Annotated in this window: 41 protein-coding genes and 2 pseudogenes; 23 read left to right on the top strand and 20 right to left on the bottom strand. The window is 59.6% G+C overall.

Annotation, left to right across the window (positions count from 1 at the left end):
- Both Q4Q11_RS11780 and Q4Q11_RS11775 read left to right on the top strand, forming a co-directional pair.
- Positions 1 to 174: pseudogene (locus Q4Q11_RS11780) on the top strand (precorrin-2 C(20)-methyltransferase); the annotation flags it as partial.
- The gene (locus tag Q4Q11_RS11775; protein WP_498569584.1) at positions 171 to 935 is read left to right on the top strand and encodes a precorrin-3B C(17)-methyltransferase; all 765 of its coding nucleotides are present in this window, start codon (positions 171 to 173) and stop codon (positions 933 to 935) included. The pseudogene Q4Q11_RS11780 and the gene Q4Q11_RS11775, both read left to right, overlap by 4 nt.
- On the opposite strand, the gene Q4Q11_RS11770 is transcribed toward Q4Q11_RS11775, so the two are convergent.
- A complete protein-coding gene (locus Q4Q11_RS11770; RefSeq protein ID WP_498569583.1) occupies positions 899 to 1,669 on the bottom strand; it encodes a cobalt-precorrin-6A reductase in 771 nt (256 codons plus the stop codon). The two genes, Q4Q11_RS11775 and Q4Q11_RS11770, sit on opposite strands and share 37 nt — an antisense overlap.
- Here Q4Q11_RS11770 and cbiE point away from each other — a divergent pair.
- Both cbiE and cobM read left to right on the top strand, forming a co-directional pair.
- Positions 1,668 to 2,894: a precorrin-6y C5,15-methyltransferase (decarboxylating) subunit CbiE gene (gene cbiE, locus Q4Q11_RS11765; protein WP_498569582.1), complete on the top strand. Its 1,227-nt coding sequence runs from the start codon at positions 1,668 to 1,670 to the stop codon at positions 2,892 to 2,894. The two genes, Q4Q11_RS11770 and cbiE, sit on opposite strands and share 2 nt — an antisense overlap.
- Before the next feature lie 19 nt (positions 2,895 to 2,913).
- A complete protein-coding gene (gene cobM, locus Q4Q11_RS11760; protein WP_498569581.1) occupies positions 2,914 to 3,672 on the top strand; it encodes a precorrin-4 C(11)-methyltransferase in 759 nt (252 codons plus the stop codon).
- Between the two features lie 86 nt (positions 3,673 to 3,758).
- Here the strand turns inward: cobM and Q4Q11_RS11755 are convergent, their stop codons facing one another.
- Together Q4Q11_RS11755 and Q4Q11_RS11750 are read right to left on the bottom strand one after the other, a co-directional pair.
- Positions 3,759 to 4,571, bottom strand: a complete 813-nt coding sequence (locus Q4Q11_RS11755; RefSeq protein ID WP_498569580.1) for a TIM barrel protein — start codon at positions 4,569 to 4,571, stop codon at positions 3,759 to 3,761.
- 159 nt (positions 4,572 to 4,730) lie between these two features.
- Entirely contained in the window at positions 4,731 to 5,759 is a 1,029-nt protein-coding gene (locus Q4Q11_RS11750) for a LacI family DNA-binding transcriptional regulator (RefSeq protein ID WP_112512860.1), read from the bottom strand.
- A 150-nt stretch (positions 5,760 to 5,909) separates the two neighbouring features.
- On the opposite strand from Q4Q11_RS11750, the gene Q4Q11_RS11745 reads away from it, so the two are divergent.
- The 5 genes from Q4Q11_RS11745 to Q4Q11_RS11725 all read left to right on the top strand — a co-directional run bounded on the left by Q4Q11_RS11745 (position 5,910) and on the right by Q4Q11_RS11725 (position 10,369).
- A complete protein-coding gene (locus tag Q4Q11_RS11745; protein WP_112512861.1) occupies positions 5,910 to 6,998 on the top strand; it encodes a fatty acid desaturase family protein in 1,089 nt (362 codons plus the stop codon).
- Positions 6,999 to 7,025: 27 nt separating this feature from the next.
- The gene (locus Q4Q11_RS11740) at positions 7,026 to 7,337 is read left to right on the top strand and encodes a MocE family 2Fe-2S type ferredoxin (protein ID WP_112512862.1); all 312 of its coding nucleotides are present in this window, start codon (positions 7,026 to 7,028) and stop codon (positions 7,335 to 7,337) included.
- A gap of 10 nt (positions 7,338 to 7,347) precedes the next feature.
- Positions 7,348 to 8,574: an NAD(P)/FAD-dependent oxidoreductase gene (locus tag Q4Q11_RS11735; protein WP_498569579.1), complete on the top strand. Its 1,227-nt coding sequence runs from the start codon at positions 7,348 to 7,350 to the stop codon at positions 8,572 to 8,574.
- Between the two features lie 215 nt (positions 8,575 to 8,789).
- Positions 8,790 to 9,350: an NADPH-dependent FMN reductase gene (locus tag Q4Q11_RS11730; RefSeq protein ID WP_498569578.1), complete on the top strand. Its 561-nt coding sequence runs from the start codon at positions 8,790 to 8,792 to the stop codon at positions 9,348 to 9,350.
- Between the two features lie 131 nt (positions 9,351 to 9,481).
- Positions 9,482 to 10,369, top strand: coding sequence for a DMT family transporter (locus tag Q4Q11_RS11725; protein ID WP_498569577.1), 888 nt, complete (start codon positions 9,482 to 9,484; stop codon positions 10,367 to 10,369).
- A 1-nt stretch (position 10,370) separates the two neighbouring features.
- On the opposite strand, the gene Q4Q11_RS11720 is transcribed toward Q4Q11_RS11725, so the two are convergent.
- From Q4Q11_RS11720 to Q4Q11_RS11685, 8 genes and pseudogenes are all read right to left on the bottom strand, one after another.
- Positions 10,371 to 12,719, bottom strand: a complete 2,349-nt coding sequence (locus Q4Q11_RS11720; protein ID WP_498569576.1) for a polysaccharide biosynthesis tyrosine autokinase — start codon at positions 12,717 to 12,719, stop codon at positions 10,371 to 10,373.
- An 83-nt stretch (positions 12,720 to 12,802) separates the two neighbouring features.
- The gene (locus Q4Q11_RS11715) at positions 12,803 to 13,708 is read right to left on the bottom strand and encodes a UTP--glucose-1-phosphate uridylyltransferase (RefSeq protein ID WP_112512867.1); all 906 of its coding nucleotides are present in this window, start codon (positions 13,706 to 13,708) and stop codon (positions 12,803 to 12,805) included.
- A 4-nt stretch (positions 13,709 to 13,712) separates the two neighbouring features.
- On the bottom strand, positions 13,713 to 14,738 hold the full coding sequence (locus Q4Q11_RS11710) for a glycosyltransferase family 2 protein (RefSeq protein ID WP_498569575.1): 1,026 nt from the start codon (positions 14,736 to 14,738) through the stop codon (positions 13,713 to 13,715).
- Positions 14,735 to 15,673, bottom strand: coding sequence for a glycosyltransferase (locus Q4Q11_RS11705; protein ID WP_112512869.1), 939 nt, complete (start codon positions 15,671 to 15,673; stop codon positions 14,735 to 14,737). Before Q4Q11_RS11705 ends, Q4Q11_RS11710 begins: the two co-directional genes overlap by 4 nt.
- Entirely contained in the window at positions 15,670 to 16,644 is a 975-nt protein-coding gene (locus Q4Q11_RS11700; RefSeq protein WP_498569574.1) for a glycosyltransferase family 2 protein, read from the bottom strand. The genes Q4Q11_RS11705 and Q4Q11_RS11700 overlap by 4 nt, the downstream gene beginning before the upstream one ends.
- A 20-nt stretch (positions 16,645 to 16,664) precedes the next feature.
- Complete coding sequence (locus tag Q4Q11_RS11695; RefSeq protein WP_498569573.1) at positions 16,665 to 17,873, bottom strand: glycosyl transferase family 1; 1,209 nt, start codon at positions 17,871 to 17,873, stop codon at positions 16,665 to 16,667.
- A gap of 107 nt (positions 17,874 to 17,980) precedes the next feature.
- Entirely contained in the window at positions 17,981 to 18,787 is an 807-nt protein-coding gene (gene exoK, locus Q4Q11_RS11690) for an endo-1,3-1,4-beta-glycanase ExoK (RefSeq protein WP_498569572.1), read from the bottom strand.
- A 215-nt stretch (positions 18,788 to 19,002) separates the two neighbouring features.
- Positions 19,003 to 19,260: pseudogene (locus tag Q4Q11_RS11685) on the bottom strand (acyltransferase family protein); the annotation flags it as partial.
- A 713-nt stretch (positions 19,261 to 19,973) separates the two neighbouring features.
- Here Q4Q11_RS11685 and Q4Q11_RS11680 point away from each other — a divergent pair.
- Both Q4Q11_RS11680 and Q4Q11_RS11675 read left to right on the top strand, forming a co-directional pair.
- On the top strand, positions 19,974 to 20,933 hold the full coding sequence (locus Q4Q11_RS11680; protein ID WP_498569571.1) for a glycosyltransferase family 2 protein: 960 nt from the start codon (positions 19,974 to 19,976) through the stop codon (positions 20,931 to 20,933).
- An 85-nt stretch (positions 20,934 to 21,018) separates the two neighbouring features.
- Positions 21,019 to 21,954, top strand: coding sequence for a polysaccharide pyruvyl transferase family protein (locus Q4Q11_RS11675; protein WP_498569570.1), 936 nt, complete (start codon positions 21,019 to 21,021; stop codon positions 21,952 to 21,954).
- Positions 21,955 to 21,970: 16 nt separating this feature from the next.
- Here the strand turns inward: Q4Q11_RS11675 and Q4Q11_RS11670 are convergent, their stop codons facing one another.
- Complete coding sequence (locus Q4Q11_RS11670) at positions 21,971 to 22,981, bottom strand: glycosyltransferase family 2 protein (protein ID WP_498569569.1); 1,011 nt, start codon at positions 22,979 to 22,981, stop codon at positions 21,971 to 21,973.
- 89 nt (positions 22,982 to 23,070) lie between these two features.
- Positions 23,071 to 23,361: an exopolysaccharide production repressor protein gene (locus tag Q4Q11_RS11665; RefSeq protein ID WP_498569568.1), complete on the bottom strand. Its 291-nt coding sequence runs from the start codon at positions 23,359 to 23,361 to the stop codon at positions 23,071 to 23,073.
- Positions 23,362 to 24,102: 741 nt separating this feature from the next.
- Here Q4Q11_RS11665 and Q4Q11_RS11660 point away from each other — a divergent pair.
- The 4 genes from Q4Q11_RS11660 to Q4Q11_RS11645 all read left to right on the top strand — a co-directional run bounded on the left by Q4Q11_RS11660 (position 24,103) and on the right by Q4Q11_RS11645 (position 28,447).
- Positions 24,103 to 24,783 carry a sugar transferase gene (locus Q4Q11_RS11660; RefSeq protein ID WP_112512877.1) on the top strand — a complete coding sequence of 227 codons (681 nt, stop codon included), beginning with the start codon at positions 24,103 to 24,105 and terminating at the stop codon, positions 24,781 to 24,783.
- An 83-nt stretch (positions 24,784 to 24,866) separates the two neighbouring features.
- Positions 24,867 to 26,141: a polysaccharide biosynthesis/export family protein gene (locus Q4Q11_RS11655; protein WP_112512878.1), complete on the top strand. Its 1,275-nt coding sequence runs from the start codon at positions 24,867 to 24,869 to the stop codon at positions 26,139 to 26,141.
- A gap of 9 nt (positions 26,142 to 26,150) precedes the next feature.
- Positions 26,151 to 27,443: an O-antigen ligase family protein gene (locus tag Q4Q11_RS11650; RefSeq protein ID WP_112512879.1), complete on the top strand. Its 1,293-nt coding sequence runs from the start codon at positions 26,151 to 26,153 to the stop codon at positions 27,441 to 27,443.
- Positions 27,440 to 28,447 carry an acyltransferase family protein gene (locus Q4Q11_RS11645; protein WP_498569567.1) on the top strand — a complete coding sequence of 336 codons (1,008 nt, stop codon included), beginning with the start codon at positions 27,440 to 27,442 and terminating at the stop codon, positions 28,445 to 28,447. Before Q4Q11_RS11650 ends, Q4Q11_RS11645 begins: the two co-directional genes overlap by 4 nt.
- 181 nt (positions 28,448 to 28,628) lie before the next feature.
- Here the strand turns inward: Q4Q11_RS11645 and Q4Q11_RS11640 are convergent, their stop codons facing one another.
- From Q4Q11_RS11640 to Q4Q11_RS11625, 4 genes are all read right to left on the bottom strand, one after another.
- Positions 28,629 to 29,600, bottom strand: coding sequence for an ABC transporter permease (locus tag Q4Q11_RS11640; protein WP_113215941.1), 972 nt, complete (start codon positions 29,598 to 29,600; stop codon positions 28,629 to 28,631).
- A gap of 31 nt (positions 29,601 to 29,631) precedes the next feature.
- Positions 29,632 to 31,182, bottom strand: a complete 1,551-nt coding sequence (locus tag Q4Q11_RS11635) for a sugar ABC transporter ATP-binding protein (protein ID WP_112512882.1) — start codon at positions 31,180 to 31,182, stop codon at positions 29,632 to 29,634.
- A gap of 93 nt (positions 31,183 to 31,275) precedes the next feature.
- On the bottom strand, positions 31,276 to 32,265 hold the full coding sequence (locus Q4Q11_RS11630) for an ABC transporter substrate-binding protein (RefSeq protein ID WP_112512883.1): 990 nt from the start codon (positions 32,263 to 32,265) through the stop codon (positions 31,276 to 31,278).
- 178 nt (positions 32,266 to 32,443) lie between these two features.
- A complete protein-coding gene (locus Q4Q11_RS11625) occupies positions 32,444 to 33,463 on the bottom strand; it encodes an aldo/keto reductase (RefSeq protein WP_498569566.1) in 1,020 nt (339 codons plus the stop codon).
- A gap of 387 nt (positions 33,464 to 33,850) precedes the next feature.
- Between Q4Q11_RS11625 and Q4Q11_RS11620 the strand changes: the two genes are divergently transcribed.
- The gene (locus Q4Q11_RS11620) at positions 33,851 to 34,762 is read left to right on the top strand and encodes a GntR family transcriptional regulator (protein WP_498569565.1); all 912 of its coding nucleotides are present in this window, start codon (positions 33,851 to 33,853) and stop codon (positions 34,760 to 34,762) included.
- A 20-nt stretch (positions 34,763 to 34,782) separates the two neighbouring features.
- On the opposite strand, the gene Q4Q11_RS11615 is transcribed toward Q4Q11_RS11620, so the two are convergent.
- Positions 34,783 to 37,026 (bottom strand): glycoside hydrolase family 2 protein, encoded by a 2,244-nt coding sequence (locus Q4Q11_RS11615; RefSeq protein WP_498569564.1) that lies wholly within the window; start codon positions 37,024 to 37,026, stop codon positions 34,783 to 34,785.
- Positions 37,027 to 37,221: 195 nt separating this feature from the next.
- The gene (locus Q4Q11_RS11610; RefSeq protein ID WP_498569563.1) at positions 37,222 to 38,124 is read right to left on the bottom strand and encodes a helix-turn-helix transcriptional regulator; all 903 of its coding nucleotides are present in this window, start codon (positions 38,122 to 38,124) and stop codon (positions 37,222 to 37,224) included.
- Positions 38,125 to 38,335: 211 nt separating this feature from the next.
- Here Q4Q11_RS11610 and Q4Q11_RS11605 point away from each other — a divergent pair, with 211 nt between their 5' ends.
- From Q4Q11_RS11605 to Q4Q11_RS11575, 7 genes are all read left to right on the top strand, one after another.
- Positions 38,336 to 39,802, top strand: coding sequence for an alpha-glucosidase/alpha-galactosidase (locus tag Q4Q11_RS11605; protein WP_498569562.1), 1,467 nt, complete (start codon positions 38,336 to 38,338; stop codon positions 39,800 to 39,802).
- Positions 39,803 to 39,939: 137 nt separating this feature from the next.
- On the top strand, positions 39,940 to 42,027 hold the full coding sequence (locus Q4Q11_RS11600) for an ABC transporter substrate-binding protein (protein ID WP_112512890.1): 2,088 nt from the start codon (positions 39,940 to 39,942) through the stop codon (positions 42,025 to 42,027).
- 158 nt (positions 42,028 to 42,185) lie between these two features.
- Positions 42,186 to 43,196, top strand: coding sequence for an ABC transporter permease (locus tag Q4Q11_RS11595; RefSeq protein ID WP_498569561.1), 1,011 nt, complete (start codon positions 42,186 to 42,188; stop codon positions 43,194 to 43,196).
- Positions 43,196 to 44,323: an ABC transporter permease gene (locus tag Q4Q11_RS11590; RefSeq protein WP_498569560.1), complete on the top strand. Its 1,128-nt coding sequence runs from the start codon at positions 43,196 to 43,198 to the stop codon at positions 44,321 to 44,323. Before Q4Q11_RS11595 ends, Q4Q11_RS11590 begins: the two co-directional genes overlap by 1 nt.
- A 13-nt stretch (positions 44,324 to 44,336) precedes the next feature.
- Positions 44,337 to 46,007, top strand: a complete 1,671-nt coding sequence (locus Q4Q11_RS11585; RefSeq protein ID WP_498569559.1) for an ABC transporter ATP-binding protein — start codon at positions 44,337 to 44,339, stop codon at positions 46,005 to 46,007.
- Between the two features lie 18 nt (positions 46,008 to 46,025).
- Entirely contained in the window at positions 46,026 to 47,396 is a 1,371-nt protein-coding gene (locus tag Q4Q11_RS11580) for an alpha-glucosidase/alpha-galactosidase (protein ID WP_498569558.1), read from the top strand.
- 181 nt (positions 47,397 to 47,577) lie between these two features.
- Complete coding sequence (locus Q4Q11_RS11575) at positions 47,578 to 48,762, top strand: fumarylacetoacetate hydrolase family protein (RefSeq protein ID WP_498569557.1); 1,185 nt, start codon at positions 47,578 to 47,580, stop codon at positions 48,760 to 48,762.
- A 51-nt stretch (positions 48,763 to 48,813) separates the two neighbouring features.
- On the opposite strand, the gene Q4Q11_RS11570 is transcribed toward Q4Q11_RS11575, so the two are convergent.
- Complete coding sequence (locus Q4Q11_RS11570; protein WP_498569556.1) at positions 48,814 to 51,504, bottom strand: EAL domain-containing protein; 2,691 nt, start codon at positions 51,502 to 51,504, stop codon at positions 48,814 to 48,816.
- Positions 51,505 to 51,704: the final 200 nt, after the last annotated feature.

The raw sequence follows: 51,704 nt of genomic DNA, 5'->3' as shown, positions 1-51,704 counted from the left end.
AACCTGCCGAAAATCCGCCGCGCGCTCGATGCGGCCGGCCGGCTGAACGAGGCCATCTATGTCGAGCGCGGCACGATGGCGAACGGCGCCATGACGCCGCTTGCCAGCCGCGACGATGCCGAGGCACCTTATTTCTCGCTGGTCCTCGTCCCCGGTTGGGAAGGAAGACCATGAGTGGGCGTCTTTATGTGATCGGCACCGGTCCCGGCAAGCCTGAGCAGACGACGCCGGAGGCACTGGCCGCTGTCGCCGACGCCCATGAATTCTACGGCTATGGCCCCTATCTCGACCGCCTGACGCTGCGCAGCGACCAGATCCGCCAGGCATCTGATAATCGCGAGGAGCTTGATCGCGCCAAAGCGGCGCTGCAGCGGGCTTCGGCCGGCATCAACGTCTGCGTCGTCTCCGGCGGCGATCCGGGCGTCTTCGCCATGGCGGCCGCCGTCTGCGAGGCAATCGATCATGGTCCTGCGGAATGGCGTGCAGTCGATCTCGTCGTCGTGCCGGGCATTACGGCCATGCTTGCGGTCGCAGCCCGCATCGGCGCCCCTCTCGGACACGATTTTTGCGCCATCTCGCTATCGGACAATCTGAAACCCTGGCCTCTCATCGAAAACCGGCTTCGTGCGGTTGCCGAGGCCGGTTTCGTGATCGCGCTCTACAATCCGATCAGCAAGGCGCGGCCCTGGCAGCTCGGCAAAGCCTTCGAAATCGTGCGCGCCGCACTGCCCGGTGAAACACCTGTCATCTTCGGGCGGGCCGCCGGTCGGCCTGACGAGCGCATGACGGTGGCTCGGCTCGCCGATGCCGAAGCGTCGCAGGCGGATATGGCGACCTGCGTCATCATCGGCTCGGCTGAAACGCGCGTCATAGCCCGCGAAGGGCGCCCGGATCTGGTCTATACGCCGCGCTTCATCAGGGAAGAGGCAAAATGATCGATCCGGCCGAGTGCAGCCTCCACCGTTTCGACCACCGGCAGACCGGCCGCCTCAGCGCGCTCGATCATGATCACCTTGATGCCAAGCAGTCTTGCGGCCTCGATCTTGGCATAGGTCGCCTCGCCGCCGCTGTTCTTGGTAACCACGACCTCGATCTGATGTTTTTGCAGCATGTCGAGCTCATCCGCCAATCGGAACGGCCCTCGACTGTGGATATAACTGACATGAGGCACCGTCAGCAGCGGCTCGACGGGATCGACGCTGCGGACCCAGTAATAGTGTTGCGGCGCCGCGTTCGCCTGATGCGCCTCCTGCCGGCCGGTCGCCAGGAAGACCCGCAAGGGCTTGGCGCCGAGTGCAGCGATAGCCTGCGAAACGCTATGCACAGAAAGCCAGTCATCACCTTCGACCGGCACCCAGGCCGGGCGGCGCAGCGCAAAAGCAGTCACGTCGCATTGGGCCGCCGCTTCCGCAGCATTGGCGGAGATGCGGGCCGCAAAAGGATGGGTCGCGTCGATCAAGAGACCGATTGCCTCTTCCCGCAGATAGCGGGCAAGCCCTTCCGCGCCTCCGAAACCGCCGCTGCGCACCGGAACGGGCTGCGGAGCCGGATCGGCGGTTCTGCCGGCAAGCGACAGGACAATGTCCAGATCGGCGCGGGAGCCGAGGGTTGCCGCCAAGGCGCGGGCTTCCGTCGTACCGCCCAGGATCAGAATGTGGGCCTTGCCCATGGCTGAAACACCTTCAATTCAACGCTGGCTCACTCTTATCGGCATCGGCGAAGATGGTCCAGCCGGGCTCGGCGACGAGGCCAAACGGCTGATCGCCGAGGCACCGGCCATCTTTGGCGGTGCCCGCCATATCGAGTTGATGAGCCCTGTGATCACGGGCGAAACGCATCAATGGCTTTCGCCATTCGAAAGATCTATCGAAGCGGTGCTTGCCCGGCGCGGCAGGCCAACAGTGGTTCTCGCCTCAGGCGATCCCTTCTTGTACGGCGTCGGGGCGACGCTTTCGCGATACGTTCCAATCGGTGAAATGACCGTCATTCCGGCCCCATCCTCCTTCAGCCTTGCAGCATCGCGCTTGGGCTGGCCTTTGCAGGAGACGACGGTTCTCTCGCTGCACGGACGGCCGATCGATCTGATCCGGCCGCATCTGCATGCTGGCCGCAAAATCTTGGTGCTGACGTCTGACGGCAAAGGTCCTGCCGAATTGGCGGCCCTGCTGCAAAGCTCCGGCTTCGGTCAGTCTGAGCTTACGGTTCTGGAGGCGCTCGGCGGCCCGCACGAGAAGGTCACGCGGCAAACTGCAGCTGACTTTGCCCTATCCGGCATCAACGATCTGAATATATGCGGCGTCGAGGTCAAGGCCGAAACAGGTGCGCGAATCCTATCGCTGAGTGCCGGTCTCCCTGATGAGCTTTTCGAACATGACGGCCAGATCACCAAGCGGGAGATCCGTGCAATCACACTCTCGGCGCTGGCCCCGCGTCACGGTGAGCTGCTCTGGGATATCGGAGCCGGTTCCGGTTCGATCGGCATCGAATGGATGCTGGCCGATCCTTCGCTGCGCGCCATTGCCGTGGAAGCATCGACCGAGCGCGCGGCGCGTATCCGTCGCAACGCTGCGAATTTCGGCGTGCCGGGCCTGACCGTTGTCGAGGGAGAGGCACCGAATGCCCTTGCGGGATTGCCTACGCCGGATGCGATCTTCATCGGTGGCGGCGGCAGTGACGCCGGTGTGCTCGACGCCGCGATCGGCCGTTTGAAAAGCGGCGGCAGGCTGGTCGCCAATGCGGTTACGACCGAAATGGAAGCGCTTCTGCTTGCCGAACAGGCACGCCGGGGCGGCTTTCTGATCCGCATCGACATTGCGCGCGCCGCCCCTGTCGGCCGCATGACCGGCTGGCGGCCGGCCATGCCGGTGACGCAATGGTCGTGGACCAAGCCATAATTCAGAACGAGGTATAGCGATGACAGTGCATTTCATTGGCGCAGGCCCGGGAGCCGCCGACCTGATCACCGTGCGCGGCCGGGATCTGATCGGCAAATGCCCGATCTGCCTCTATGCCGGCTCGATCGTTTCGCCCGAACTGCTGCAATATTGTCCGCCCGGCGCACGCATCATCGACACCGCGCCGATGTCGCTTGACGAGATCGAGACGGAATATCTCAAGGCCGCGGCAGCAGGCGAAGACGTTGCACGCCTGCATTCCGGCGACCTGTCCGTCTGGAGCGCAGTCGCCGAGCAGATCCGCCGCCTTGAGCAGCATGGCATCGACTATACGCTGACGCCGGGTGTTCCGGCTTTCGCCGCCGCCGCGTCCGCGCTCGGGCGCGAATTGACCATCCCGGCCGTGGCTCAGAGCCTGGTTCTGACGCGGGTGTCGGGCCGCGCCTCACCGATGCCGAATAACGAGACGCTGGAAAAATTCGGCGTGACTGGCGCAACGCTCGCCATTCATCTCGCAATCCACGCGCTTCAAAAGGTCGTTGAAGAGCTGACGCCACTTTACGGCGCCGATTGCCCGGTTGCGATCGTCGTCAAGGCATCCTGGCCTGACGAGCGGATCATTCGGGGCACCCTCGCCACGATCGAGGAACAGGTGGCGGCCGAACCAATCGAGCGCACCGCCCTGATCTTCATCGGCCGCTCGCTTGCCGCGAGCGATTTCCGCGAAAGCTCGCTCTACGATCCTACCTACCAGCGCCGGTTCCGCGGCCGGCAATAGACCCTTGCCGACTGGTGAGTGAAGTTCAGCGAGGCGTCCGCTTCAGCGACCTGCACCTCATCCCCTCCCACGGACAACTCAGCTTGTCAGAGCTTGCCCGTCAAATAGGCCATGCTCTCCTTGATCGCGGCCACAGGTTCCTTCAGAGCATGCACAGCCGGGGCAAAGGGTTCGAACGAAGCGGGGCCGGCGTAGCCGGCAGAAAGCAGGGCACGCAACTGGCCGACATTGTCGAGGCGGTCGCTGGCATCGACCAGAACGCGATGCGGATCACGCATGTCGGCGACCGCAACATTGGCATCGCTGACGCCGGAAATGTGCACGAGACCCGTCAGCTCGGGGAAGGTTGCGGCCTCGCCGGCGAGGTGATGGTGGAAGGTATCGTGCACGAGGAGGAAGGTGGATCTCGCACCGAGTTCCTCGATGGCATCAGCCGCTTCGCTCTTCAGGCGCAGCGAGCAGATATCGAAGCCGAGCGGCTCGACGAGACCGACAATGCCTGAAGCATCCAGCATCGGCTTCAGGGCCAACAGCGCCTTGCGGAGATTGGCGCGCCGCACCTCCGGCTCGCGGCCGCTGCCGTCATTGACCGGAACGAGCACAAGGGCTTTCGCGCCGCAATCACGGGCATAATCGATCAGCTCCGCCGCCTCCCGGGCACGCTCGTCGTTCCATTCATTGAAGCGCTGCAGCGCATTGATGGAGATGATGGTAAGTCCCTGGCGCTCGGCCAATTCCCTAACGGCTTTCGCCGGAGTCCCGTCAAGTATCGCATTGCCGGCGAGATCGTTGCGGATCTCCACGCTGTCGATTCCGAGCTCTTTTGCAGCGGCGAAAAACGATTCCAGCTTCAGGGACGGCGCGCACATATGATTGAGCGCGAAACGAATGGAACTCATGATGGTCACTCCTCCTCAAGGCATCCGGCCGCGGAGACATTCCAAATCCGCCGCGCCTGCTTTGCGAAGGACTAGCGATATTCCTGCCTTTCTTCCATCGGCTTCAGCCATCATTCCTGATAGAATTCTTGGGACAATGATAGAATTACATCATCCTTGTCAGATGTTTTCCGAAAGGAAGATTTCGAACGGCAGGAAGCTTTGTCCGGGAACGGCAGCTTCGTCGCTCTCGACGGACTTGATCATCAGGCTCATCAGTTCCTTGCAAAGCGCTGGCAGCGGCGTGCCGATCGCCATGGCGACGACATCATCGGCAAGTGCCGCCCTCGATTCCGGCGTCAATTCGTTGACGACGGCAATCAGCTTGCCAGACAGCCGCTCCTCGCGAATGGCGGAAATCGCTCCCTCCATGCCTCCGCCGCAGACGTAGAAGCCAATGAGGTCGGGGTGCTTTTGCAAAAGATCGAGCGTCGCCTCATGCGTGATTTCCGGCGTATCGAGATTGATGAGCGTATCCAGCACCTCGAAATCTGGCGCATTCTCGCGGAAAAAGGACCGAAAACCGATTTCGCGCAACTCATGCCCAAGGAAGCGATGGCTGCCGACAAAGCATGCCACCTTGCCCGGGCGACGCGCCGAACGCGCGATGATCCAGGCAGCGGTACGCCCGACCTTGCGATTGTCGACGCCGATATAGCCCTGACGCGCCGTGGTGGAGAAATCGGACAGCAGGGAAAAGACCGGAATGCCTTTCTCCTTCAATTCGTCAATCGCGGCCGTGACGGCCGGATAATCCGGCGCCACGAGTGCGACCGCCTGGCTTCGGGCGGCGACTATCTTCAGCTTCTCGACAATCGCCGTCGGTGTCGAGGCTGCGACGAAGTCGATCTGGGCGTTGATCCGCGCCGTCGTCACCGCCTGTGCCGCCGCTGCAATCTCCCTGGCGAAAGCCTGATAGAAGGCTTGAACAGGCTTTTGCAGGACGAAACCAAACCGATATTGCGGCAGATCCTCGAAGACGCGCTGACGCAGGAGACCGACGGCATGATAGCCGATTTCCTGCGCCGCCTCATAGACGCGCCGTGCCGTTTCCTCCCGCACGCGATGGCGCCCATTCAGCACACGATCGATGGTGGCGACGCTGACGCCGGACGCCTTGGCAAGATCCGCTATGGTGGGACGACGCATAATCGCTCCTGATGGAATTTATCATCATCGCATGGTCGCGATGATATGTTTTGATAGATTCCATCATTCATGCATTGAGGCAAGCGAAAAGTCGCTCTATCGTTTCCGGCATCAAGGGCGGTGTGCCGCTGCGCATCGCGGGAGGCAGGAATGACGACGATAATCAAGCGTGACTACGATCTGCTCGGCGCAAGCGGCAGGCGAGCGGTGGAAACCGGACTTGCCGCGGCCGAATGGTATCACACGGATATCGCGCGCAAGGACATGAAGGCACTGATGCAGCGCTCGGATGCGCCTGCGATCCGCGACACCATCATCTGGCTCGGCAGCATGGTGATCTTCGCCGCGCTTGGCGTCTACTTCTGGGGTTCGTGGATCTGCGTCCCCTTCTTCCTTGCCTACGGTGTACTCTATGGTTCTGCCTCGGACAGCCGCTGGCATGAATGCGGCCATGGTACGGCGTTCAAGACACGCTGGATGAACGACGCGGTCTATCAGATCGCCTGCTTCATGATCATGCGCAATCCGGTGACCTGGCGCTGGAGCCATGCGCGCCACCACACCGATACCGTCATCGTCGGCCGCGACCCGGAGATCGCCGTCATGCGGCCGCCGGACCTCTTCCGCCTGGTTCTCAATTTCTTCGGCATCCTCGATGGCTGGCATGCGATGGCCGATATGCTGCGCAATGCCTGCGGCGTTGTCAGTGCTGCGGAAAAGACCTTCATTCCCGAAATGGAGCAGCCGAAGGCCATTCGCATCGCCCGCATCTGGCTTGCCATCTATATCGTCACTATTGCGAGCGCCATCGCCATGGGCTCCATCCTGCCGCTGATGCTGATCGGCCTCCCCCGCCTCTATGGCGCCTGGCACCACGTTCTGACCGGTCTGCTGCAGCACGGCGGCCTTGCAGACAATGTCATCGACCACCGGCTGAACAGCCGCACCGTCATGATGAACCCCATCAGCCGCTTCATCTACTGGAACATGAACTATCATGTCGAGCATCATATGTTCCCGATGGTGCCCTACCACGCGCTGCCGAAGCTGCATTCGATGATCAAGCACGACCTGCCGGCGGCCAATCCGTCCATTTGGTCCGGCTATCGCGAGATGATCCCGGCATTCCTGCGGCAATTGCGCAACGAGGACTATTTCCTGAAACGTGAGCTGCCGCAGACGGCACGGCCCTATCGCGAGGAATTTCACAGCGAACTTCCGGCTGCGGCCGCTCAATAAACCGGACATGCAATGGGAGGAAAATCAATGAGCAACTGGATCGAAGTCTGCGCCGCTGATGCGATCGACGAAGAGGATGTCATCCGCTTCGACCATGGTGGACGAACCTTCGCCGTCTATCGCAGCCCCGAGGATGATTATTTCGCCACCGACGGCCTGTGCACCCACGAGAAGATCCATCTTGCCGACGGTCTCGTCATGGACAACATCATCGAATGTCCGAAGCATAACGGCCGCTTCGACTATCGCACCGGCGAAGCCAAGGGCGCTCCGGTCTGCGTCGATCTGCAGACCTATCCGGTCAAGATCGAAAACGGTATCGTTTTCATCGGGCTCTGAGGAGGTAAACATGCCGCATTTCGTCATCGTCGGCGCCGGTGAATGCGGTGCCCGCGCCGCCTTCGCGCTTCGGGAAAAGGGATTTGAGGGCGACATCACGCTGATCGGCGCAGAGCCGCTGGCCCCATACGAACGACCGCCGCTTTCGAAGAGCGGATCGGGCCAGGCGCCGGAACCAAAGTTCGTCGCCGCAGTGCAGCGCTATCAGGAGCAATCGATCGATCTAAGGCTCGATACGACGGTGACGGCGATCGATCCCGTCACCAAGACGGTCAGTCTCGCAGGCGGACAGACGCTCGGCTACGACAAGCTTCTAATTTCGACCGGAGCTTCGGCACGCAACTTTCCCGGTATCGACGGCGCATCCCGTCGTATCCGCGTGCTGCGCACTCATGCGGATGCGATGGCTTTGCATGCCGCCCTTCTCCCTGGGCGGCACATCGCCATCATCGGCGGCGGCTTCATCGGTCTCGAGCTGGCGGCAACGGCGCGTATGCGCGGTGCCGACGTCACCGTTATCGAAGGCCTGCCGCGCGTGTTGAAGCGAGGCGTGCCAGAGGAAATCGCCGAAGCAATTACCGAACGGCACCTCCGAGAAGGCGCCGATATACGCTGCGGACAGATTATCGAAACGGTGCGGGAAGAGGCCGACAAGGCGGTCGTTCACCTGGCGGGCGGCGAAGTGATCTCCGCGGATCTGCTGCTTGTCGGCATCGGCGCCCTGCCGAATGTCTCGCTTGCCGCCGAAGCGGGCATTGCGATCGACAACGGCATTGCCGTCAACGAGCGGCTGGAGACCTCCCTTGCCGACATTTATGCGGCAGGCGACTGCTGCTCGTTTCCGCTGGCGCTTTACGACGGACGACGCGTTCGCCTCGAATCCTGGCGCAATGCGCAGGAACAGGCCAATCTGGCCGTCGCCAGCATGCTCGGAGAAGACAGAGAAATATCCGCCGTGCCATGGTTCTGGTCCGACCAGTATGACCTGACCTTGCAGATCTCCGGTCTGGCGGATGAGGCGGTTACGCATGTGCGGCGCGAACTCGATGACGGGGCATTCATTCTCTTCCATCTCGGGACGGACGGGCGGCTGCTCGCCGCCAGCGGCATCGGACGCGGCAATGCCGTCGCGCGCGATATCCGCCTCGCCGAAATGCTGATCGCCGCACGCGCGCATCCGGATCATGCTGCTCTGGCGGCAAGCAGCGTCAAACTGAAGTCGCTGCTTGCAGCATGAGATCGCCCAAGAGTCGGATGATTTTAGGTCTGTTCGGCCTGTAGCATGATGCCGAAAAGTGCGATCGGTTTTCGGATGACATCATGCTCTACTTCTTTGATTCTAGAGCGGATTCAGATTTTAGGTCGATCCGACCTAAAATCATCCGGCTCTAGGACCTTGACGAAGCCCCTCGAACCATAAATGTCTTCCTGTAACGGCAAACGGGGGAAGCGATGAAGATACTCGGCATTTCAGGCAGCCTGCGGAAAGGCTCTTTCAACACGGCTCTGCTCAACGCCACCGTCGAACTGGCCCCAACCGGCGTCGAGCTGATCGCCCGCACCATCCATGGCGTACCGCTTTATGACGCCGATCTCGAGGCTGCGGACGGTATTCCGGAAAAAGTCCGCGAACTCAAGGATCTGGCTATCGCAGCCGACGGGCTGATCCTGTTTACGCCGGAATACAACAACTCGCTCCCCGGCGTCTTCAAGAACGCCATCGACTGGATGAGCCGTCCCTCGACCGACATCGCAAAGGTCTTCGGCGGAAAGCCGATCGCCGTTCTTGGCGCCTCGCCCGGCAATTTCGGCACCATCCTCAGCCAGAACGCCTGGCTGACGGTACTGCGCACGCTCGGCGCGGAAGCATGGTTCGGCGGCCGGCTGATGGTGTCGCGCGCCGGCAGCGTCTTCGACGCGGACGGTGCAATCCTCGACGAGAAGGTGAAGCACAATCTCGCGGCTTTCATCGAAGGTTTCGGCACATTCGTTGCGGATCGAAAAAAAGGCTGATGCGCGGCTTTCCGGGCGAACCGGAAAGGCAGACATGAAGCCTATGATCGAAACGGCGAATAGCCTAAAGTGAATACGGCGCCGGGTCTCGGCGCTCCCCAGGCCCCGCACATCTTCTTCCTTCGAAAATCATGAAATCCAATAGTACCGGTTACGTCTTCACGCTGTTGGCAATCAGCATATTCGCCATACAGGACGGCATATCCAAGCACCTCGTCAGCGCCTATCCGCCGCTTCTGGTCGCGATGATCCGCTATTGGGCCTTCATGCTTTTCGCGATCGCAATGGCCTCGCGCGCGCCGGGCGGCTTGCGTCGCAACGTGAGAACCGGGCATCCCGTCCTGCAGGCAGCCCGCGGCCTACTGCTTGCCGCGCAGATCGTCGTCGCCATTTCGTCCTTCGTCATCGTCGGCCTTGCCCATTCGCAGGCGATCTTTTCCTCAGGCCCCCTGATGGTGGCCTTGCTGTCCATACCGATCCTCGGCGAGAAGGTCGGCTGGCGGCGATGGCTGGCGATCTGCTTCGGCTTCGTCGGCGTCCTCTTGATCCTGAAGCCGGAAAGCGGCGTCTTCGATGCGCGGTTCCTGGTGCCGCTTATCGGTGCACTACTGTTTTCTCTCTACGTCGTCCTCACCCGCTATGTCAGCCGCGAAGATGGCGCCATGACCAGCTTTTTCTATACGGGCGTCGTCGGTTCGGTCGCCATGAGCTGCATCGGCCCGTTCTTCTGGACGCCGCTGGCGCCACATGACTGGGTCTTCATGGGCATCCTTTGCCTGACGGGCGTTTCGAGCCATTATTTCCTCATCCGCGCCTACGACATGCTCGACGCGGTGGTGATCCAGCCCCTGACCTATCTGCAGCTTGTCTTCTCCGCCATTATCGGCGTCACCATATTCGGAGAAAAATTGAGCGCCCCCATGATTTTGGGCGCGCTCATCGTCGTTGCGGCGGGCATATTCACCATCTGGCGCGAACATGCCTTGGCTAAGGGCCGGCCCAAGGCCGGAAAGGCATAGGTTATGCGTCCATTTGGGCGCGCGGCTGCGCCTCGGTGTAATAGCTCACATACTTCTGCCGGTAGCGCTCCGTTCCGCCGAAATCGCTATAGCGCGGCAGTTCCGACATATCGGTCTTGTTGAGGATGACGCCGAGAATGCGCGAGTTGATCTGCGGCTCCTGTTCCAGCACATCGCGCACCAGATTGGTCGGGGTCGCGCCCCATTCGGTCACCAGCAGGAAAGCATCGACCTGCGGCGCAAATGCCTTCGCATCGATGACGGGACCGAGCGGCGCAAGGTCGACGATGATGTAGTCGAACATCTTGCGCGCATTTTCCATGAGATGCTGCATGCCCTGCGAGGACAAAAGCTCGCTGGTGTGCAGCAGGTGATCGCGCACGGCAACCGGCAGGATGGCAAGCTTGGTGCGTGGATCAACCTTCACGGCATTGGTCCACGGAACCTCACCGAGCACGGCCTCGATCAGGCCGGCATGCGGCGGCGTCTTCAGCGTCCGGCTGAGACCCGGATTGCGCAAGTCGGCATCGATGAGCAGCGTGCGTTTGCCGCTGCTGGCAAGCAGCGCCGCGAAATTGGCCGCCGTCGTCGATTTGCCCTCGCCGGGCAATGCCGAGACGACGCCGATCACACGGTCGGCGCGGCCCTGCAGCATCACATCACTGGCGAGTTTCGCATTTCTCAAGGTTTCCGCGAAGATCGAGCGCGGCGCTTCGACGGATATGCGCATCATGCGCTCGAAAGCGACTCCGTTTTCTCCCTCTTCCGCCGTTAGCGGCTCCGCTCCGGCACCGACCTTGCGCGGCTTCTTCTTGTTCCTGCCCTTGTTCGGCTGGCCGAGCAGCGGCAGATAGCCGAGGAACTTCAATCCGAGAGCAGCCCGCACATCCGCTTCCACACGGAAGTAGCGATCGCGGAACTCCTGGAATGCGGCGACACCGCAGCCGACCATCAGGCCGAGGATGACCGAAAGTGCCATGACGAGCGTCTTCTTCGGGCTGGAAGGTGCCGTCGGCACGCCGGCAACCGATATGACGCGAGCCTTGGCGATCGGGAAGGAGCGCTGCTGGGTCGCCTGCTCGAACCGGCCAAGATAGGATTCATAAAGCGTCTTCAGCGCGGATGCTTTCTGGTTCAGCTCATTCAGGTGAACCAGCGACTTGTTGGCTTCCGAATTCTTGCCGACGACCTTATCGATGCTTTCGCGCAGCGATTCCGCCCGCGACTGCGCGACATCATATTCGTTCTTGTAACTGGCGGTGAGTTGCTGAAGTACCTGGTAGATCTGCCGGGTAATGTCCTGCCGCTCGGCCTTGAGCGCCACGGCTTGCGGATGATTGGCACCGAAATTCTGCGTGACGTCCTGTTCTCGCTTTTCGACCGCGAGATAACGCGTCTTCAGATCCTGCAGCACGGAGTTGTCGGTCGAGCTCGACGAGATGGTCGCGTTCTTGACGGCATTGTCAGGACCTTGGTCGATGATCGACTTATATTGATTATAGCGGGCGGCGGCGCTGGCCGTATCGGCCTGGGCGATAATCAGCTGCTTGTTCAAATCGGAAATCTGCTGTTCGGACATCAACTCGCCGCCGGTCGAGGTCAGGCCGTTGTCGGCCTTGTATTTCTCGACTTCGAGCGAAGCCTCCTGCGCGCGCTGGCGCAGATCATTCAGACGCTCCTGCAACCAGACCGAGGCGCGTTCGGTTGCGTCGAAATTGGCGTTCAGCTGATCGGTCAGATAGGCGTCGGCGTAAGCGCTCGTGACCTTGGCGGCAAGCCGCTTGTCGGTCGAGCTGTAGGAGACGGCGACGACCGAGCTTCGCGTGACGCGCTCGACCTTCAGATTATCCTGCAGAACGGCGGCAACTTTCTGGCGCTGGGCTTCGTGCTGTTCTTGGGGCGTCATCGGCGGGCGGGCAGGCGTGAAGACGCTTGCGATCAGGCCGGCGCCGGATTTGAGCAGGGCTGTCGGCGACATAGGCGGATTGAGCAGAGTGTTGTTGTCGGCAAGACCTGCCGCATCGACGACACGCAGCGCCATCTCGTTCGATTTGAGGATCTCGACCGCACTGGCGATCTCCATGTCCGCCTGCTGGCTGCTGGCGACGGGCGGCTGATCCTCCGCATATTTCGTCATGGTCTCGTCGAGCAATATCTGCGTCATCGAGGTATAGCTCGACGTGGCCGTCAACAAATAGGCGACAGCCAGGATGACAAAGGCGGCCACGGCGAAAATGATGGTGCGGATGCGGCGGCTTACGACCGCCATCAGCCGATCGAGGTCGATGAAACCATCATGCGGCTCCGTTTGCGGAAGAGCGCTGTGGAAAGTGAAGTTCTTCTGATGCATGGCGACCACCTTGTCGGAGAAGCCTGAATGAAAATAGCCATGGCCCGCGGCCTTTCCGGCCGCAGGCCAAATGTGAACAGGCTTTAAGCGGCAGTCATCTGCGCTTCGTGCGAGACGACCAGATTGCGGATCGAGTCATAGACCAAACCGCCGATATCGGCGCGGGCGAGAGCAAAGGCGACATTCGCTTCGATGAAGCCATGCTTGGACCCGCAATCGAACGTGCGTCCATTATAGACCTGGGCATGGAAGGATTGCGTCTCGGAGAGGCGCAGCATGCCGTCGGTCAGCTGGATCTCGTTGCCGGCGCCGCGCTCCTGGCGGGCCAGAATGTCGAAGATCTCGGGCTGAAGGATATAACGGCCATTGAGGTAAAAGTTTGAAGGCGCTTCGGAAGGATGCGGCTTTTCAACCATTTTGGTCACGGCAAAACCATGGCGCACGGTGTCGCCCTTGCCGATAATGCCGTATTTCGAGGTTTCCTCCGGAGCGCATTCCTCGACTGCGACGATATTGCCGCCGACTTCGCCGTAGAGTTCCATCAGCCCGGCCATGCAGCCGCGCAGGCCATAGCAGAGCATGTCGGGAAGCAGCAGTGCGAAGGGTTCGTTGCCGATCAGGTCGCGGGCGCACCAGACGGCGTGACCGAGGCCGAGCGGAGCCTGCTGGCGGGTGAAGCTGACGGCGCCCGGCCGCGGCAGGAGGCGTTCCAGCTCGCTGACCTGATGGCTCTTGCCTGCCCTCTGCAGCGAGGAAATCAGTTCGGGCGTGTCATCGAAGTGATCTTCGATCGCCGACTTGTTGCGGCTGGTGACGAAGACGATGTGCTCGATGCCGGCCTCGATGGCTTCGTCGACGGCATATTGCACGACGGGACGATCGACAATCGTCAGCATCTCCTTTGGCATCGCCTTGGTAGCGGGCAGGAAGCGCGTTCCGTTGCCGGCAACCGGGATGACCGCTTTTCTCACACGACGTTTGGGGTCCATGGCTCTATCCTTTGTTAGAGTGAGGGCCTGCGCCCAGATTGGGCAGAGGGGAGGAAAGTTGAGAAGCAGGCACCGGTTGGCGGATGCTGCGCAGAGATGCGGCCAACCGGCGAAAACGGGCAAAGACGGGCATGCTGAGATGGCGCACCGCGCGCGGATTGAGGCATGCGATCTTCAGCGTGGCTTGCAGTTCGCGCCCCTTGATGCTGTCGACCAGCTTCAGGAATGCGATAACGTCCCTCAGATTGCGGGTGCGTCGCCGTTGCGCGGCAAGGGCGGCAGCACCGAAGGGATGTTCGGCGAAGAATCTCGCATCGGCGGCCAGCATGGCCTCGACGTGTTCTTTCTTTAGAACACGCGAGATCGATCCGTCGCGAATATAGTAAAGGTAGCCCACGCTCGGCTCGACGGCGCAGACGCCGCCCCGGGCAAGGGCGGAGGCGAGGAAAATATAATCCTCGCCGATCCGAAGGGTCTCATCGAAGCGGAGACGATGTTTCTCGACGAAGGCGCGCTCGAAGATCGGCTTCATATAACCGAAATTGTGCTCCGACTGGAAAATCATGTTCGAGGCGATGAATTTCGCCAGTGTCAGCACCGGCATGCGCGCCAGCATCGCCTCCGGAAACATGGGCAGGATCGTTCCGGCGTCCTCTCGGATGACATCGAGATTGTCGACCGCGATCTGCGCATCGGCCTTTTCCGCTCTGGCGATCAGGCGGGCCATGCGATCCGGACGCATGGCATCGTCGGAATCGAGCACGGCCACCCAACGGCCGCGAGCCGCATCGAGCCCGGCATTGCGGGCAGCGCCCGGACCGCCGTTGCGGGCCATGGCGACGAGACGAACGCGCGGATCGGGATGATTGCCGGCAATGTCACGGGTGCCGTCCGTCGAGCAGTCGTCGACGACGATGACTTCCATGCTGACGGCGCCTTGCGCCAGCGCGCTGTCGATGGCGCGCGCGAGCGTTTCCTCGGCATTATAGGCCGCAATGACGAAACTGACGTCGGGGATGAAATCCGTCATTGCGGCGCTTTCTCCAGATTTCCGTATTGCTCGATTTCGCGGACTCCGAAGAGACCGCTGACGACGCCGGCATGCATGATGCCGCGCAAACCATAACGGTGCCGCTTGATGAGGGATGCGAAGAGCAAGGCTGCTACGGCAAAGCAGTAGGCCGATTTCGTGCCCGCGAGCACGATCGCCCGCCAGCGCCCGAAACCACCGGCGGCCTCGAGCAGCATGCGACCGTGCGTCTGCCCCATGCGATAGCGGCGCTTCGACAGCCAGGAAAGTGTCGCGCGCCCGTTGGGAACAGGCTCATAGACCAGCGCGTCTGCGGCGTAGGCGATCCTGCCGCCCGCCTGGTGCATATGGGTGAAAAACTCGGTATCCTCGCCGCCGCTGCGTCCCAGCGCGATATTGAAGCGTCGGCCGGCAAGCGAAGGAGCGCCACGACGCAGCAATACATTGCAGGTATAGCCGGTCCGAATGTCTCCGGCGACCCAGACCGGCAAGGTCGAATGGAAATCGCCTCGCTGCATCCAGGCGGGAGCGACGCTGGCATAGACCGCCCGTACCGGACCGAGAACGGCGTCGGCGCCGGTCGTGTCGGCCATGACGAGCATTTCCGTCAGCCAGTCTTCGGAAGCCGTTTCGTCGTCATCGATGAAAGCGACGAAATCTCCGTTTGCATGATCCAGGCAGGCATTGCGGGCAATCGAGATGTTCGATGCCGGACAATGGACATAGACGATCTCGAAGGGCACGGCCGAACGCATGGCATCGACGCGATCGCGCGCGCTCGGCGTCACATCATTATCGGCAACGATGATCCGGATGATCGTGCCGGCCGGAATGTTCAGCACTGCAAGAGACAGCAGGGTCTGATCGAGTTCCGTCCGCCTGTACGTGCAGACCGCGATATCGATCCTTATCGGGCGCCGATGGACTTGTGTCATGACGCGACCCCGCGATTGCGGAAGCTGAAGACCTCCATCCAGAAACCCATGGACCAGGCGAAATGCATGACCATGGCGGAGATGGCGGCCAACGGCCCATAGGGGTTCTTCTGCCCGAGCGCGATCCAGAAGCCGTAGGCGATGCAGGCCGCGGCCCAGAGACCCACGGGGATGACCGCGATCCAGTTGAGAATGGCCAGGAAAGCGCCGATGAAGATCGGCACCACCGCAAGCGGCAGCATCTGGCGCAGGCTCGGCATGCTGCGATGCTTGAGAATGTTGCGCGCACGCCCGCGGCCGTATCCGAGATATTGCCTGAAGAGCGTCGGGATGCTCGCCCGCGGATAGTAGGTCATGGCCGTCTTGTCGGTCAGCCAGATCCGGTATCCTGCCTTGTGCAGCCGGTAGTCCAGCTCGGCATCCTCGTTATGGCTGAAGGTCTCGTCGTAGCCGTTGACGGCGCGAAAGGCTGCAACGCGCATCAGAGCGTGATGCCCGTGTTCGGCCCAATGGCCCTTGGCGCCCTCGCGATGCTTCGAGCCGCCATTGCCGAGCTTGGAATTCTGCGCCACGGCCGTCGCCTTCTGGAACGCGCTGAAGCCCATGGTGCGCATGGCGACGACGACCGAATCGGCTCCGGTCGCACCGGCCTCCTGAACCAGCGCCTGGCAATAGTCGGCGGGATAATCACCATGCGCATCGATGCGGATGAAATAGTCATAATCGTCGCCGAAGGTTTCGATCGCAAGGTTGATCGCAGCGCTCTGCAGCCGCTTCGGATTGTCGAGCAACAGAATGCGCGGATCCCGCTCGGCAATGCCCTTGACGATTTCGCGCGTGCGATCGGTGCTGCCGCCATCAGCCACGACGATCCTGGCATCCAGATCATCGAGAGCCTGACGGAGCTTTTCGATCAGCGGCTCGATATGTCTTTCCTCGTTGAGGCAAGGAATAATAATGATGCAACGCATATCCCTTGAACTTCCAATCGTCATTGCAATCCACCTCTATTGCGATGCAGTTGCGGTATGGCCTGTGTTTCGGCAATCTGCTCGCTGGCGTGCGTGAGCGATGCCAGCCGCTGCACCAGCCCATGGCAATCGGCGCGATCGACCATCCATTGCTTGCGATCCTGCGACGCCATGGCCTCGAAAGCGGCGAGATATCGCTGCTCGTTCATCTCGCCCAGAAGCGCGGCCAGATGCGCGGCGTCGGCGGCATCCAGCGTGAACCCGATCTTTCGGCCCGCCAGGAATCTTGCCGTCTCGGTGCCGTCGACCGCGATCGGCACGGCACCGTAAAGGCCGCCTTCATAAAGCCGGTTCGGCAGGAGCCAGCTTGAATTCAGGCCCTCCTCGAAGAAGTCGATCGCCCAGGAAAACTGGACATCGCCATAGATCGCGGCGAGATCCTCCGGGTTCTTGTAGGCGCCGGCAAAATGCATGAAGGGAGCATCGCGGACGACGCGATCAAAATCGTCAAATTCGGAATAGGCGGGCCGGCCACGCAGGACAATCTCGAAACGGCCTTGCATCCGGCGAGAGAAATCATCGAGCAGAGCCAGGGATTTGCGGCAGCGAAGCGCGCCGAACCAGCCGATCTTCCATGGCTTGCCGGCAGCGGGCGGCCTTGCATGCGGCGCGGCGGCGCGCGCTGCGGGATCGAGAGCCAGCACCTTGTTTTCGAGCAGCATGATCGGCAGCAGCAGACCGGAGCGCCGCCGGAAATAGCGATCGACGAAGGCCGGGGAGCTGGTGAGGAGCAGCGCGGCCTGCGAGCCGAAGTGACGCTCCGTGGCACGAAGCGCACGACCCACCACGTCGTCGCGCAGCAGCAGCCGGTGGATGTCGAGGCATTCGTACACGATCGGCATGTCGCCGCCGAAGATGGATTTGGCGCGATTGGCCAGGGCCAGCATTTCGAGATTGCGGCCGATGATAACGTCGGGCCTTGCGACCGCGCGCAATGCCTCACGAAGCTTCGCAGCCGACCGCGCGACCGCGGTTACACGCTGGGCGAACTGGGCATCCCGTGTTCTGCCGAGCTCGATCGGCTCGACGCCATGGACAGCGGCCAGCGCGTTGTCATCGCGCCGGAAGCCCGCCAGCGTCACGAGCGCCCCGCCAGCCTGCAGCATCAGCACCCGCCGGCGCACGGCGGGATCGGCGAGATCGTGAACGAAATAAAGAATATGCAGCATCAAAATTTCCGCTTCTGCGCCAGGCCTAGGCCGAGCGCCTCGTGTGCTTGGTGTTGCATCATGACATTGCGACCCGTCGCGGGGGGCACCCGCGCGACGGGTCAGGTTCAGTTGATCTTGCAGGTGATCGACTCCGGAAATAGGCACTTGTCGCCCGGCGCGGTGAAGGCAACGCGCTTGACCTGCATGGTCGCAGGCTCGCCGCCATAGGCGAACTTGCCCATCCAGCCGCTCAGAGTGTCGCTGCCCCACAGGCTGAAGAAGATCTTCTGGGCGTTCGACGGTATCTTCGAAGGGTCCGTTACTTCCTGAACGAGCTTGCCGTTCACGTAGTAGCGCAGGCGATCCTTCTCCCATATGAAGGCATAGTCGTTGAAGCCCTGATCGGCGCCGCCGGTAACGGGCGTCAGTTTCTCATTGCCGCCCTTGGCAGAGATGTACTGATTGAGCTGAACTTGACCGGGATTCTTGCCGAGCACTTCGAAATCGATCTCGTCATGCGGCTTCTTGTCGGTCGGGCCGATATAGGTGAAGAAGGCGGAGTTCAGGCCGGACCCGGTGGCCGCGCGGTAGCGCGCTTCATAAGTGCCGTAGCCGTAACGCTTGATCGTCTGGATTTCGCCGCAGGCGTAGTCGCGTTCGCCAAGCTTGGACTGGACGAATTGCAGTTGCAGCATTCCATCCTTGACGCTCACCTGCTTTTTCGACCAGGTGCAATTCTGGTGCGGCCCGTTGTTCCAGCCGTCGGAAACATACCAGCGACCGGTATCGATACGCTCGAAATTGTCGACGAAGGATGTGCCCGACTGCTGGGCGTCCTCGGCAGATGCTGCCTGCGGCAGAAAACATGCGCTCATCAGAGCGATTGAGACAAGACCAAATCCTTGCACGCAACTTTTCTTCGAGATCGTCATGACGTCACCTTTGCTCGCAACGCAGGCGCCGGTCCTCGGCGATGCGGCTCTGGACAGCAGGGATTCCCGGCCCGTGGGCGCGCCCGGCTGCCAGTCAGCAGATTGTGGAGGCTCGGCAGGGCGTTACGCGCCATGCCATTGGTAAAAGGCAGCATGAAAAGAGCGAGAGCGGCTGCCAGACGATAGAAAGCCGGACAGAGATCACTGCCGCTGCGGTTCCACAGAAGAGATGGTAGGATAACCGTCTTTGTCTTCCGGCGAATAATCTTTGCGTCGTCCGGGGAGGCCATTCCATGGGGAAATAAGAGATATCCGGAAATCGCGCTCAGGCATGGAACGCCGACGCGAAACAGGCTGTCGCGCAGAAACGCACGCAGCCAGTCAAAAAAGCCATAAGCGCCCTTGAACGGGCTCGTATACGTATCGAACGGCATATGGACAGAAACAATGCCCGAGATGAGCACGATACGCATGAGGTTAATCCGCGAAGACACGTTGGCAGTCACATTCACGATGTCTGTCACCCCTTCTTCGGGCCGCGCCCCCTCGCAGCCATTTCAAACAGAGCAGAGCTCGCATTGGTAACCTAGGGCGCTCTTCGGAAAGGGAATATGGCAGTGCAGCAAAAATGAACGAAAAGCGGCATTCCCAGATGGCGTGCAAATCTGGTTCGAGGCGGCTCAAAACGCGAACCAATCGATTTAGACCCGGAAAACACCCTGATCCGAAATGTATTTTAGAGAAATTTAATATAAAATGCCGGCTTTGTGCGAAGCACATTAATCATGCGGATTTTTTTGCTGGAGAGTGAAGATTTTTTGCACCGCGGCAGAATTTCAGAAGCGAAGCATGACCAAAATGCGACAGAACTTCAATCACTCTGAGAAAATTGGCGGACATGCTCCCTCTATGGCTGCAGCCATGTCCAATTGCAGAAAACGATAGCGATGGTGGGCCTCAGCGATGTCTCCCGATCCGGCGCGTCGTCCCTCCTTATCGACAAACTTCGACAAATCCCGGCGTCCGGCATTGCTCATTATCGAATGAACGCTACCTGTTGCGGTCGTGGTAAGGTCCATTGCCTGGCAAATTGCCGTTGAGAGGCAATCGAACGAGCCGAAAAAATGGCGGTGCCCGCAAGGGATAACACCGCAAGCCCCTGAATCGAAACGGTAAAGGCCGGAAAATGGCGTCCATCACGATTGTTATTCCGTTCTATCAGAAGCAAACGGGAGTTCTGCAGCGTGCTTTGAAGTCGATCTCGCGGCAGACATTTCAGGATTTCGATATCCTCATCGTCGACGATCAATCGCCGCTGCCGGCGGAAGGCGAACTGCAATCACTGAGCAGCGAAGAAAGACGGCGCATCCGGGTGATCCGTCAGGCCAATGCCGGACCAGGCGGGGCGCGCAACACAGGCCTTGATAATATACCCGCCGAAAGCAGGTTCGTGGCATTCCTGGATTCCGACGACGAATGGGCGCCGGAGCATCTCAGCAACGCCTATGGAACATTGACCCACTACGGCGCCGATTGCTACTGGGACTCCATCGACGGCGGCGAAGAGTTCTATTACCATTTCAGCATCGCGGAACTTGGGAAAACCGCCGAGACGATGCGATTGTCGGATAGGCCCGCGGTCGTCGAAATCCCCAATATGGCCAGCGTCATGCTGCAGGACTGGAGTTTCCTTCACATGTCCTGCATGGTGATCGGACGGCCACTTTTCGAAAAGATCCGCTTCGAGCCGGCGTTGCGCCTGGCGGCGGAAGACGTCCTGTTCTTCTGCGATTGCATCCTTGCTGCCAAGCGCGTGCTTCTGTGCGAAAACGCCGGCGCATTGCGCGGTCAGGGCGTAAACATCTTTCACAGCATCGACAACGATTCCCCGCAATTCCTGCGCCAGCAATTCAACACATGGACGGCGCTCAATACGCTGGAGCAGAGATTTTCGCGCCGGCCGCAGGATGTCGAGTCCATTCGCCTCTATAAAAACCGTGCCCGCCAGCAGGCGCTCTGGAGCCAAGCGCGGCAAGTGCGGCGGCGGCGTATGCCGCAATTTGCCTTGCTGGCAAAATGGGCCTTGCGCGATCCTGCGATTTTACAAAGCGCCATGCAGCTTGCCGTGGGCAAACTCGCGCCCTAGTTTTTGCATCGCAGCATGGCTGCGCATGCCGCATCGAGGAGCCACGGCGTGCCCTGTTACTGTTTGGATCAGCAAGGAGTCCTGCATGAAGCCGTTCCACTGGGAATCCACCCATGGCAATTTCGGTGACGATCTCAATCTCTGGCTCTGGGATTTCCTACTTCCCGGCCTTCGCGATGTTCACAACGAGACAGTGCTGGTCGGCGTCGGAACCGTCCTCAATACGGAGATCCTGCCGGCGGAGGGCCGCAAGCTCGTCATCGGCAGCGGCTTCGGCTACGGCTCTCTTCCCGATATGCGCGACGGGTCGCAATGGGACATCCGCAGCGTGCGCGGCCCGTTGACGGCGGAAAAGGCGGGACTGCCGCCGGAAATGGGCATCGTCGATCCCGCCGTCCTCGTCACCGAGATGCCGGAATTCCAAAACGTTTCAAAAAACGGCAAGCGCACTTTCATTCCGCATTGGGAGTCGGCTGCCGTCGGCCTCTGGCCTGAAATCTGCAAGACAGTCGGCCTTTCCTATCTCGATCCACGCGGCGAAGCAAAGGCCGTGATCCGCGAGATTGCGGCTTCGGAGCTGATTGTCGCGGAATCCATGCATGGCGCTATCCTTGCCGACGCTTTCCGCGTTCCGTGGATTGCGGTCAGCTCTTCGCGCTCCATCAACAGCTTCAAATGGAATGACTGGGCACGCTCGCTCGGCGTCACCTATGCACCGAAGCACATCCCGGTTTCTACCCGTGCCGAGGCGATTGCCAAGGGTGCCAAATTCTGGGGCGTCGGCTTCGAACGCGACAAGCAGGCGGCAGGACCCGAACGGCACGGCGAAAATGTGATGGTCGCCGATCCCGAACAGACCACGCTCCGTGTCATGGCGAAACAGGCTCTTGCCGTGCCTTCTGCCCTTGCCCTTTGGCAGGCAAGCAAGGCCAAGCCGCAGCTGAGCAAGGACGGCACGTTTGCGTCATGCAAGGAACGCCTCCTGAACGCGATCGAAGGCGTGCGGCGCGATTACCTGTAGCCGGCGACAGGACTGACTATTCCGGAGCGGCCTGCAAGAGATAGCGCAGGCCGTTCGCTCCGGAATGCGCGATAGGCGCACCACCGCGCTTGCGGAAACGTTCCGTCTTGTCTGCCAGGATGCCGCCGGCTATCGCCGGAACGGCGAAAGGATGGGAAAGCGCATATGTCGCGGCAGACAGCAGCCCGGCCTGCGACTTGATATCGAGAAAATGCCGCAGCTCGTAGCGATCGCGAATATGCTGCTCATGGCGGCGGATCACGGCAGCATCCGCAGGCGAAAGGCCGCCCTTTGCGAGGATCGTCCGGTCGGCTTGGTAGAGCCGCTGCAAATCCTCGGTTCTGTGCCGGCCGCTCAGGGAATCGCTGCGCACGACCGCACCGTAACCGCAGCTATGGATGATCTTGTAGCGCGCGCCCTTGGCAAGCGCGCGGACATAAAGATCGTAGTCTTCCCCGAGGCGCAGCGTTTCATTATAGCGCAGACCGTGCGCATCCAGGAACGAACGGCGCATCAAAGGCTTCAGAAAGCCGATTTCGCCGCGGCGCACCCCCCGCTTGGAGATATTGCCCTCGACGAAAGCGACGAGATCGAGAAAGCGGGGCTTCGCGTCGAAATGATCGAGCCTCGTATGCGCATCCGTGACCGTATCGGCGCTGACGAAGGCGATGTTGTCGGCCGCGAAATCCCAATCGTCATCGGTAAGCAGCGAGCCAAAACGCCCGGGAAAGAAGAAATCGTCGGCGTCGAGAATGCCGATCAAAGGGGCTTTGGATATCTCGATGGCGTGATTGCGCGCGGCGGCAGGACCGCGATTCTTCTTGAATTCCTGGATCATCAGCCTGCCGCTATCGTCATCGGCTTTGGCTGCGGCCAGCGCAGTCCCATCCGTGGAACCGTCGTCGATGACAACGACTTCCGCCACCTCGGGTTCCCGGAGGGCCGAGGATACCGCCAGTTCAATGGTGTCGCTTGCATTCTTCGCGGCAATGATTACGCAGACGGCTTTTTCTGCACTGTCGGTCACGTCAGCCTCCAATGGTTCTGCCGGAGACTTAGGACATGCCACCGATCCGGCAACCGCCGGAGCATCAAAAGATATTCAGGCGACAGGCGTCAGGGTTTGAACGGCTCTGAGCGCTTGAGATTGGGTGCGGACAACCCGCCAACCTTGGTATCCTGCTGGCTAGACACCGGCGCTTTGTCTTCGCCCGACAGGGCATCGCTCGCCTTTTGCTCTTTCCACACAAGATAGAGCACACCTAGAAAATACCCGACCTGCAGCAGGACGGCGCAAGCTGCTGTTTCGATCAAAGTGGTCCAGAGGGAGTTCGTCAGAAAATATGTCGCTATGGCAAATACGACCAGCGTGCCCAGCATGCTGATGAAAACGCGCGGCGCAAACATAATCTTACCTCGCCCGCTCAGGCGTCGAATAAAAAGCGATCAAGGTCTTTCCTCCCTTATCAGACCTGAAACCTAAATATATTTTATGATTCATTGAGATTCAACCAAGTTACGATGATCCGTTGTGAATTGAGACAATCCTAACGCCGCGCACGTTAAAACTACACCTCGATTATAATTACAATTGAATTTGTTCATCTTTCTCTTTGCAATCATGCGGGGATCGATCGGCAACATGCAATCAAGACGAAGTGCCAGGCCGACTGCGCCCGCCCGCCTTTCTCATCAATTCGATCAACTTTTATTACAAAGTCCTGGGAAAGCCCGCCTCAGTATGTGCGCCGCAATATGGTGCTGCGGTGCAATATAACCATCGAAGAAATCAAGACGGCATTAAGATGGCATATAGCTAATGGGCGGACAATCGGAGGCTATCGAAGCCAATGATAATGAACAACTTACGTTTCACCGCCTGTAATGTCCTTACAAATCGTCCGCCATGGCGCATCAGAGCTATCAACCCTGCCATTATACGAAGCCTGATACAGTACAACCTATCTTTAACTGATCACTGATTTAAACAAAGCCACCACAGATGTGGTAGAATTATACCGCCATGCCATATCGCTACAAAAGTTTGGCTTAAAAAGTCCAATTCCCAACCTACACTCCGATCATCGCGGCACTAGTTACGCGTCCGAGAATTTCCGACCAATCGTCAACATGAATGGAGTTTTCTCTATGAAGTCTGCGACGAGATCGGCCACATCGGCTTTTTTCAGCGCCGCGGAAAGCGACGTCTTTCCGCCCACTGGTGGAATATTGAAACGTGTGTTCGACGTTTCCACCGCAATGATCGCCCTGATGCTCATCAGCCCGCTCTTTCTGCTGCTGATGCTGCTGGTGAAGCTTTCGGACCACGGTCCCGCCTTCTACGGCCATCGGCGCATCGGCCATAACGGCAAGAGCTTCCGCTGCTTGAAGTTCCGCACCATGGTCGTCGACGGCGACAAGGTTCTGCATGCTTATCTGCAGGCCAATCCGAAGGCGATGGAAGAGTGGCGCGCGACCCGCAAGCTGCAGAACGATCCACGCGTCACCGCCGTTGGGGCCGTGCTGCGCAAGCTCAGCCTGGATGAGCTGCCGCAGTTGATCAACATCATCCGCGGCGAAATGAGCGTCGTCGGCCCCCGCCCAGTCGTCGAAGACGAGCTCGAGCGCTATGACACCGCAGCAATCTATTACCTGCAGTCCCGTCCCGGCCTGACCGGTCTCTGGCAGGTCAGCGGCCGCAACGACGTCTCCTATGAAAGCCGTGTCGCCTTCGACACGCATTATGTGAAGAACTGGTCGCTCAGCAGCGACATGGTGATCATCGCCAAAACCATTCCTGCAGTCTGCCTCTCACGCGGCAGCTATTGATGATGACCGACAGGTACCGCGGGATGTCTCCTGCGGTGTCCCGCGTCTCGCGGGCTGTCAACCAGTAACAGGGAAGATCCTGCATGATTGAATTTCGGCCTTCCAAGAGGCTTGCTCGCGTCAATACGTCTCTTCGACGCGCAACTTTCGTCGCCATTAGCCTTTGCGCAGCGTCCTTTTCGGCCCATGCCGACAATCTGCCCGGATATCATCTCGGAGTCATGGACAAGCTGCATGTGCGCGTCGCCGAATGGCAGACCGCCGAGGGCACTATCCGCGACTGGTCGGTGGTTTCGGGCGACTATACGGTCGGACCGTCCGGCTCGATTTCCGTTCCCTTCATCGGCGACATGCCTGCCATCGGCAAGACCACGGATCAGATCGCCGAGGCGATCGGCCTCGGACTCCAAAAGCAGTTCGGCCTGCGCGATCGGCCTTCGGCATCCGTCGAAATGTCGCAGTTTCGGCCGATCTACCTTTCCGGAGAAGTCCAGAACCCCGGTGAATATCCGTTCGTGCCCAACCTGACCGTGATCAAGGCCATAAGCCTCGGCGGCGGCATGCGGCGCGCCGACGCCGGACAACGCTTTGCACGCGATTTCATCAACGCCAAGGGCGATGCCGTCGTCTACATGGCGGAGCGCGGCCGCCTGTTGATGCGCAAGGCACGTCTGCTGGCCGAATTGGCCGGCAAGGACGAGATCGCGGTTCCGGCGGAGCTCAAGCAGCTGCCTCATACGGCGGATCTGCTGGCGAGCGAGAAGGCCCTGATGGATACGCGCAGCCAGCGCCTGAAGACGCAACTGCAATCCCTGGAAGATTTGAAAACGCTTCTGCAGAACGAAGTCGAGGCTCTTTCGAAGAAGAACGAAACGCAGAGCCGTCAGCTTGATTTGGCCAAAGCCGACCGCGACAAGGTCGAAAGCCTGGCGGAGCGGGGGCTGGAGCTTGCCTCTCGCCGGATCTCCGCCGAGCAGCGCGCTTCCGATCTGGAAGCGACCCTGCTGGATACGGAAACCGCGTCGCTGAAAGCCAAGCAGGACATCAACAAGGCCAATCAGGACGAGATTACCTTGCACAATGACTGGCAGAGTTCGTTGGCCCAGGACATGCAGGATACCGACACGCAGCTGGAAACGCTGCAGCTCAAACTGTCGACCAGCCAATCCCTCATGCAGGAAGCCGTAGCTCAATCGGCTGACGCCAGCCACCTCGATCCCAGCGGACAGGGTGTGAGCATCTCCTACACGATCATTCGTGACGACAACGGCCAATCGAAGGAAATCCAGGCTCAGGAGAATACGCAGGTATTGCCCGGTGACCTGATCAAGGTCAGCACCGGTCTTGCCATACGATAAGGAAAGTCGATGCGGATAGCCAAATCGATCTTTGTCCGTCCAGGCAGCAACGCCACCTACGGCATGGTGGCGATTGCGCTGTCCTTCTTCGTCTTTGCCTATTCCTCCCGCTTCGGTCAGCCTTCGATCCTGCTCTACTATGCGCTGTGGTTTCCGCTGGTGCTGATCGACTACCGCAATGTGCTCGGCAGCTATCATCGGCAGCTCTGGCTCTTTGCCTTCGGCGTCTTCACCTGCCTGTCGATCTTCTGGTCGGTCGTTCCCGCCGTCTCGGCACGCGCCGCGATCCAATATATGACGCACATATTCTGCGCCCTCGTCGCCATGCGGACGCTCGACATCCGCACACTCACGCGCGGCGCGATCGCGGGCACCGGCATCGTCCTTATCTTTTCGATATTGTTCGGCTACTATGCCTACGACCCGATCGACGGAACCTACAGTTTCGTCGGCGCCTTCGATTCCAAGAACCAGCTCGGCTTCTATGCGTCGCTCGGCATCTATTTCGCCTTCGCCGCCGTGTTCGTCCTCGGCGAGCGGCGGATCTGGATGCTGGGCGCGGGTTTTGCCGGCCTCCTGTCGGCCTATTGTCTGCTCGCATCTGCATCGGCGACATCGGTGCTGACGACGGGATTGGTCGTACTATTATGCGTCGGCCTGCGCGTCATCCTGTTCCTGTCGCCCAAGCAGCGCAAGACGCTGTTTGCGACCGTCGCCATCTCAGGCGTCGTCCTTGCCGTCGCCGGCACCTATCTCGGTGCCGTCGATCTCGTTCTCGGCGCATTCGGCAAGGATTCCACACTCACCGGGCGCACCTATCTTTGGCAGCAAGGCATCGCGGTGGCGCAGCAAAACCCATTCTTCGGAATGGGCTACCAGGCATTTTGGGTCCAGGGCTTCTCCGAGCCGGAGCGTCTGTGGGAAGAGTTTTACATCACCTCGCGCGCAGGCTTCCATTTCCACAACACCTATATCGAAACGACGGTGGAAACCGGCCTCATCGGCGTTTTCCTGCTCGCCTCGATCCTGCTGACGGCCGTCATCGGCCATATCGGCCGCTTCCTCAGCGACATCAGGAACGATGAATCCTATGTGCTCCTGGGCGTCGCAACCCTGCTGCTGATCCGGTCTTTCGTGGAGATCGATATTCTCAATCCGTACCATGTCGGCTCCTTCCTGTTTTATTTCACGGCGGGCAAGCTTTCCATGCGAATGCGCGCGCCAATGAAAGCGCCACGTCTGCCCGACGACCGGATGGAGTTTACGTCACCTGTAAACTGGGAGCCGCGGGCCGGCCGATGAAAACACTTTACGGCATCCAATATCTTCGCGCCTTTGCCGCCCTTGCGGTCGTGCTTTTTCACGCAGCCGAGCGCAGCGGCAGCCATTTTCGCATCGGAGCGGCCGGCGTCGACGTCTTCTTCGTCATCAGCGGCTTCATCATGTGGACCATGAGCGAACGCCGCCCGGTAACGCCGCTGCGCTTCGTGCTGGACCGCCTGCAACGCATTGCCCCGTCCTATTGGATCGTCACCGCCATCATGATCGTCGGCGCAGTTGTCGGCCTGTTTCCGAACATGAAGCTGACAGCAACCCACGTCCTCGGTTCACTGCTGTTCATTCCGGTCCGCTCGCCAAGCGCGGACAATGGCGAGATATGGCCGGTGCTGGTGCAGGGATGGACGCTGAATTTCGAGATGTTTTTCTATGTCGTCTTCGCGGCCTGCCTGTTCCTGCCGCGACGCTTTCGGCTGGCCAGCCTGATCGGCGTCTTCGTCGCCTTCGTCATAGCCGGCGCCGTCATCCATTCGCAGTCGCCGCTCGCCGTCACCTATACCAGACCGATCATTCTCGAATTCACGGCAGGCGCCGTTCTCGGACAGCTCTGGCTGAAAGGACAAATTCCCGGATTTGGGCTTGGTCTTGCCCTGATGGCGGCAGCGATTGCCGGTTTCACCGCTATCGAGATTCTCAGTCTCGAATTCAACGAAATAACCTGCGGCCCGCTCGCGATAGCGCTCGTTCTGGGCATGGTTTCGGTCGAGCGTAGCGGCAGGCTTCCGCAGATCGTGCCGCTTACCTATCTCGGCAATGCCTCCTATTCCATCTACCTATGGCATACGCTGGCAATCTCGGTGGTCGTGAAGCTCGCGACATCGACGCCGATTCCTTCCGATGTGGTGGCGTTTATCGGCGCAATAGCGGGAACCCTGCTCGGAATAGTCGCCTATGAGCTGGTCGAAAAACCGTTGCGCAATCTGTTGCGCAATTTCAGCTGGCGAAAGACTCGCCCATCGCCAGCATAAGAATGGAACCCGGCTTCGGGATGGAGCAGTTCCAGGAAAAGCGCGGTTTTCCGTCTGGAATTGCGTAAAAAAAGAGATAGAGCGGTTCAGAGATTCCCTGAAAAACTGAACCGCTCTGGGGGCTTCGATTTTACCCATGCCGCAGTCGCAAAACCGCGGCACATTTTTTGCGCGATATGCTTCAGGCTCGCCGCCGACGCAGCTGATCGAAATAGACGATCACGATGATCAGGACGCCGGTGATGATGCGTTGCCAGAAGGAATTGAGGTTCAAGAGATTGGCGCCATTGTTGATGGTCGCAAGGATGAATGCGCCGATCAGCGGGCCATAGACGGTGCCAACCGCACCGAACAGGCTGGTTCCGCCGATGACCGACGAGGCGATTGCCTGCAGCTCCCAGCCATCGGCCTGCGTGGCATTGCCGATGGCGATGCGCGATGCAAGGAGAACGCCGACGAAGGCAGCACATGTTCCCGATAGAATATAGGCGAGATAGATCATCCAGTTGACGTTGACGCCGGACAGGCGTGCAGCCTCGCGGTTTGAGCCGACGGCGAAGAGATAGCGGCCCCAGCGGCTCAGATGCAGGAAGATGACGGCCGGGATCGCCACCAGGATCACCATCCAGAACAGGCTCGGAATTCCAAGAAAATCCGACACGGCGAAATTGGTGAAATCGTCATTGACGATATTGATCGTCGAACCGTTGGTGATCAGGAGGCCGATGCCGCGAAGCGAGGTCAGCGTCGCCAGCGTGATGATGAAGGGCGGCAGGCCCATGCGCACGATGCCGAAGCCGTGAAACGCCCCGATCAGAACCCCGAATAAGAGAGTAATGAGGATGGCGGCCCAGACAGGAAAGCCGGCCTGGAGCAGCCATGCAATGATGACGGTGCAGAAGCCGACGATCGCGCCGACGGAAAGATCGATCCCCGCCGTAATGATGACGAAGGTCTGGCCAAGCGCGAGAATGGCCGTCATCGATCCCTGACGCATGAGATTGGTTATATTGAGCGGCGTCCAGAACTTGTCGGTCCAGAAGCCGAGCAGGACCCACAGCACCAGCAACAGCAGGATCAGCGTCAAACTGAAAAGGATGTTCATCTTGCGCCGCGGCGCAACGGTGGGGCCTTCTGTCGTGTTCGCGGCCATTCTTGTTCTCCCTCTTTCGACTTTTTATTGTTCAGACACCAATCGCCTCGCTGAGGACTTCCTCATGCGTGGCGGCGTGAAAATCATGGCTGGCGACCAGTTGGCCGTGGCGGAAAACATGCAGGCGATCGGCAAGCTCGTAGACCTCGGGCAGATAGGAGGAAATGACGATGATGCCGGCGCCGGCGCGAAGCAGCTTGGCGAACAACCGATAGATCTCCGCCTTCGTCCCGACATCGACACCGACGGTCGGCTCATCGAAGATGAAGAGCTTGGCGCCGTGGCTCAGCCATTTGCCGATCACCACCTTCTGCTGGTTGCCGCCGGACATGGCGGAAACCAGAACCCGCCTGCTCGGCGTCTTGATGCTGAGATCGCGGATCTGCTTGTCGGCGTTCGCAGCCTCGCTCTTGTTGTTGATGATCGGACCCCGGCTCAACCGCTTGAACACGGGCAGATTGATATTGAGCCCGATCGGCAGGTTGAGGCAGAGCCCTTGGTCGCGGCGGCTTTCGGGCGCAAGCGCAATGCCGAGCTCCATCGCATCGCGTTCGTTGCGGATATCGACCTTGCGTCCCTGCCAATGGATTTCCCCCGCCGAGATCGGCTGGCGACCATAAAGACCGAGCGCGAATTCGCTGCGCCCGGCCCCAATCAATCCATAGAGGCCGACGATTTCGCCGGCGCGGACGGTCAGCGAGACATTCTCGAAGCCCGGGCCGGAAAGACCCCGCGTTTCCAGAATGGTCGCGCCGATCGGGATCTCCTCCTTATGGTAGATCTGCTCGATGGAGCGATTGATCATCAGCTTGATCAGCTCGTCCTCATTGGTTTCCCCGATCGTGCGCGTGCCGACATGCGTGCCGTCGCGCAGCACGGAAACGCGATCCGCCAGCTCGAAGACCTCCTCCATGCGATGACTGATATAGACGATCGTCACCCCTTCGCTCTGCAGGCGGCGGATCAGCTTGAACAATTGTGCCGATTCCTTGCGCGTCAGATAGGCGGTCGGCTCATCGAAGATCAGGAATTGCGTGCCGCGCATTGCCGCTCTCGCGGTTGCGACGAGCTGCTGCTGGCCGATGGTGAGCGAGCTCAGGAGTTCTCCGGCCGGCAATCCGAAACCGAGATCGTCAAGCACGGTCTGCGCCATGGCGACCATCTGCTTCTTGCGCATAAGCCCGAAACGATTGACTTCATCACCGAGGAAAAGATTGGCCGCGACCGTCAGATGCGGACAAAGCACCACTTCCTGGTGCACGGCATTGATACCACGGGCAATCGCCTCATTGGGCGTTGCTAGCGCCACGGGATGACCGCACCATAAAATTTCGCCTGATGTCCTCGTGATGACACCGGTCAAAAGCTTGATAAGCGTCGATTTGCCGGCACCGTTTTCGCCCACGATCGCATGGATTTCACCCGCCAGAAACGTGATGGTCGCAGGTTTCAGCGCCTCGACAAAGCCATAGCGCTTCTGCAGTCCCTTAAGTTCAAGGATGGGCGAGCCGGCCGCGATACGGCTTGCTTCCGTCTTGACGGTGTCATCGTGCCGATGGCTGATTTCTTCAAGGCTCGTCATGAGGTCTCCTCGCTGTCGCATTGCCGCATGACCACTTCGGGCAGGCAGCCGGACGAAAGGCCGCGCCCGATCCCTCGGGCGCGGCCTCAAGCCTTACTTGACCTTCGGATTGATCAAGGCATCGATCTTTGGATCGCTCATATTCGCCTTGGTGACGAGGTTGGCGCCGGTATCGACATTCGCCGCGACCTTCTCCTTCTTGGAGGCGGCGAGCGCCGTCTTGATGCCGTCATAACCCATGCGATAAGGATCCTGAACGACGAGGCCGGCAAGAACACCCGACTTCAGGAAGCCGACTGTCTTGTCGTCATTGTCGAAGCCGATGACCTTGATCTTGTCGCCGAGCTTGTTTTCGGCAATCGCCTGGCCAACGCCCTGGGCCATGATCAGGTTGGAGGCGAAGACGCCGACGAGCTTCGGATTGGCCGTGATCAGGTCGGTCATGATGTTGAGGCCGGTGGTTGCCTGGCCGTCGGCATATTTGTCGGCGACGACCTTGAGGCCCGGATATTTGCTCTTGATCTCTTCCAGGAAGCCCTGACGGCGCTGGTCGAGAGAACCGACGCCCGGCAGGCTGGTGATGATGGCGACTTCACCTTCTTCCTTGCCGGTCATGCCCTTGATCGCCGCAGCAAGGCCATCAGCGGCGATACGGCCGCCCTGGACGTTGTCGGTGGTCAGGAACGAGACGAAGGCCTTGGAATCGGCGGCCGAGTCGATGCCGACCACGGGCACGGACTTGGCGGCTTCATCCACGGGCTTGCCGAGTGCTTTGCGTTCGGTCGGCGCGATCACGACCGCGGCCGGCTTGCCGGCAACGGCGTTTTCGAGAATGCTGATCTGGCCATTGATGTCGGATTCCGATTGTGCACCAAGCTCCGGCACCTTCACGCCGAGATCCTTGCCTGCCTGGCGTGCGCCGGCAAGAACGATCTGCCAGTAGAAAGATGTCGTATCCTTGACGATAATCGGGATGGTCACGTCGGCCGCGAAGGACTGCACCGGCATCGCCATTGCGATGACTGCAGCGCCGGCAAGGCCGGCAAAGGTGCGGCGGGACAGAAGTGACTTGGCAATTTTCATTTGCTTCTCCTCTCAACGCGCTCTGTTTTCCTGCACACCGGCCGCTGAACGCTTACGGCTCGGTATCGTGACGCCTTGAAGCGTCACGCATCGCGCGGCGGAAAGGCCACCGACGCCAAAACAGGCTTTCCTCCTCTTCGAATCCGCCTCTCCCGGCGGCTCGATAGCTCCGTATCTGCTAGACCCTGACCGCCTCGTCCCCCAAAGGAGGTGCAACCACAGTCAATTCCTCGAACTCCGCATAGAGGCTGTCGGGAAGCCTTGGCTCCACGAGCTGCATGTTGCGGTTAAGACTTTCCGGCTTCGCCGTGCCGATCAGCACCGAGGCCACGCAGGAACTGCGCAACGGGAACTGAAGGGCCGCCTGGGCGAGCGGTATGCCATGCTTGCGGGCGATTTCTTCCATTGCCCCCACCTTGGCGAGAATATCCGGCGTTGCCGGCAGATAGTCGAAATGCGCGCCGGGCACAGGCCCCGTTGCCAGAATGCCGGAATTGAAGACGCCGCCAACGACCAGCGACGTTCCCTTCTTTTCGCAAAGCGGCAGCAGCTCGGCAACGGCCGAACGGTCCAGTAGAGTATAGCGGCCCGCAAGCAGAATGCAGTCGATATCGGCCGCATGCATCACGTCCAGGCAGACGGGCACTTCGTTGACGCCGAGACCATAGGCCTTGATGACGCCTGATGATTTCAGCTGCTCCAGCGCCTTCAACCCCGAGCCCAGAAGCTGGCCGAGATAGCGCTCGTTCAGCGCTTTGCCGTGCGTATAGCCGCCAATATCGTGGACGTAGAGAATGTCGATGCGATTGAGCCCGAGACGGGCATAGCTGAACTCCACCGAGCGCATGATGCCGTCATAGGAATAATCATAATCGGCGTCGAAGGGCAGAGGATCGACATAGCCGTAATTCGGCACCTTGTCGGTCGGCACCGGACGCATGAGACGGCCGACCTTGGTCGAGAGCACATAGCTGTCATCCGGCTGATCGCGCAGGAAATCGCCGACGCGGCGCTCGCCGAGGCCTAAGCCATACCAGGGCGCGACATCGAAATAGCGGATACCGCCATCCCAGGCCGCTTGCAGGGTCGCCATCGCCTGGTCGCGCGGGCAGGTGCGGTAAAGACCGCCGAGCGCCGCAGCGCCGAAGCTGATCTCGGTGACCTCAAGCCCCGTCCTGCCGATTGTTCCTGTCTTCATCACCTCTCCCTTGTGATGACTGTCATTTCAAGTTCCGACGTATACGGCTCGACGGGGTCGCCATCGTCATGCTGCGCAGTGTCTACCGTTGGCGTGGGCAAAGGAACCGCGCCTTCGATCGACAATTGCACTTCTCCCGCAGGTTTCAAGCGTTGTCATTTCCATCGCCTCCCTGCCATTGATGTTACATGATATTCCAACATCCGTCGCCGATTGATTTTGTTTTTTATCTACAATAAACATTTGGGTGTCAACGAGGAAATCATGCGGTCGTCCCGGAAGGTGGCGGAAGCAGCGATTTCGGCAGAACTCCTGCAATTGACCGCCATTGATACATGGTTCAGACAGCGCCGCCGATAAAGAGCGGCGGCGATATGCGAGGGGGAAATGGCAAGGCAAAAAACGCTCTTCAAGGAGGCGTACAATCGCTACGCGGCGCGCCTGAAGCCCGATACCGAGCTGCCTAGCGAGCCTGAAATAGCAGCCGAACTCGGCGTGAGCCGCAGCACGGCGCGAGCAATCCTCATGCGACTAAGTGACGCCGGGATCATTCTCTGGAACAAGCGGCAGAAGACGGTGCTGCGCCTGCCGACGGAGGACGATCTATTTCCGAAGGAAGAAACCGATTCATTGCACGACATCGTCGAACGCAGCTTCATGATGCGCATCATGTCGGACGAGGCGCAGCCGGGCATGCAGATCAACGAGCTTGAGTTGGCGCGGGAAATCGGCACCGGCACGTCTGTCGTGCGTGAATTTCTCATTCGTTTCAGCCGTTTCGGCCTCATAGAAAAGCGGCCGAACAGCCATTGGATCCTCAAGGGCTTCACCAGTGAATTCGCATTGGAGCTCGCCGATGTGCGCGAAATGTTCGAGCTGCATTCCGCGGCCGAGTTCGGCCGCCTGCCCGCCAATCATCGTGCCTGGGAGGACTTGAAAACAATCGAACGGGAGCATCATGCGCTGCTCAGGGACTTCGACGCCCATTACCGCGATTTCTCGCGTCTCGACGAGAAGTTTCACCTGCTCATCCATCGCGCCTCGAACAATCGCTTCATCGCCGATTTCTACGACGTCATCGCCATCGTCTTTCACTATCACTATCAATGGAACAAGGCGCTCGCCCGTGAACGCAATGCACGCGCCGTAAACGAGCATCTCGACTATATAGAAGCGCTGCAATCCCGCGACCAGCGGAGGATCAACGCTGCCTGCCGCCAGCACCTCGCCTCGGCGCGGCAGACGCTACTGCAGTCGATCCCGCAAGGTGCGGGCGAAGTTGCCGGCTCCGCCGCCTGAGGGGAGAGCCGGCAGGCCGGTTATTTTGCCGTAAAGCTCACGTTTTGGCCGGCAAAGCGCGGGGACGAGACTTCGAGCTTGATGGCGCCCGCCTCTCCCGTTGCCTGCAGCCAGAATCCAGCCGTTCCGCCCTGGAATGGGACGGTTTGCGGCCCGATGATCTTGGCCGGACCATCGACCTTGATCGTGATGGCTTCATTGAGAAAAGAGAGACGCGAGCCTGCCTGGTCGAGCGCACGCACGATGACACGCACCGTGTCGCGCTCGTCTGCGCGCAAGGTGTCTGCATCGGCTTCGATCTGAAGCGAGGTCGGCAGCGGATTGGCGACCATATGCTGCTCGACCACCGGCTTGCCGCCGATGTAGCCGGTGAAACGCACGTCCTCCCACTCCATGCCCCAGACGCCGAGCTCGTCCGGCGTGAAGGAACGATGATCGAAGACGACCGGCGGATGGGGCAGGTGCGGAAAGGTCTCCCGGTCAGGACCGAGACGCTTGGTCAGCGAACCGTAACGCAGCTCGACCTCGTCGCAATTGGTGAGCACCATCAGCGGCAGTGCACCGCCGATATTGCGCTCGCCGCGTGCCCAGATCGTCACCGGCTTCATGACGACCTCTTCGGCGGGCTCGCACTGGCTGGCATAGACGTAGGCCGCGAATTTCGGTTCGCGGAACATGTCCATGACGCCGTGATAGCAGATGCGGTCGCCCGAGCCGAAATCGCTATGGGTGTTGTAGTCGAACATGCACCAGCCGATGGCGCCTGATATCGACGGATCGCCATAGGCGGCGTTCAGAACTTCCAGATGCCGGCGTACATGCTCGGCCTGGCGCTGCTCCTGATCATAGATTTTCGTCGGATACATATGACCGCCGAATTCGGTGATCAGATAGGGGACATTCTTGGAAAGGCCGGTATTTTCCTGCTGCGGTCTCAGCGGCGTGCGCGGCCGGTTGGCGCCGGGCAGCTCTTCGTTGCCGAGGATGAAATCATTCATCGTATAGACATCCTCGAGCATTTCGCTCTCGGTGATGTAACGGACGCCGCCGGTCTGGCGCGTCGGATCGAGTTCGCGTGCAAGCCGGTTCGTCTCGACGTAGAAATCATGAGAATCCTGGGATTCGTTGATGCGCACGCCCCAGATGACGATCGAGGGATGGTTCCAGTCGCGCTCGATCATGCGGCGCACGTTGCGGATCGATTCCTGCTGCCATTCCTTATCGCCGATATGCTGCCAGCCGGGAATTTCCTCGAAGACCAGCAGGCCGATGCGGTCGCAATGGTCGAGGAACCATTTCGACTGCGGATAATGCGAGGTGCGCACGATGTTGCATTTCAGCGTCCGCTTCATGATTTCGGCATCGCGCTCCTGGGCCGAGCGCCCCATGGCGTAGCCGACATAGGGAAAGGCCTGATGGCGGTTGAGCCCGCGCAGCTTCAGCGCCTTGCCATTCAAAAGGAAGCCTTCGGCCGTGAAGCTTGCCGTACGGAAGCCGAAAGCCGCGGCAAGACAGTCCGTTCCGCGGTCGCTCGTAAGCTCCACCTCTGCCGAATAGAGGACGGGATTGTCGAGCTCCCAAAGCGAAATGCCTGAAAGGCCGGCGAAGTCGAGCTTCACGCTTTCACCGGAGGTCTCGGCCTCGCCCGATGCGATGGCCACGCCATCGGCGGACCGCAGGGTAATTTTCACGATGCCCTTGAAAGCAAGATTTTGCGGATTGGAGATGTCGCAGCGCACCGTCACGGATTTACGGTCGGAAAGGACATCCGCCGTCTCGACCTTGATGTTGGCGACCGAGACGGGTGCGGCAACCTTCAGCCGGACATCGCGATAGATCCCCGCATAGGTCAGATAGTCGATCCGGCCGCCGAAAGGCGGGATCTTGGGGTTCTCGCTACCGTCGATCTTGACTGTGATGAGGTTCTCGCCCTGACGCAAACGGCCGGTCAAGCGGGCCTCGAAGGGCGTATAGCCGTCCTTGTGGGCAACAATCTCCTCGCCGTTCAGATAGACGTCGGCATCGGCCATCGCCGCATCGAAGATCAGCGATACCTCGCGCCCGGCAAACATCTCCTCCCATCTGACTATCTTCTGATAGGTGAAGGCGCGCTGATAGGATTTCTCGTCGAAATAGTTGAAGGGCAGTTCGACGGCCGTATGCGGTAGCGTGACACTCTGCCCCTGCTGCAGGCGACCGGCATCCTCGGGCGAAAATCCTTCGCGAAACGTCCAGGATTCGTTGAAGGCGACAACAGAACGCATATTCAATCCTATCGATTAAGCCCGTCGCATCGGGTGACGAACAGATGTTGCTTGGAAAATCACGCGCGGCGAGGCGGGCATGGACGCCGCGGGGCGGTATCTATACAGGCTCGCCGCCGTTGCGCAATGCGACCGGTTGACAGATTTCATTTTCCGGACGAGCGAACCGCAGCAATCAGAGCAGCCTTGTATGACCTAACGGCTGCGTCCGTTCTTCGCCTCCTCGACCGGGCTGCGCACCGCGGCATACATGCCTGTCGTGCGGAATTCCGTCGGATTGATGCCGTAGATGCGGCGAAACACCTTAGAGAAATAGTTGGCATCGTCGAAGCCCGACATGATCGCCACTTCCTTGACCGGGATGAAGGCAGCCTTCGTCAACAGCTTCGCCGCGCGCTGCATGCGCTGCTGTAGCACGAATTCCGCCGGCGGCACGCCTTCGCTCTCGGCAAAGACGCGCGAGAAATGCGCGCGGCTGAGACCGCTCACCTTCGCAAGCTCTTCGACAGACAGCGGCTTGTCGAGATTGGCGTTGATGTGGTCGATGACGACCTGCATGACCGAGCGGTCGGCGGCAAAGGCATGCGAGCCGAAAACATCGTCATAGAGCGCCATGGCCGCCTCATAGGCGATTGCCGACGCCGAAGCCGGCGTCGTGGCGCCCTTGACGAGCCGAAGGCTGCAATCGGCAAGATGATCGATCGTCGCCTGCTGCAGCTTCAACACCGGACCGGCCGCGGCCAGAATCAGGCGATGGATGCGCAGCGCTTCCTCGCCGTTCATGGAAATCCAGAAATATTCCCAGCGCTCCCCCTTCTCCAGCCAATAGCGGTGATTGTGCGGCACGAGAACGAGCAGCGTATCGCCGGCATTGACACGATAGCTGCGGCTTTCATAGCGCAGGCGACCGGTGCCGCTGATCGTGTGCTGCAGCACGGTGAAGGGCGTCAAGCCGCGGCGCCGTCCATCCCAATCATAGGGTTCGTCCTGCCGGACTTCATATCCCGCACTGGTCGGCATGGCGTGCAATCGGTGGCGTCCACGCGGCAGGGAAACCGTCCGCATGACCTGTCCGTTATCGATCAATTCTCGCAGCACAAAATTACCCTCAAAAGCATAATAGTTCTCTGTTCGCCTCGATGATTATAGGCATAATCCCGCCAGAAAACAGCGCATGCTCGCCGGCCAGGAACGGCGATCGGAGGAAAAATCGCAATTTCGGCCCCTTTCGCAATCGATGCGGCCATGGGCCGAAAATCTTGCCATCTCCCCTGCCGCTGCCTGCTCGATCGACTTGAAGGTGAGGATCATGAGTTTCAAAATCGCTATCATCGGCGCTGGCAGCGTCGGCTTCACGAAAAAGCTGTTCACCGACATTCTGTGCGTTCCGGAATTCCGCGGCGTCGAATTCGCGCTGACGGACGTGAGTGAGCACAATCTGACGATGATCAAGGCGATCCTCGACCGGATCGTCGAGGCAAACAAGCTGCCGACGCGCGTGACCGCCACCACGGACCGCCGCAGAGCGCTGGAAGGTGCGCGCTATATCATCAGCTGCGTCCGTGTCGGCGGGCTGGAGGCTTACGCCGAGGATATCCGCATTCCGCTGAAATACGGCATCGACCAGTGCGTGGGCGATACCATCTGCGCCGGCGGCATTCTCTACGGCCAGCGCAACATTCCGGTCATTCTCGATTTCTGCAAGGACATCCGTGAAGTCGCCGAGAGCGGCGCCAAGTTCCTGAACTATGCCAACCCGATGGCGATGAACACCTGGGCTGCGATCGAGTACGGCAAGGTCGACACGATCGGCCTTTGCCACGGCGTGCAGCACGGCGCCGAACAGATTGCCGAAGTGCTCGGTGCGAAAGACAAGCGCGAACTCGACTATATCTGCTCGGGCATCAACCACCAGACCTGGTTCGTCGATCTTCGCTTCAAAGGCCGCAAGATCGGCAAGGATGAGCTGATCGCCGCCTTCGAGGCGCATCCGGTCTATTCACAGCAGGAAAAGCTGCGTATCGACGTTCTCAAGCGTTTTGGCGTCTATTCGACCGAGAGCAACGGCCACCTGTCGGAATACCTGCCCTGGTATCGCAAGCGCCCGGATGAGATCAGCAAATGGATCGACATGTCGGATTGGATCCATGGCGAGACGGGCGGCTATCTGCGCCATTCGACCGAAACACGCAACTGGTTTGAGACGGAATTCCAGCAGATCCTCGACAGCGCGTCGCAGCCGATCGACCCGGCCCGCCGCTCCAACGAACATGCGAGCCATATTCTCGAAGCGCTGGAAACCAATCGCGTCTATCGCGGCCATTTCAACGTCAAGAACGATGGCGTCATCACCAATCTACCTGCCGATGCCATTATCGAATCGCCTGGTTTCGTCGATCGCTTCGGCATCAACATGGTGGCAGGCATCACGCTTCCCGAAGCATGTGCCGCCACCTGCATATCCTCGATCAACGTTCAGCGCATGTCGGTCCATGCCGCCATCAGCGGCGATATCGACCTCTTGAAACTTGCCGTCCTGCACGACCCGCTGGTCGGCGCCGTCGCCACGCCGGAGGAGGTCTGGCAGATGGTCGATGAAATGGTCGTCGCCGAGGCGCGTTGGCTGCCGCAATATGCCCACGCGGTCGATGGGGCGAAGGAGCGCCTGTCGCAGGGCAAGGTCAAGACGCGCGATTGGAAAGGTGCGGCAAGCCGCAACGTACGCTCGATCGAAGAATTGCGGGCAGAGAAGGCCGCACTGAAGCAGGCCGGCTGACGAACATCTTAGATCGGAAGACAAGGGCTGTGGCGGGATCAGAAGGGGATACCCCGCCGCAGCCGGCCGTCTTCCGTTTTACGGGAGGAACGCGACGCCTCGAACGGAAAGCTCGCGATATTGGGAGAGAGAAGAAGATGAGACATTTTCGACCGATCGGCCTTCTGGCCGCATTGACGATTGCCACATCCGCGATCGCCATCAGCGCCTATGCAGCCGAACCGACAGTGCCGCCTGTTCCGCCGGTTTTTCCGGCTGAAGGCAAGATCAAATATGTCGAGCGCAACTCCATCCTGGAGTTCAAGGCGCTGCCGGAATATCACGAGCCCGCCTGGGTCACGGACAAGTTTGTCAAGACCGGCAAGCTGCCGCCCGTCAAGGATCGCCTGCCGAAGGAGCCGCTGGTCTTCAAGACCGGCAACATGCCCGATGGTATCGGCGTCTACGGCGACACCATGCGCCATGTTATCGGCGGCCGGCCGGAAGGCTGGAACTACGGTGCCGGGCAGACCCAGGGCTGGGGCGGCATCGACATCGCCCTTTCGGAGTGCCTGACGCGCACGGCTCCCCTCTTCCAGGTGGAGGCGAAGGATACCGAACCGCTGCCGAACCTTGCCAAGGGCTGGGAATGGTCGCCAGACGGTCACAAGCTCACAATGCACCTGATCGAGGGTGCGAAATGGTCCGACGGCGTCCCATTCAACGCCGACGACATCATGTTCTACTGGGATGACGAGGTCATCGACCCGAACGTCTCGCCGCTCGGTGGCGGCGCTTCGCCGGAAGCCTTCGGCGAGGGAACGACCCTGAAGAAGATCGACGATTACACCGTCGAATGGACCTTCAAGGATGCCTTCCCGAAGCAATATCTCTACACGATGGCCTATCCGAATTTCTGCCCGGGACCATCGCATATCCTGAAGCCGCAGCACCCGAAATATTCCAAGAACACCTACGACCAGTTCAAGAACGCCTTCCCGCCGGAATATATGAACATTCCTGTCATGGGTGCCTGGGTACCGGTCGAATACAGGCCAGACGACATCATCGTCCTACGCCGTAATCCGTATTATTGGAAGGTCGATGAAAAGGGCAATCAGCTGCCCTATCTCAATGAGCTGCATTACAAGCTCTCGACCTGGGCGGACCGTGACGTGCAAGCTGTTGCCGGCTCCGGCGACTTTTCGAACCTGGAGCAACCGGAAAATTTCGTCGCGTCGCTGAAACGCGCCGCACAGCCCGATGCCCCTGCTCGTCTTGCCTTTGGCCCTCGCCTCATCGGCTATAACCTGCAGATGAATTTCTCCGCCAATGGTTGGGGCAATCCCGATCCGCGTGCGCAGGCCGTTCGCGATCTGAACCGCAACGAGGACTTCCGCAAGGCTGTCACGATGGCGCTGGACCGCAAGGCTCTCGGCGAATCTCTCGTCAAGGGTCCGTTCACGGCGATCTATCCGGGTGGCCTGTCTTCCGGCAGCAGTTTCTATGATCGCAATTCGACCGTCTATTATCCGTTCGATCTCGCCGCCGCCAAGGCCGAGCTTGCGAAGGCTGGTCTGAAGGATACCGACGGCGACGGCATCGTCAATTTCCCGGCAGGCGTCAACGGCGGCAAGGACGTCGAGATCACGCTTTTGGTCAGCAACGATTACACCACCGACAAGAGCCTGGCCGAAGGCGTCGTTGGCCAGATGGAGAAGCTCGGGCTGCGCGTCATCATCAACGCCCTCGACGGACCCAAGCGTGACGATGCCAACTATGGCGGCCGTTTCGATTGGATGGTTCGGCGTAACAGTACGGAGCTCGCCTCGGTTGTCCAGAATACCGAGCAGCTTGCACCTGTCGGTCCTCGCACGAGCTGGAACCATCGTGCAGGTGCGGATGGCACGGTCGATCTCATGCCCTTCGAAAAGGACATGGTAACTGTCGTCAGCAAATTCACGACATCGAAGGATAACGACGAACGCGTGGCTTTGATGAAGCAGTTCCAGAAGATCTCGACGGGACACCTCTACAATATCGGTCTGACCGAATATCCGGGTGCACTGATCATCAACAAGCGCTTCTCCAACGTTCCTCCGGGCACGCCGATCTTCCTGTTCAATTGGGCAGAGGATTCGATCATCCGCGAGCGTCTTTGGGTCGCGGCTGACAAACAGGGCAAGTACGAACTCTTCCCCGAAGAACTTCCGGGTGCTCCTGGCAGCGCCGGTCCGATCAAGTAAGATCGCATGAAACATCCCATGGCAGCCGGTATGATGCCGGTTGCCATGGGACTTGAAACATCCAGCGATCAGCTATCGCCGGGATAAAATTGAACCGCTGGCGTAATCATCCCGATGGGGCGAGACCGTCTACAGCATCAAGAGAAGCGAACCGTCCGATGTTGCGATTCCTGCTCGTGCGAATAGCCTCCGCCATACCGGTGCTCTTCATCCTGAGCGTGGTGACCTTTGCGATCATTCAGGCGCCACCCGGCGATTATGCTGATTACATACGCTCGCAATTGATGAACCAGGGTGGTGCATCCTTCGCACAAGCCGACGAACAAGCGCAAATTTACCGCCGCGAACATGGGCTCGACAAGCCGCTGGTCGTTCAATACGTCAACTGGATCGGCGGTATCGTCACCAGGGGCGATTTCGGCTACAGCATGTTCTACAACAAGCCTGTCGCCGATGTCGTCGGAGAGCGCCTGCCGCGCACCTTGGCTCTTGCGCTGGTCTGCCATATCTTCGCATCCGTTCTCGGCATCGGTTTCGGCATATGGGCGGCGACACGGCAATATAGCTGGATCGACAGCCTCCTCTCGGGTATCTCCTTTCTCGGCATGACGGTGCCGCGCTTCCTGATGGCGCTGGTCATCGTCTATATCCTCGTCTTCCAGCTAAACGTCTCCGAGATCGGCAGCTTCTTCTCGCCGCAATATGGCGGCGCGCCCTGGTCGTGGGCCAAGTTCGCCGATCTGGTCAAGCATGTCTGGCCGGTCGTCGCGATCGCCACGTTCGGCGGTCTCGCCTACAATATGCGCGTCATGCGCGGCAATCTTCTCGACACGCTGAACGCTCAATATGTAGAGACCGCGCGTGCGAAGGGTCTTTCCGGCGGTGCCGTGGTCATGCGCCATGCCGTGCCGAACGCGTTGCATCCGCTGATCATGTATCAGGGCGTAGTACTCCCCTATATGCTGACGGGTGAAATCGAGACTGCGATCATCTTCACACTGCCGACGGTCGGACCGGCCATCGTCGGCTCCATGGCAGTCGGCGACGTCTATGTCACGGCAACCTTCATGATGGTGCTTTCGGCAACCCTCATCATCGGCAATATCATTGCCGACATGTTGCTTGCGCTACTCGATCCGCGCGTGCGTCAACAGGGAGGGATCCACTAATGCTCGCCTTCAGCAACTCCCCGCCAGCGCCGGAAGAAAAGATCAAGCACAAGAGCGGCGGCGAAAGCTATATCGCACTGGTCTGGCGCCGCCTGAAGCGGTCCTGGACGGGCATGTGCGGCCTTGTTCTCGTCGTCCTGCTCCTGCTGATGGCGGTCTTTGCCGAATTCGTCGCGCCGCTCGATCCCAAGGCGACCGATACCGGCTTTGCGCCGCCGCAGGTCATCAGCTTTCATGACAAGGACGGCAATATCGTCCTGCAGCCCCGGGTTTACGCACTCGCCGAAACGACCGATCTCGATCCGGTCACGTTCCAGCCGATCGTCGGTCCGGACTACGATCATCCCCGCCTTCTCGGTTTCTTCGTCAATGGCAATCCCTACCATATGTTCGGCCTGATCCCCGGCAATCGGCATCTCTTCGGCGCGACCGACGGCGGTCCGGTGCACTTTCTCGGCACCGACAAGTTCGGCCGGGATGTTCTGTCGCGTGCCATCTATGGTTCACGCATCTCGCTGATGATCGCCTTGACCGTGGTTGCCATCGTCACCATCGTCGGCACCACGATCGGCATGATCTCCGGTTATTTCGGTGGTGCGGTCGACGCCTGGATCCAGCGTTTTGTCGAGATCGTTCTCGCCTTCCCGCAAGTGCCGCTCTATCTGGCGTTGACCTCGCTGATCCCCGTGACGGCGCCGACCAATGTCTTTCTTTCCTTCGTCATCATCGTCATGTCCGCACTCGGCTGGGCGCAGATGTCACGCGAGGTACGCGGCAAGACGCTGGCATTGGCGAGGATCGATTATGTGCGCGCAGCAATGGCGATCGGAGCGACCGACCGGCGCATCATCCTGCAGCACATCTTCCCGAACGTCATGAGCCACGTCATCGTCGCCGTGACGCTTGCGATCCCGAGCGTGGTTCTGCTCGAATCCTTCCTGGGTTTCCTGGGCTTTGCCGTCAAGCCGCCGCTGATCTCATGGGGTCTGATGCTGCAGGATACGTCGACCTATTCGGTCATCGGTTCCTATCCCTGGATTCTCTCGCCCGTCGCCTTTGTTCTCGCCACCGTCTTCGCCTTCAATGCGCTTGGCGACGGACTGCGCGACGCGATCGATCCCTATTGAGAGGAGAACGGATATGGCTCTCGCACTCGTCAATCCCTTCGCTCCGGACACGCGCTTCGACGCCGGCGAAAGGGCCGTCGCACCCGTCATCGATGCCCGCAATATCGCCGTCAAGTTCAAGGTCGAGGACGGCGTGGTCGATGCAGTCAAGGATATTTCCTTCCAGCTCTATCGCGGCGAGACCATCGCCATCGTCGGAGAATCCGGCTCCGGAAAATCGGTCACGGCCCGCACGGTGATGGGGCTTTTGACCAAACGCGCCGTCGTTTCCGACAAATCCGCCATCCATTATGACGGCAAGAATGTCCTGAAATTCTCGGAGAGCGCCCGCCGGCTGCTGCGCGGCGACCGCATCTCGATGATTTTCCAGGAGCCGATGAGTTCGCTCAATCCGATCTACACCATCGGCAGTCAGATCGTCGAAGCGATCCGGGTTCATCGCAAGGTCAGCCGACGCGACGCCGAGAAAAGGGCACTCGATCTGCTGAAGCAGGTGCAGATCCCCGACCCGGAAGCACGTCTGAAGCAATATCCGCATCAGCTCTCGGGTGGTCAGCGCCAGCGCGTCATGATCGCCATGGCGCTTGCCAACGATCCGGACGTACTGATCGCCGACGAGCCGACGACGGCGCTCGACGTGACCGTGCAGGCGCAGATCCTGAACCTCATCCGCGATCTGCAGAAACAGCTCGGCATGGCTGTCATCCTGATCACTCACGATCTGACGGTGGTGCGCCAGTTTTCCGACTACGTCTATGTGATGCAGCATGGCGAAATGCGGGAGCACAACACGACCGAGGCGCTCTTTGCGCAACCGCAGCATCCCTATACGCGGCATCTCCTGACGTCGGAACCGCGCGGGCGGGCAAAACCGCTGCCGCCGGATTGCGATACGATACTTGAGGGCAAGTCCGTCAAGGTTGCCTTCATGATGAAGCACGGGAGCTTCTTCAAGCCCGACATGCGCGAGCTCGTCGCCGTCAACGGCCTCGATCTGGAACTGCGCCGCCACGAAACACTCGGGCTGGTCGGCGAATCCGGCTCCGGCAAGACAACCTTCGGCCAGGCGCTTCTGCGCCTTATCGATGCCGATAGCGGCGAGATCTTCTTCGGCGGGCAGGCCATTCATGGCAGGTCCCGTGCCGAGATGCGGCCCTTGCGATCCCGTATGCAGATCGTTTTCCAGGATCCGTTCTCGTCGCTCAATCCGCGCATGACCATCGGCCAGATCATCTGCGAGGGACTGGTGGTCAACAATATCGGCGCAAACAAAGCCGAGCGGTCGGAACGCGTGAAGGAAGCGCTCGTCAGCGCCGGCATGCCGGCCAACATTCTCTCGCGCTTCCCGCACGAGTTTTCCGGCGGCCAGCGCCAGCGTATCGCCATTGCCCGCGCCATCGCGCTCGAACCGGAATTCATCCTGCTCGACGAGCCGACCTCGGCTCTCGATCTCTCGGTCCAGGCCCAAATCATCGACCTCCTGCGCAAGCTGCAGGACGAGCGGGGTCTGAGCTACCTTTTCATCTCGCACGACCTCAAGGTCGTCCGCGCCCTTTGTCATCGCGTGATCGTCATGCAGCACGGCAAGATCATGGAAGAAGGGCCGGTCGACGAAGTTCTGTCCCATCCCAAGACCGCTTACACCGAACGCCTCGTCAGAGCGGCGTTCGAGGTGGCTTCATAGCATTCAGGAGATTTCGAAATGACAGGCACTCCCAAGATCACATTCATTGGAGCCGGCTCGACCGTCTTCATGAAGAATATCATCGGCGACGTCTTACAGCGCCCGGCACTTGCCGGTGCCAGGATCGCGCTGATGGACATCAATCCGCAGCGGCTGGAGGAGAGCGCCATCGTCGCCCGTAAGCTCGCTTCGACGCTCGGCGCTCCGGCGACGGTCGAGACCTTTACGGACCAGCGCAAGGCACTGGATGGCGCCCACTTCGTCGTCGTTGCTTTCCAGATCGGCGGCTACGAGCCCTGCACCGTCACCGATTTCGAGGTGCCAAAGAAATACGGCCTGCGCCAGACGATTGCCGACACGCTCGGCGTCGGCGGCATCATGCGCGGCCTGCGCACGGTTCCGCATCTGTGGAAGATCTGCGAGGACATGCTCGCCGTCTGCCCGAATGCAATCATGCTGCAATATGTCAACCCGATGGCAATCAATACCTGGGCGATCGGCGAGAAGTACCCCACGATCAAGCAGGTGGGGCTCTGCCATTCCGTGCAGGGCACGGCTATGGAACTGGCGCATGATCTCGACATTCCCTACGAGGAGATCCGCTATCGCTCCGCCGGCATCAACCACATGGCCTTCTACCTCGAATTCGAGCATCGCCAGGCTGACGGCTCCTACCGCAACCTCTATCCGGATCTCGTCCGCGCCTATCGTGAAGGGCGCGCACCGAAGCCTGGCTGGAACCCGCGCTGCCCGAACAAGGTGCGCTACGAGATGCTGACCCGGCTCGGCTATTTCGTCACTGAAAGCTCCGAGCATTTCGCCGAATATACGCCCTACTTCATCAAGGAAGGCCGCGAGGACCTGATCGAAAAGTTCGGCATTCCGCTCGACGAATATCCGAAGCGCTGCATCGAGCAGGTGGCGCGCTGGAAGAGCCAGGCGGAGGAATATCGCACGGCGGAAAAGATCGAAGTCAAGCAATCGAAGGAATATGCCTCCTCGATCATCAATTCGGTCTGGACCGGCGAACCCTCGGTGATCTACGGCAACGTCCGCAACAATGGCTGCATCACCTCGCTTCCGTTCAATTGCGCAGCCGAAGTCGCCTGCCTCGTCGATGCCTCCGGCATCCAGCCGACCTATGTCGGCGATCTGCCGCCGCAGCTGACGGCCTTGATCCGCACCAACATCAACGTGCAGGAACTGACAGTGAAGGCTTTGATGACCGAGAACCGCGAGCACATCTATCACGCCGCGATGATGGATCCGCACACGGCAGCCGAACTCGATCTCGATCAGATCTGGTCGCTGGTCGATGAATTGCTGGCGGCCCACGGCGATTGGCTGCCGGAATGGGCGCGCGGCAATCGCAAGGTTCAGGCCGCCTGAAGCCAACTCTCTCCCGGCTTGCGGCCCAAAAGGCCTCGCGGCGCTGCCGCGGGGCCTTACGTCTTTGCCGCAACGGAGAAAATGAAAATCCAAAACGCGGGCGAATATCGCCTCGATAACCCATGGCAAAGCACATTCGCCTGGGTTAGAAAACACACGCAGTTTGGAGGAGACGAACGATATGGCGAGCTCAGATACATTCACCACAGGAACCTTTGTCGGCCGCATCTGGCGCCCCGATGTGGAAGGCCCTGCTCTCGTCACCGTTCGCGATGGCACGCTATACGATATCACCTCGAAGGACGCGCCGACCATGCGCGACCTGCTGGAGAAGGAAGATCCGGTCGGCTTCGTCCATGCGCAGAAAGGCGAAGCCATCGCCAAGCTTGACGATCTGCTGGCCACCAAGGCCGATCACTCGGCCATCCACCTTCTTGCACCCATCGATCTGCAGGCGATCAAGGCCTGCGGCGTCACCTTTGCCCGTTCGATGCTGGAGCGCGTCATCGAAGAGCGCGCCGCCGGCAATCCAGATCTTGCCGAAGCGATCCGCGGCAAGGTAACAGCACTGATCGGCGACAGCCTGCGCAACTTGAAGGCCGGCTCGCCTGAGGCAGCCAAGGTCAAGGCAGCGCTGATCGAAGAAGGCGTCTGGTCGCAATATCTCGAAGTCGGTATCGGGCCGGATGCGGAAGTCTTTTCCAAATCGCAGGTCATGTCTTCGGTCGGACCGGGCGCGGATGTCGGCCTGCATCCGATCTCCAAGTGGAACAATCCCGAACCGGAAATCGTGCTTGCCGTCGATAGCCAGGGCCGTGTGAAGGGCGCCACCCTCGGCAACGACGTCAACCTGCGCGATGTCGAAGGGCGTTCCGCACTGCTGCTCGGCAAGGCCAAGGACAACAACGCCTCCTGCTCGATCGGCCCTTTCATTCGCCTGTTCGACGAAACCTACGATCTGGATGACGTGCGCAATGCCGATCTCGACCTTAAGGTCGAAGGCGAGGATGGCTATGTGCTGCACGGACGCTCATCGATGAAGGAAATCAGCCGCGATCCGCTCGACCTCGTCTCGCAGACCGTCGGCCGCCATCATCAGTATCCCGACGGCCTCGTGCTGTTCATGGGAACGCTGTTTGCCCCCGTCGAAGATCGCGACACGCCCGGCCAGGGCTTTACCCACAAGGTCGGCGACATCGTCACCATCTCCAACGAAAAGCTGGGATCGCTGAAGAACCGCGTGCTGCTATCGACCGAGTGCCCACCCTGGACCTTCGGCGCCTCGCATCTGATGCGCAACCTCGCGCGACGCGGATTGTTGGTGCAATCGGAGGGGCTTTCTCCGCTGAACACGGCATCAGCGTAACGTGGGTAGCATCCTTGATTGAGACGGCAAGGCCCAAACCGGTTTCCTGGGTCAAGCGCCCGGTCGATTCCACGTAGCCTCGAACTCCACTGCGGGAACAGGTCGTCCGAAATAATATCCTTGGATGCTGTCGCAATTATTCTCGCGCAAGAACTCAAGCTGCTCGAGCGTTTCCACGCCCTCGGCCACAACATCCAGCTTCAGCTTTTGCCCTAGTGAAACAATGGCGGCCGTAACGGAACAGCCGCTCTCATTGTCCGACAGATCGGCGATAAAGGATTTATCGATTTTCAACCGGGAAACCGGAAAGTTTTTTAGGGCACTGAGGTTCGAGTATCCCGTGCCAAAATCATCAATCGCCAAGCGTACTCCCAGCGATCGCAAATGTTCCATCGTCCGGACTGCCCGTGGAACGTCACGCATGATCAGGCCTTCGGTCAGCTCTAGTTCCAGATATTCCGGCTCCAGTCCGCTTGCCTGCAAAGCACTGGCGACGCACGCAACGAGATCATTCTCATGAAACTGTCGGGCGGAGACGTTGACGCAAACGACGATCTTCGGATAGCCGGCATCCTGCCAGGCCTTGTTCTGCCGGCAGGCCTCTCGCAACACCCAATCACCGATCGGTCCGATGAGGCCGCTTTCTTCCGCTAAAGGGATGAAACGTGCCGCAGGTACGGATCCGAGTTGTGGATGATGCCAGCGGATCAGAGCTTCAGCGGCAAAAACCGTATTTGTCGACAGTTTCACCTGCGGTTGATAGACAAGCGAGAATTCAGACCGCTCAACGGCAATCTTCAAGGTTTCAAGCAATAAAAAGCGCTCTTGCACCTCTACGCTAAAATCCGGTTTATAGAGTTTGAAGCGGTCACGGCCGCTTTCCTTGGCTTGATACATCGCAGCATCTGCATTTGCTATCAAAGTATCGGCATTGGTTCCGTCATTCGGATAATTGGCAATCCCTACACTGCATGCAATCCTGTAGTCGTACCCATTTATTTCAATGGATTGAGCCAATGCGTTCTGGATGACACGCACTTTTTCCAGGATCGCGGCCGTGTCTGCACACTGCTGAGTGAAGACGACGACAAATTCATCTCCGCCAAGGCGGACGACCATATCAGCGGGTCCAACCACTTTCTGCATCCTGGCGGCGGCAGCTTTGAGGAGTTCGTCACCGGCATTGTGACCGAGGCTGTCATTGACGACCTTGAAATTGTCAAGGTCGATAAATACCACCGACACGCGATGACCCAACCGCTCGGCTTCGAGGAGCGCGGCGGGCAAACGCTCCTGCAATAGGGTACGGTTGGGCAGTCCGGTTAAACTGTCATGATGCGCCATGAAGCTGATACGCTCTTCAGCTAGTTTGCGCTGCATGGCAATGTCGGCAAGCCGGCCGACTGTCCTAACGAGATCCAGCTCGCTCCTGGTGGGTTCGCGCGGAGCCTCCGAATAGAGCGCAAACGTCCCCAGTACATTTTCTTGATGGGACAGGATCGGCATGGACCAGCATGAGCGAAGTCCGTACGCCAGAGGCAGATGGCGGCACTCGTCCCATAGCGGATCGTGCGCGATATCCGCAACGACCACCGCTTCGCGACGATAAACGGCAGTTCCACACGATCCCGCCTTCTCGCCGACGGGAACGCAGTCCAGGTGTTTCGCGAAAGCGGCGGGCAAGCTTGGTGCAGCGACGCATCTCAGGTGACTCTTCGTGTCGTCAACCAGCATGACGGAACAGAATATCCCCTGCGACAGGCTTTCCACCAAACGGGCTATATCTTCAAGCACGCGTTCCAAGGGTGCGCCGGTCGCGATCATTTCCAGCACTTGTGCTTGTCCATCGCGCAGAAGGTCTGCGAACTTGCGGTCGGTGATATCCCTGGAGATTCCGACAAGCCCAAAGACTTCATTCCTATCATTGCGCAACGGGACCTTCGTCGTCAGCAGCCACTTCGGTGCGCCAGATTTACTGATGCGCAGCTCTTCAAGATCGAACAACGGCTTCCCGGAACGCATGATTTCGAGTTCCTGTGCTCGAAACGCGCTGGCCATTTCGGGTGGATGCAGATCGAAATCCGTCCGACCAAGAAGATCCGAGGTGCTTTGCACGCCGAATCGCGCGGAAAATGCGCTGTTAACGACAACGAACCGGCTCTCGGTGTCTTTGGCCCAGAAATAATCCGGCACCCAATCGATCATCGTTTGGAGTGAAATTTCCTGGCTGCCGATCACCCGTGTGGCTTTTAGCTCGGTAATGTCTTCGTGAGTGGCAACCCAACCATCGTCAGCTAGGCGCTGATGACAGATTTGAATACTGCGGCCGTCATTAAGCTTGACTATTCGTACAGATGGCTTAGTGGCCGAATTAGCTGTTTCGTTGACGATCATGTAATGCTCGGCATCTACATGGGACGTCCCAGCGGCAACACGTCTGGTATTGATTTCGCTCAATGTTACCCCGGGGAGGATCTGCTCGGGATCGAGGCGATAGATTTCGGCATAACGCCTGTTGCAGAATGTGAGCCTTTTCTCCGCATTGAAAACACAAATTCCTTGCGGCATGTTACCGATTGCGATGTCTTGCGCAGCTATGGTCTTTAATTGATCGAAGGACGGTGCGAATTTTTCTGGATGCTGTCCGCCAGATAACGCGAACAATCGATTGATAGCGTCGTGGTAAATATCCGCCCGCTCGTTGTCGTCTTTAAAGTGTGCTGCCGCAGCTATCCTTGTCATTCTTGACTTTTCACACCCCGCAGGGGTCCCAGATATCGTCGCTATTCAGTCAGGCGGAGGATGCATATTCCGTCTTAATTTGCCGTGAATCCTCAGCTGGCATAGCGTTGTTTAAAATAAACAATACTGATCTATGCCGTTTAAGTTCGCAGCAGCGATAATCCAGATATTCACTCCGGGGGCAGCGTCTGCTATCGGGA

The sequence above is a fragment of the Rhizobium sp. UFLA01-1127 genome (genome assembly GCF_059803845.1).
The sequence above is the reverse complement of the archived record's forward strand: the minus strand, read 5'-3'. Positions and strand labels throughout refer to the sequence as shown.

Excerpts from the sequence above, each read along its gene's own strand:
- Q4Q11_RS11580 (WP_498569558.1), top strand. The coding sequence starts at position 46,026 with ATGACAGGCACTCCCAAGATCACATTCATTGGAGCCGGCTCGACCGTC.
- cobM (WP_498569581.1), top strand. The coding sequence starts at position 2,914 with ATGACAGTGCATTTCATTGGCGCAGGCCCGGGAGCCGCCGACCTGATC.
- Q4Q11_RS11725 (WP_498569577.1), top strand. The coding sequence starts at position 9,482 with ATGAAATCCAATAGTACCGGTTACGTCTTCACGCTGTTGGCAATCAGC.
- Q4Q11_RS11660 (WP_112512877.1), top strand. The coding sequence starts at position 24,103 with ATGAAGTCTGCGACGAGATCGGCCACATCGGCTTTTTTCAGCGCCGCG.
- Q4Q11_RS11735 (WP_498569579.1), top strand. The coding sequence starts at position 7,348 with ATGCCGCATTTCGTCATCGTCGGCGCCGGTGAATGCGGTGCCCGCGCC.
- Q4Q11_RS11705 (WP_112512869.1), bottom strand. The coding sequence starts at position 15,673 with ATGACACAAGTCCATCGGCGCCCGATAAGGATCGATATCGCGGTCTGC.
- Q4Q11_RS11720 (WP_498569576.1), bottom strand. The coding sequence starts at position 12,719 with ATGCATCAGAAGAACTTCACTTTCCACAGCGCTCTTCCGCAAACGGAG.
- Q4Q11_RS11570 (WP_498569556.1), bottom strand. The coding sequence starts at position 51,504 with ATGACAAGGATAGCTGCGGCAGCACACTTTAAAGACGACAACGAGCGG.
- Q4Q11_RS11745 (WP_112512861.1), top strand. The coding sequence starts at position 5,910 with ATGACGACGATAATCAAGCGTGACTACGATCTGCTCGGCGCAAGCGGC.
- Q4Q11_RS11625 (WP_498569566.1), bottom strand. The coding sequence starts at position 33,463 with ATGAAGACAGGAACAATCGGCAGGACGGGGCTTGAGGTCACCGAGATC.
- Q4Q11_RS11680 (WP_498569571.1), top strand. The coding sequence starts at position 19,974 with ATGGCGTCCATCACGATTGTTATTCCGTTCTATCAGAAGCAAACGGGA.
- Q4Q11_RS11665 (WP_498569568.1), bottom strand. The coding sequence starts at position 23,361 with ATGTTTGCGCCGCGCGTTTTCATCAGCATGCTGGGCACGCTGGTCGTA.
- Q4Q11_RS11755 (WP_498569580.1), bottom strand. The coding sequence starts at position 4,571 with ATGAGTTCCATTCGTTTCGCGCTCAATCATATGTGCGCGCCGTCCCTG.
- Q4Q11_RS11575 (WP_498569557.1), top strand. The coding sequence starts at position 47,578 with ATGGCGAGCTCAGATACATTCACCACAGGAACCTTTGTCGGCCGCATC.
- Q4Q11_RS11655 (WP_112512878.1), top strand. The coding sequence starts at position 24,867 with ATGATTGAATTTCGGCCTTCCAAGAGGCTTGCTCGCGTCAATACGTCT.
- cbiE (WP_498569582.1), top strand. The coding sequence starts at position 1,668 with ATGGCTGAAACACCTTCAATTCAACGCTGGCTCACTCTTATCGGCATC.
- Q4Q11_RS11645 (WP_498569567.1), top strand. The coding sequence starts at position 27,440 with ATGAAAACACTTTACGGCATCCAATATCTTCGCGCCTTTGCCGCCCTT.
- Q4Q11_RS11600 (WP_112512890.1), top strand. The coding sequence starts at position 39,940 with ATGAGACATTTTCGACCGATCGGCCTTCTGGCCGCATTGACGATTGCC.
- Q4Q11_RS11640 (WP_113215941.1), bottom strand. The coding sequence starts at position 29,600 with ATGGCCGCGAACACGACAGAAGGCCCCACCGTTGCGCCGCGGCGCAAG.
- Q4Q11_RS11605 (WP_498569562.1), top strand. The coding sequence starts at position 38,336 with ATGAGTTTCAAAATCGCTATCATCGGCGCTGGCAGCGTCGGCTTCACG.
- Q4Q11_RS11635 (WP_112512882.1), bottom strand. The coding sequence starts at position 31,182 with ATGACGAGCCTTGAAGAAATCAGCCATCGGCACGATGACACCGTCAAG.
- Q4Q11_RS11710 (WP_498569575.1), bottom strand. The coding sequence starts at position 14,738 with ATGACGGATTTCATCCCCGACGTCAGTTTCGTCATTGCGGCCTATAAT.
- Q4Q11_RS11730 (WP_498569578.1), top strand. The coding sequence starts at position 8,790 with ATGAAGATACTCGGCATTTCAGGCAGCCTGCGGAAAGGCTCTTTCAAC.
- Q4Q11_RS11695 (WP_498569573.1), bottom strand. The coding sequence starts at position 17,873 with ATGCTGCATATTCTTTATTTCGTTCACGATCTCGCCGATCCCGCCGTG.
- Q4Q11_RS11615 (WP_498569564.1), bottom strand. The coding sequence starts at position 37,026 with ATGCGTTCTGTTGTCGCCTTCAACGAATCCTGGACGTTTCGCGAAGGA.
- Q4Q11_RS11630 (WP_112512883.1), bottom strand. The coding sequence starts at position 32,265 with ATGAAAATTGCCAAGTCACTTCTGTCCCGCCGCACCTTTGCCGGCCTT.
- Q4Q11_RS11700 (WP_498569574.1), bottom strand. The coding sequence starts at position 16,644 with ATGCGTTGCATCATTATTATTCCTTGCCTCAACGAGGAAAGACATATC.
- Q4Q11_RS11595 (WP_498569561.1), top strand. The coding sequence starts at position 42,186 with ATGTTGCGATTCCTGCTCGTGCGAATAGCCTCCGCCATACCGGTGCTC.
- Q4Q11_RS11715 (WP_112512867.1), bottom strand. The coding sequence starts at position 13,708 with ATGGACCCCAAACGTCGTGTGAGAAAAGCGGTCATCCCGGTTGCCGGC.
- Q4Q11_RS11585 (WP_498569559.1), top strand. The coding sequence starts at position 44,337 with ATGGCTCTCGCACTCGTCAATCCCTTCGCTCCGGACACGCGCTTCGAC.
- Q4Q11_RS11775 (WP_498569584.1), top strand. The coding sequence starts at position 171 with ATGAGTGGGCGTCTTTATGTGATCGGCACCGGTCCCGGCAAGCCTGAG.
- Q4Q11_RS11675 (WP_498569570.1), top strand. The coding sequence starts at position 21,019 with ATGAAGCCGTTCCACTGGGAATCCACCCATGGCAATTTCGGTGACGAT.
- Q4Q11_RS11650 (WP_112512879.1), top strand. The coding sequence starts at position 26,151 with ATGCGGATAGCCAAATCGATCTTTGTCCGTCCAGGCAGCAACGCCACC.
- Q4Q11_RS11590 (WP_498569560.1), top strand. The coding sequence starts at position 43,196 with ATGCTCGCCTTCAGCAACTCCCCGCCAGCGCCGGAAGAAAAGATCAAG.
- Q4Q11_RS11750 (WP_112512860.1), bottom strand. The coding sequence starts at position 5,759 with ATGCGTCGTCCCACCATAGCGGATCTTGCCAAGGCGTCCGGCGTCAGC.
- Q4Q11_RS11740 (WP_112512862.1), top strand. The coding sequence starts at position 7,026 with ATGAGCAACTGGATCGAAGTCTGCGCCGCTGATGCGATCGACGAAGAG.
- exoK (WP_498569572.1), bottom strand. The coding sequence starts at position 18,787 with ATGACGATCTCGAAGAAAAGTTGCGTGCAAGGATTTGGTCTTGTCTCA.
- Q4Q11_RS11770 (WP_498569583.1), bottom strand. The coding sequence starts at position 1,669 with ATGGGCAAGGCCCACATTCTGATCCTGGGCGGTACGACGGAAGCCCGC.
- Q4Q11_RS11620 (WP_498569565.1), top strand. The coding sequence starts at position 33,851 with ATGGCAAGGCAAAAAACGCTCTTCAAGGAGGCGTACAATCGCTACGCG.